42 protein-coding genes (1 of these 42 only partly in view) are annotated in these 47,084 nt (G+C 45.1%); 24 read left to right on the top strand and 18 right to left on the bottom strand.

The window, feature by feature from the left end:
* Nucleotides 1-73: 73 nt before the first annotated feature.
* The 5 genes from LAY57_RS09005 to LAY57_RS08985 all read right to left on the bottom strand — a co-directional run bounded on the left by LAY57_RS09005 (nt 74) and on the right by LAY57_RS08985 (nt 4,585).
* Nucleotides 74-346, bottom strand: a complete 273-nt coding sequence (locus LAY57_RS09005; RefSeq protein ID WP_249066068.1) for a hypothetical protein — start codon at nt 344-346, stop codon at nt 74-76.
* Nucleotides 336-536, bottom strand: a complete 201-nt coding sequence (locus LAY57_RS09000) for a hypothetical protein (RefSeq protein WP_249066067.1) — start codon at nt 534-536, stop codon at nt 336-338. The genes LAY57_RS09005 and LAY57_RS09000 overlap by 11 nt, the downstream gene beginning before the upstream one ends.
* Before the next feature lie 23 nt (nt 537-559).
* A complete protein-coding gene (gene ilvB, locus LAY57_RS08995; protein WP_249066076.1) occupies nt 560-2,380 on the bottom strand; it encodes a biosynthetic-type acetolactate synthase large subunit in 1,821 nt (606 codons plus the stop codon).
* A gap of 199 nt (nt 2,381-2,579) precedes the next feature.
* A complete protein-coding gene (locus LAY57_RS08990) occupies nt 2,580-3,875 on the bottom strand; it encodes an MFS transporter (protein WP_249066066.1) in 1,296 nt (431 codons plus the stop codon).
* A 107-nt stretch (nt 3,876-3,982) separates the two neighbouring features.
* A complete protein-coding gene (locus tag LAY57_RS08985; RefSeq protein WP_338022382.1) occupies nt 3,983-4,585 on the bottom strand; it encodes a hypothetical protein in 603 nt (200 codons plus the stop codon).
* A 188-nt stretch (nt 4,586-4,773) separates the two neighbouring features.
* Here LAY57_RS08985 and LAY57_RS08980 point away from each other — a divergent pair, with 188 nt between their 5' ends.
* Entirely contained in the window at nt 4,774-5,931 is a 1,158-nt protein-coding gene (locus LAY57_RS08980; RefSeq protein ID WP_249066074.1) for a ferrochelatase, read from the top strand.
* 164 nt (nt 5,932-6,095) lie between these two features.
* Here LAY57_RS08980 and LAY57_RS08975 read toward each other — a convergent pair whose 3' ends face one another.
* Both LAY57_RS08975 and LAY57_RS08970 read right to left on the bottom strand, forming a co-directional pair.
* Nucleotides 6,096-7,103, bottom strand: a complete 1,008-nt coding sequence (locus LAY57_RS08975) for a choice-of-anchor A family protein (RefSeq protein WP_249066065.1) — start codon at nt 7,101-7,103, stop codon at nt 6,096-6,098.
* 361 nt (nt 7,104-7,464) lie between these two features.
* Nucleotides 7,465-8,010, bottom strand: a complete 546-nt coding sequence (locus tag LAY57_RS08970; protein WP_249066064.1) for an NADPH-dependent FMN reductase — start codon at nt 8,008-8,010, stop codon at nt 7,465-7,467.
* Between the two features lie 328 nt (nt 8,011-8,338).
* On the opposite strand from LAY57_RS08970, the gene LAY57_RS08965 reads away from it, so the two are divergent.
* The 6 genes from LAY57_RS08965 (at nt 8,339) to LAY57_RS08940 (ending at nt 15,259) form a co-directional block, all read left to right on the top strand.
* Nucleotides 8,339-10,330: a DICT sensory domain-containing protein gene (locus LAY57_RS08965; protein ID WP_249066063.1), complete on the top strand. Its 1,992-nt coding sequence runs from the start codon at nt 8,339-8,341 to the stop codon at nt 10,328-10,330.
* 250 nt (nt 10,331-10,580) lie between these two features.
* A complete protein-coding gene (locus LAY57_RS08960) occupies nt 10,581-11,006 on the top strand; it encodes a photosystem I reaction center subunit II PsaD (RefSeq protein WP_249066062.1) in 426 nt (141 codons plus the stop codon).
* A gap of 280 nt (nt 11,007-11,286) precedes the next feature.
* Nucleotides 11,287-11,910, top strand: a complete 624-nt coding sequence (locus LAY57_RS08955; protein WP_249066061.1) for a hypothetical protein — start codon at nt 11,287-11,289, stop codon at nt 11,908-11,910.
* On the top strand, nt 11,846-12,403 hold the full coding sequence (locus LAY57_RS08950) for a hypothetical protein (RefSeq protein ID WP_249066060.1): 558 nt from the start codon (nt 11,846-11,848) through the stop codon (nt 12,401-12,403). Before LAY57_RS08955 ends, LAY57_RS08950 begins: the two co-directional genes overlap by 65 nt.
* 99 nt (nt 12,404-12,502) lie before the next feature.
* Complete coding sequence (locus tag LAY57_RS08945) at nt 12,503-14,059, top strand: anthranilate synthase component I family protein (protein ID WP_249066073.1); 1,557 nt, start codon at nt 12,503-12,505, stop codon at nt 14,057-14,059.
* Between the two features lie 315 nt (nt 14,060-14,374).
* Nucleotides 14,375-15,259, top strand: a complete 885-nt coding sequence (locus LAY57_RS08940) for a PhzF family protein (protein WP_249066072.1) — start codon at nt 14,375-14,377, stop codon at nt 15,257-15,259.
* A gap of 29 nt (nt 15,260-15,288) precedes the next feature.
* On the opposite strand, the gene LAY57_RS08935 is transcribed toward LAY57_RS08940, so the two are convergent.
* From LAY57_RS08935 to LAY57_RS08920, 4 genes are all read right to left on the bottom strand, one after another.
* On the bottom strand, nt 15,289-15,651 hold the full coding sequence (locus tag LAY57_RS08935; protein WP_249066059.1) for a tetratricopeptide repeat protein: 363 nt from the start codon (nt 15,649-15,651) through the stop codon (nt 15,289-15,291).
* A 262-nt stretch (nt 15,652-15,913) separates the two neighbouring features.
* Nucleotides 15,914-16,138 carry a hypothetical protein gene (locus tag LAY57_RS08930; protein ID WP_249066058.1) on the bottom strand — a complete coding sequence of 75 codons (225 nt, stop codon included), beginning with the start codon at nt 16,136-16,138 and terminating at the stop codon, nt 15,914-15,916.
* 225 nt (nt 16,139-16,363) lie between these two features.
* Nucleotides 16,364-16,501, bottom strand: a complete 138-nt coding sequence (locus LAY57_RS08925; protein ID WP_249066057.1) for a hypothetical protein — start codon at nt 16,499-16,501, stop codon at nt 16,364-16,366.
* Nucleotides 16,502-16,714 carry an HNH endonuclease gene (locus LAY57_RS08920; protein WP_249066056.1) on the bottom strand — a complete coding sequence of 71 codons (213 nt, stop codon included), beginning with the start codon at nt 16,712-16,714 and terminating at the stop codon, nt 16,502-16,504.
* Nucleotides 16,715-16,886: 172 nt separating this feature from the next.
* Here LAY57_RS08920 and LAY57_RS08915 point away from each other — a divergent pair, with 172 nt between their 5' ends.
* From LAY57_RS08915 to LAY57_RS08905, 3 genes are all read left to right on the top strand, one after another.
* Nucleotides 16,887-19,220 carry an NACHT domain-containing protein gene (locus LAY57_RS08915; protein WP_249066055.1) on the top strand — a complete coding sequence of 778 codons (2,334 nt, stop codon included), beginning with the start codon at nt 16,887-16,889 and terminating at the stop codon, nt 19,218-19,220.
* Between the two features lie 177 nt (nt 19,221-19,397).
* Nucleotides 19,398-20,255, top strand: coding sequence for a DUF4351 domain-containing protein (locus tag LAY57_RS08910; protein ID WP_249066054.1), 858 nt, complete (start codon nt 19,398-19,400; stop codon nt 20,253-20,255).
* A 62-nt stretch (nt 20,256-20,317) separates the two neighbouring features.
* Nucleotides 20,318-21,181, top strand: a complete 864-nt coding sequence (locus tag LAY57_RS08905) for a M20/M25/M40 family metallo-hydrolase (protein WP_249066053.1) — start codon at nt 20,318-20,320, stop codon at nt 21,179-21,181.
* 9 nt (nt 21,182-21,190) lie between these two features.
* Here LAY57_RS08905 and LAY57_RS08900 read toward each other — a convergent pair whose 3' ends face one another.
* Nucleotides 21,191-21,679, bottom strand: coding sequence for a DUF4214 domain-containing protein (locus LAY57_RS08900; protein WP_249066052.1), 489 nt, complete (start codon nt 21,677-21,679; stop codon nt 21,191-21,193).
* Between the two features lie 460 nt (nt 21,680-22,139).
* Here LAY57_RS08900 and LAY57_RS08895 point away from each other — a divergent pair, with 460 nt between their 5' ends.
* Together LAY57_RS08895 and LAY57_RS08890 are read left to right on the top strand one after the other, a co-directional pair.
* Nucleotides 22,140-22,445, top strand: a complete 306-nt coding sequence (locus tag LAY57_RS08895) for a hypothetical protein (protein ID WP_249066051.1) — start codon at nt 22,140-22,142, stop codon at nt 22,443-22,445.
* 307 nt (nt 22,446-22,752) lie between these two features.
* A complete protein-coding gene (locus tag LAY57_RS08890) occupies nt 22,753-26,481 on the top strand; it encodes a hydantoinase B/oxoprolinase family protein (protein ID WP_249066050.1) in 3,729 nt (1,242 codons plus the stop codon).
* Here LAY57_RS08890 and LAY57_RS08885 read toward each other — a convergent pair.
* Nucleotides 26,466-27,341, bottom strand: coding sequence for an SIMPL domain-containing protein (locus LAY57_RS08885; RefSeq protein ID WP_249066049.1), 876 nt, complete (start codon nt 27,339-27,341; stop codon nt 26,466-26,468). The two genes, LAY57_RS08890 and LAY57_RS08885, sit on opposite strands and share 16 nt — an antisense overlap.
* 232 nt (nt 27,342-27,573) lie before the next feature.
* Here LAY57_RS08885 and LAY57_RS08880 point away from each other — a divergent pair, with 232 nt between their 5' ends.
* From LAY57_RS08880 to LAY57_RS36175, 4 genes are all read left to right on the top strand, one after another.
* Nucleotides 27,574-27,891, top strand: coding sequence for a hypothetical protein (locus LAY57_RS08880; protein ID WP_249066048.1), 318 nt, complete (start codon nt 27,574-27,576; stop codon nt 27,889-27,891).
* Nucleotides 27,888-28,256: an aspartyl protease gene (locus LAY57_RS08875; RefSeq protein ID WP_249066047.1), complete on the top strand. Its 369-nt coding sequence runs from the start codon at nt 27,888-27,890 to the stop codon at nt 28,254-28,256. Before LAY57_RS08880 ends, LAY57_RS08875 begins: the two co-directional genes overlap by 4 nt.
* 101 nt (nt 28,257-28,357) lie before the next feature.
* Nucleotides 28,358-28,675: a hypothetical protein gene (locus tag LAY57_RS08870; protein ID WP_249066046.1), complete on the top strand. Its 318-nt coding sequence runs from the start codon at nt 28,358-28,360 to the stop codon at nt 28,673-28,675.
* A 154-nt stretch (nt 28,676-28,829) separates the two neighbouring features.
* Nucleotides 28,830-29,036 (top strand): hypothetical protein, encoded by a 207-nt coding sequence (locus tag LAY57_RS36175; protein WP_338022381.1) that lies wholly within the window; start codon nt 28,830-28,832, stop codon nt 29,034-29,036.
* A gap of 58 nt (nt 29,037-29,094) precedes the next feature.
* Here the strand turns inward: LAY57_RS36175 and LAY57_RS08860 are convergent, their stop codons facing one another.
* From LAY57_RS08860 to malQ, 3 genes are all read right to left on the bottom strand, one after another.
* Nucleotides 29,095-29,322 carry a hypothetical protein gene (locus tag LAY57_RS08860; protein WP_249066045.1) on the bottom strand — a complete coding sequence of 76 codons (228 nt, stop codon included), beginning with the start codon at nt 29,320-29,322 and terminating at the stop codon, nt 29,095-29,097.
* Nucleotides 29,312-29,587 (bottom strand): hypothetical protein, encoded by a 276-nt coding sequence (locus LAY57_RS08855; RefSeq protein ID WP_249066044.1) that lies wholly within the window; start codon nt 29,585-29,587, stop codon nt 29,312-29,314. Before LAY57_RS08855 ends, LAY57_RS08860 begins: the two co-directional genes overlap by 11 nt.
* Before the next feature lie 180 nt (nt 29,588-29,767).
* A complete protein-coding gene (gene malQ, locus LAY57_RS08850) occupies nt 29,768-31,285 on the bottom strand; it encodes a 4-alpha-glucanotransferase (protein WP_249066043.1) in 1,518 nt (505 codons plus the stop codon).
* Nucleotides 31,286-31,620: 335 nt separating this feature from the next.
* Here malQ and treS point away from each other — a divergent pair, with 335 nt between their 5' ends.
* The 7 genes from treS (at nt 31,621) to LAY57_RS08815 (ending at nt 41,649) form a co-directional block, all read left to right on the top strand.
* Nucleotides 31,621-34,941: a maltose alpha-D-glucosyltransferase gene (gene treS, locus LAY57_RS08845; protein WP_249066042.1), complete on the top strand. Its 3,321-nt coding sequence runs from the start codon at nt 31,621-31,623 to the stop codon at nt 34,939-34,941.
* A 78-nt stretch (nt 34,942-35,019) separates the two neighbouring features.
* Entirely contained in the window at nt 35,020-35,505 is a 486-nt protein-coding gene (locus LAY57_RS08840; protein ID WP_249066041.1) for a (2Fe-2S)-binding protein, read from the top strand.
* A 117-nt stretch (nt 35,506-35,622) separates the two neighbouring features.
* On the top strand, nt 35,623-36,606 hold the full coding sequence (locus LAY57_RS08835; protein ID WP_249066040.1) for an FAD binding domain-containing protein: 984 nt from the start codon (nt 35,623-35,625) through the stop codon (nt 36,604-36,606).
* Between the two features lie 182 nt (nt 36,607-36,788).
* Entirely contained in the window at nt 36,789-38,996 is a 2,208-nt protein-coding gene (locus LAY57_RS08830) for a xanthine dehydrogenase family protein molybdopterin-binding subunit (protein WP_249066039.1), read from the top strand.
* Between the two features lie 18 nt (nt 38,997-39,014).
* On the top strand, nt 39,015-39,824 hold the full coding sequence (locus LAY57_RS08825) for a GNAT family N-acetyltransferase (protein WP_249066038.1): 810 nt from the start codon (nt 39,015-39,017) through the stop codon (nt 39,822-39,824).
* 7 nt (nt 39,825-39,831) lie between these two features.
* The gene (locus tag LAY57_RS08820) at nt 39,832-41,013 is read left to right on the top strand and encodes an XdhC family protein (protein ID WP_249066037.1); all 1,182 of its coding nucleotides are present in this window, start codon (nt 39,832-39,834) and stop codon (nt 41,011-41,013) included.
* A gap of 6 nt (nt 41,014-41,019) precedes the next feature.
* Complete coding sequence (locus tag LAY57_RS08815; protein WP_249066036.1) at nt 41,020-41,649, top strand: nucleotidyltransferase family protein; 630 nt, start codon at nt 41,020-41,022, stop codon at nt 41,647-41,649.
* A gap of 166 nt (nt 41,650-41,815) precedes the next feature.
* On the opposite strand, the gene LAY57_RS08810 is transcribed toward LAY57_RS08815, so the two are convergent.
* Entirely contained in the window at nt 41,816-45,043 is a 3,228-nt protein-coding gene (locus LAY57_RS08810) for a plasmid replication protein, CyRepA1 family (RefSeq protein ID WP_249066035.1), read from the bottom strand.
* A 345-nt stretch (nt 45,044-45,388) separates the two neighbouring features.
* Here LAY57_RS08810 and LAY57_RS08805 point away from each other — a divergent pair, with 345 nt between their 5' ends.
* Complete coding sequence (locus tag LAY57_RS08805; RefSeq protein ID WP_249066034.1) at nt 45,389-46,183, top strand: DUF928 domain-containing protein; 795 nt, start codon at nt 45,389-45,391, stop codon at nt 46,181-46,183.
* A 215-nt stretch (nt 46,184-46,398) separates the two neighbouring features.
* Here the strand turns inward: LAY57_RS08805 and LAY57_RS08800 are convergent, their stop codons facing one another.
* Nucleotides 46,399-47,084: the end of an FkbM family methyltransferase gene (locus tag LAY57_RS08800; protein ID WP_249066033.1), read on the bottom strand. 2,011 nt of this gene lie beyond the right edge of the window; the window shows 686 of its 2,697 coding nt (coding positions 2,012-2,697); the start codon falls outside the window, past its right edge; the stop codon is at nt 46,399-46,401.

The raw sequence follows: 47,084 nt of genomic DNA, 5'->3' as shown, positions 1-47,084 counted from the left end.
GACCTTATTATCAGCGAGGTCGAAGAGCCGAAAAGCTTATTCAGTCTACTTTTGAGCTATAGTTGTCGCCCCTTCAGGAAGCGCTGACAAAGTTACCTAACCATTTTCCCTGATTATCTGGATTGAGTTGGTTAAGTGCATCTGCCAACAATTCTGGCCAAGTGGGTGCTGTTGCTAGTTTTTCAATATCAGCTTGACTAATATTATTAATACCTCGACTTTGCAACAGCATTTCACCACAGGCAGAACCGCAAGAGCGAATACTTTGCTGTTGTACAATGGCGGGGTCAGTAACTTCATCAATAACTCTCCAATTACCACCCGCACCAGAAAGTTTAGGGTGCATCTTGTTTAACTTCAGATTTCACTTCTTTTTTTTGCGAAGGCGAATCATCAGGTAATTTCCAACTTTCACCCAGATGGTAAGCATATCCATCCTTAACTTGAAATCCAGAAAGTTGTCTCCCCAAAGCAAAAAACTCTTGTCTTTCTTGCTCTGTCAAATAAAGAGACGCAAATATTTGCGTCTCTTCCACTCAATCAATTAACCGCGATCGATCTACAACTTCGTGCCGCATTCAGGACAGAAATTGTTGCTACCCACATTTTTAGCACCGCAATTGCTACAGTAAAGTAACTCTGTAGGTTCCAGTTTGCTACGTTGTGGCAACCCAATCATTTGTGCATTGCTCTTACCGGGTGCAACCATCGGGTAACAGTTTTCATCCCGTTTCACACGCACATCCATCAACACGGGGCCATTGTGCGCTAGCATTTCGGCAACGGCATTCTTCAACTCATCCCGACTGCTAACCACCATTCCCTTGATGCCATAAGCATCCGCTAGCTTCACAAAATCCGGCATCCCAACTTCCATATTGGATGAGGAGTAGCGATCCTGATAGAAAGCTTGCTGCCACTGGCGCACCATTCCCTGCCAACCATTATTCACAATCACGGTCTTGACATTTATGCCATACTGTGATAGTGTACCCAGTTCCTGAATATTCATTTGGATACTGGCATCACCAGCAACGCAAATCACCTCTTCATCTGGCAGCGCCATCTTGGCACCCATTGCTGCTGGCATCCCATAACCCATAGTGCCTAGCCCAGCACTGGAAATCCAGCGACGCGGCCCGGTTTTGAGGAATTGCGCTGACCACATTTGGTGCTGACCCACATCCGTGGTGTAATAAGCATTAGGCGCTTGTCGCCCTAACTCCACAATCACCTCTTGGGGTGATAGCACATCGGGATATTGAGGTGCGACTAAAGGATAATCTTCGCGCCAGCGATCGATCTTCTCCAACCACTCCTTCGTTTGATGTGGATTCCCACAAACTCCCGTTTCGTGACATCGACGCAGCATATCAATTAGCACCTGACGCACATCGCCCACAATCGGCACTTCCGGCGATCGGTTTTTGCCAACTTCAGCCGGGTCAATATCAATGTGGATCACCTTAGCGCGGGAAGCAAACTCATCCAACTTGCCAGTCACCCGGTCATCAAAACGGGCACCAACCGCAATCAGCAAATCGCACTCGCTCACGGCAAAGTTAGCATAAGCCGTGCCGTGCATCCCCAACATCCCCAAAGCTAGCGGGTGGTTTTCATCAAAAGTACCCTTACCCATTAGTGTTGTCGTCACCGGAATCTGGAAACGTTCTGCCAATTCCAGAATTTCCGTATGGGCCCCAGATGCGATCGCACCGCCTCCCACATATAGCAAAGGTCGCCGCGCTTCCCGAATCAAATGCACCGCTTGGCTAGTCTGACGAGGATTGCCCTTCACCGTCGGACGATATCCCGATATCTTTACCGAACCGGGATCTACCGGCAGATAATCAAATTCTTCTAAACCCACATCTTTGGGAACATCTATTAAAACAGGCCCCGGACGCCCCGTACTGGCAATGTGGAAAGCTTCCGCCACTATCCGCGCCATATCTCTGGGGTCGCGCACCACATAAGAGTGCTTAACGATCGGCAGCGTAATTCCATATATATCCGTTTCCTGAAAAGCATCAGTCCCAATAGCGGCACGACTCACTTGCCCGGTAACGATCACCATTGGAATCGAGTCCATGTGAGCCGTAGCAATGCCCGTTACCAGGTTAGTCGCTCCGGGGCCAGAAGTAGCAAAGCAAACCCCCACCTGACCAGTAGCGCGGGCATAGCCATCTGCTGCGTGGGCGGCTCCTTGCTCGTGTCTGACCAGGATATGCTTTATGCCACCAGCAGCTTCTGCTCGGTACAGCTCGTCATAGAGTGGCAGAATCGCACCGCCGGGATAGCCAAAAATATGCTTGACGCCGTGGCGTTTCAGACTGTCAATTAAGGCGAAACCACCAGTTGCACGCCTGACAGTTTGTATGGGTGAAGAAACTTCACCACTATTACTAGATTCTCTTGGAGACAGGGTTTGGGAAGACACGGAGAGGGCACCTCCAAATTGGGTAAGTCTAATGGATTTAGAAATTGTATTTAATACTACTTTAGTATTTCGTATCACAATTCAATTGTGATACGAATTCAGATAAAGAAAAATTGAGCTATGCGTGTTTGTAATATAGCTAAATCACATCTTGCAATACGTCGCGGGTATTGCGCCACGCCCAGACACCAGATGCGCTCACTACTATGCTCATACCCAAGAGGACAACCCGCAAACCGGCGTCATCCGAACCCAGGGCGTTGCCAACCGCATCGGTGAGCGGCCCTGCGATCGCTAGTGGTAGACTCAGGGCAATATTTACGGCATTATTCTCAAAACCAAACACCGTACCGCGCATATGTTCAGGTGTTTGTCTTTGAATAAGCGTTTGCATAGGTACACCGATAAAAGAAGCTCCCACACCCAAAAACACGCTAAGCCCCAACCCCAGCCATGTTTTGGTAGTAAAGGTAAACATAGCTAAAACAAAGCTCATCATTAAAAAGCCGATCAAAGGTAAAGGCTTATTGTGCAGGCGATCGCCCCAAGCTCCTAAAATACCAGCACCGAAAACCATCCCCACCCCAGCTGCACCCAACAGAAAGCTAAATTCACCAGGCTCCTTAAGACCGATTTCCTGTGCCAGTTGGATCGCCAACACCGTTAAAGCCGCAAACACTGAGTACAGAATCGTCAACTGTACCATCGCGTTACTCACCAAACGGTTTTGCTTCAGATAGCGCAAACCCGCCTTCAAGTCGCTCAAGGGATGGATAGCAATTTTTTTATCGATAATCCTCCTAGTTTCTTTGGTTCGCATGAAGCGAATGATCAATGCTGAGAGCAAGTATAACCCGCCCACCAAAATCTCTGGCCCATACCCTCCCCACCACCGACTGGCTAAGTTCAACAAGGGACTGCCAATAATCATGCCCACAATCAAAGCGCCCATCGTTGATGCTGCGAACATAGCATTAGCGGACATTAATTCCTCGTCCTTTACCACCAGCGGAATTGCTGCCTGCTCTGCTGGGGCAAAAAATTGCGTGACTGTTGAGATTAGAAACGTAATCGACAATAAGATAAAAAAGCGATCGTGTATCAACGCCAGCGCTATAATTAGTAGCTCTCGAATCACATTGCTAGCGATCATCGTTTGCTTTTTGGAGAAGCGGTCTACAAAAATCCCGGCAGCCGATCCAAACAGAATCGCTGGTAGGGTGAAGGCTACCATCGCAGCCGATCGCATCGAATTGGCGAAGCCTGATGTTGCTTCTGCTTGATATTCAGCTACCAGGGCAATCAGCAAAATAAAGAAAATTTTATCCGCTATTTGGGACACCACCTGCCCAATCCAAAGCGCCATAAATGGGCCATTTTTTAGTAGAGCCCGAAACCCGTTATTAGAAGCAATGGAAGGGTCAGTTGGAAACATAGGAAAAGTAATATAGCTAGGGACTAGGGGCTAGGGAAGAAGGGGAAGGGGGGAGAAGATTTTAGATTTCAGATAACAAAATTGAAATTAAATCTAAAATCTAAAATCTAAAATTCCCCTTCCGCTTCTTCCAGCTCTAACAGCATAGTCAAAAATTGGGCAGCAGTGAGGAGTCTTCGCTGTTCGGATTTCCCACATTTTGAGTTTACCCACCAGCCTTGAGTTGTTTGGGGCGATCGCCAAAGTTCCAAATGCGCCACTGGCGGCTCGGCATAGAAATTGTCCTCCCCACTTAAGGATAGAGCAGAACTCCAGTGGGTAAAGCGATCGTGACTCAGCCTATGGATGGGAAAGTTACCCCCCAAGGGTACACCCCAGCCATCTATAGCGATAAATGCTTTGACATTTCCTCTTAACGCTTGCCACGCCCAAGCCGCTCCAATGGCACCTACAACACCAGCACTAAAGCTAATAAACACCAACTGTGCGGGCGATTTGTCTCGATCGAGAGGATTTACACCGCAATCTGCCAAAAATTGCAATATGTGAAAGGCTGAGTATGCTGGATAGTCTTGGGCTGGGAAAATAAGTATATTTTCCGATTTACTACCATTTGTTAACTTATCCGACGCTGACCACCCCAATCCCTCCAGAAAGCTCTCCGTCAGTTCTGGCTCATGAATCCCAGGGCAAATAATCACGCTCATCATGCTCATCCAAAAATCAGCGGTTTAGAACGCCAATCTAAAATCTAAAAACTAAAATCCCATAATGCCCCCCCTGGGGATGTTAACCTATGAAAAAGGAGTGGCGCTTTGAGGGAATTTTAGCCTCAAGACAATGGGATGCCCCCGATCGCCACTCTGATGACGACATCACTCCCTTGGAGGAATGCAACGTGGTTGCCAGCCCTGAAAAAACCGAACAACAAGCTCCACCACAGTTCAGCCGCAAAGACCGAGTTGCCGTATTGCTGATGGGTTATGGCGAAGTGGAGAGTTACGAAGACTTCGCCAACTACAACGAACAAGCGCTGAATTTACTGACGGCGAAGTTTGCCCCTGTGCCAACCTGGATTTATCCGCCGCTAGCCAAAATTCTGGCGATGTTCGATCGCCACGAGTGGGGCCATCAGCACCACGACTTCATTTCACCCCACAATGCTATCTTTGAAAAGCAACGGGCTGGGATTGAAAAGTGTTTGGCAGAAAAATGGGGCTCTAGCATTCAAGTCTTCAAAGCCTTCAACTTCTGCGCTCCCTTCCTCCCCGAACAAGTCTTAACTGAAATCAAAGCCCAGGGATTTGACAAACTGCTAATTTATCCTCTGCTAGTTGTAGACTCTATCTTCACCAGTGGCATTGCCGTCGAGCAAGTAAACAAAGCCCTTACCAATTTAGTTGATGGCGATGAACATTGGGTAAAAGGTCAGCGCTACATCCCCTCTTTCTACAACGAACCTGCCTACATCGATTTAATGGCTCGTCTCGTAGAGGAAAAAATAGCCACAGAACTAGCCGAAGCTTACCTGCCATCTCAAATCGGCATCGTATTAATGAATCACGGTTGCCCGCACAAAGCCAAAGGATTTACCTCTGGCATTACCGAAAGTCAGGCACTTTACGACTTAGTACGCGACAAGCTCATTAACCGCTATCCACTCATTTCAGTAGGTTGGCTCAACCACGACACGCCGTTAATTGAATGGACGCAACCTGATGCCAAGCAAGCAGCTACCAACTTAATCGAACTGGGTGTTAAAGCTGTTGTGTTTATGCCCATCGGTTTTGCCACAGAAAATCACGAAACTCTGTTGGATGTAGACCACATCATTCATGCTTTAGAGAAGCAACATTCGGATGTGAACTACGTGCAAATGGCTTGCGTCAACGACCATGCCGATTTCTTAAAGATGGCAGCCGAGTGGGCGAATCCCCAAATTGAAGCTTTGTTATCAGAACAAGCATTAGCTGTTAATCTACATCTGGCGACGCATCATCACGGTCATCATCACCATGACGACCATCACCATGACGACCATCACCACCATCATTAAGGGATTTGATTAAATTCTGATATCCCAAAAATGTAAAAAATGGCCTGCTTAATTTCATCTGAATAAGCAGGTCATTTTGTGATTTTTTCATGCAGCGATGTAGGGTATGTTGCAACGCACGGTAGCGATAGAGCTGTTCCGTAAGTCCTCAAATCATCATAGACTTATGCTTTTATTTGCCTCCCTTTACGCCGAACCACACCTAATAATGAGCTAACTAAGCCTAAACCTAACAAAGTCGATGGTTCGGGAACTTTTGCAACTGTGCCTGACCCTGCGCCGCCACCTGTGTTACCGGCAGTAGTATCTCTGCTGGTGGAAGGCATATTAGGCAAAGCGCCATTAAATAGGTAGTTGTGAGACTCGCCGTTTCCTGTTACCGAACCTGCGATTACGTTACCGTTAATTTGACCGTTGTTAAAGTTAAGAGCAGCTAGAGGCGCGAGAATGCTACCTTCGATGCCGATACCGCTAACATCTAGGCTTGTAGCTTCATAGAAGTTGTAGAGAACGTTTTGTCTGCTGATGCCGCCGATATTGAAACCAAAGTTCTTCATCGACACATCTTTACCACTGACATTTACTACGACGGTCGAATCCTTGCCTGCATTGGCGATCTCGAAATAGTTTGTCTTTGATAAAGCTGCTCCTGAAAGATTAAATATATTTAGGGAGGAGCTGTTGCCTGAAAGGTTGATAGCGCCCCAAGCTTGAACTGTTGTGGTGGCTGTGGGAGTTAAACCTGCCAAATAGGAAGATAGCCCTTTGAGATAGTCTCCGGCAGCGTTGAAGTCAATCGGATTGCCCTTGCTTAGCGTACCGTTGGGAAAGCCTACTCCCGATACGTTAGCGGTGCCGCCATATACGACATTGCCGTGGTTAACTTGACCGTTATTCAGATTCAAGTTACCGCCAGTTACCAGTACGTTGCCGGTATTGGAACTGAGGTGAGATCCCACACCGAAGCCGCCTGTAAAAGTGGCATTACCGCCAACAGCCAGTTTACCCTCAACATCTGTACTCGTCTGGGTGAAATTTCCCAATGTGAAGACGTTGTAGTCAGAGGCTACTCCCAGACTGGCTGCATAAGCTTGTGTGGAAACTCCCAAGGCTAAGCTGGCTGCGATCGGAATTACTAGCTGCATTTGATAGAAAAATGTTTGGCGTTGCATAATATACCCATAAAATTTACCGACTAGATTTATTCTAGTTGGCCTACAAATATTTGAGAATAGCTAGCTGCTAAAGATCATCCAATCTTTATAAAACCGAACCGCTGGTAAATTTTATGCAAATTATTAGTCTTATTAGTGCGATTACAGCGCCTTTCAGATGAGTGAGGTACAGAGAAACCCGGTTTCTTGAAGAAACCGGGTTTCTCTTGTGTACTTCATAAGGACTGCAAGCCGCTGTAAGCTACTTTTTAATACGTAAATGTACGGTTTTACATAGTGCCGACTATCATTACTATCAGAATTATTACTGTTGAAAAATAGGTGGGCAGTGCCCACCTATTTTTCAATCACTCAAAACTTAAGCAGCGCTTCGGAGTTTGCGGGTATTTTCGACTAAACTTTGGGCAAATTGATCGAAACGCTCAGATACTTTTTCATCCAGCAGCTTGCCGTCTGGGCCAAAAGCTTTCCCAACTTGACCGATCGCAATTTGTTCTGGAATTACCCAACCATGCACCCAGCGCATAATAACCCGCAAATCGTTGAGCGCGTTGCTATTAGACTGACCTCCCAAAACACTTATTAAACCCGCAACTTTGTCGCTCAATTGCTCGAAACTCATCAAATCCAAAGCATTTTTCAACACGCCGCTGAGACTGCCGTGATACTCCGGCGTGGCCAAAATTAAGCCATCTGCTTGTTTAACAGCATTTCGCAATCGTTCCACATCTGGGTAGTCGGGGTATTCATCTTCCCCGTTGCAGAACGGCAAATTCATTTCCCGTAAATCAAGAACTTCCACTTGGACGCCAAGTGCTTCTACCCGTAAAGCAGCCAGATTCAAAGCCTGTTGGCTGTAAGATTCGGGTCTGAGACTACCGCCAATTCCAACTATTTTGACCATTTTGCTCTCTCTTCGATATAAGAACGATCTTCACTAAACGCAAAAATACTTAACTGAAGTTAATCAAGTATTTGTTTCTCCAGAGTCTACATATACGTTGATTTCACTATTTTAAAAAAAGTCGTACTCGTTATGACTACATTTAAGATAGCAAGTTTAATCTGATTTTGTCAACGACTTATTTCTTTACCCTTGAATAACAAGCATCTGCTCAACTCATGCCGATATACTGAGCTAAGCTCTAGCACAGAGTGGTTGAGTCAAGGTTGTAGCTGGCTTTATCGCTCTTTAAGTGGAGTTCGCCCAGACTGAACCGAAAAACACATCCATGAGCATCCAGACGTCTGTGCTGGCAGAGCTGCTGCAAGACCTGCCCCAACTGCGGCCACAAATGTACTTCAAGTCTTCCTTAACGGCGCTTTCTCATGCGATGGAAGACCAAGTTTTGGCGGGTTCCGATCGGCCCTTGGTGATTGCAAGCTTTCAAAGAGAGCGCTTTTATCGTCAGGAAGCTCACCGCTACCGACGGGTTGCACACAAGAGCAATCAGGTGTATGTGCTGGCGGCACCGGAAACTGATTTCGTCAGCCGATCGGACATCTACGAGACGATCGCATTTAACCCTGAAGATTCGTTAAGTCAGGAGTGGCATTTAGTGGTGATCGGGCAGCAATATGCCAGCTGCCTTGTTTGCCGCGAACGGCAAGCCCCAGCACTGCCCGCAGCGGAACAGCCGCACTTTGATATAGACCCATCTCGCCGATTTGAAGGCGTTTGGACTTTCGATCGGCAAGTGAGTTGCAAAGCGGCGGAATTATTACTTAAGAAAATTTTGGCTTATCGGCCTGAGTTAGAAGAGAAAATCGAGCAGGTACAGACACAGTTTCTCTTGGAAATTTCATCGGGTTTCCACGACATCGACCCAGACCCTTTTGCCCAACGTTTGGTGACGTACCTTCAGGCGGGTCAGTACAAGTTGCTAAAAGCCTATAGATCGATCGCAGATCAGGAACGGAAAGAGCGCTTGGTGAACTCAATTACCTCTGCCATTAGGCAATCGCTCAATTCCCACGAAATTCTCAAAGGAGCCGCGCAAGAATTGGGGCAGGCTCTACAAGTTTGTCGGTGTTTGATTTATCGTTGCAAAGAGACAGAGGTGGCAACGACAAATCTGCACGAGTTTTTAAGTCCTAGTGTTACCTCTCTGGCAGGACAAAGCTGGCCTTTGCAGGAGAATCCCCTCTTTCAAGAAGTAGTGCAAAGTGGGCAACCTATCTACGTGGCAGATACTCACAGAGACTCCCGGATTAGGAATACACCAGCGCTAAAGGCTCTAGTCGATCGCTTTGGAATTATCTCTTGGCTGCTAGTACCCGTACTGGATAAGGGGAGATTATTGGGAATGGTGGAATTGCACTACGGCGGTGCGTCGCATGAATGGGAAGAAGATGATTTGGAACTGGTGGAAGCGATCGCCACCCAAATCGGCGTTGCCCTCATTCAAGCAGAAGCCTACACCAACCTAGAACAGCTCAACGAGCAGCTAGAAGCCCTAGAACGCACCCGGAGCAACTTGATTGCCATCACAGGTCACGAACTGCGTACCCCCCTATCGACCATCCAAGTTTGTCTGGAAAGTCTCGCCAGCGAACCAGATATGTCCCTAGAACTGCGACAGGTAATGCTGAACTCGGCTTTAGAAGATGCCGAACGGATGCGTAAACTCGTGCAAGATTTCCTCACCCTCTCCCAGCTGGAAAGCGGTCGAGTGCAATGGCACCCGGAACCCCTAGAATTTCAAGAATGTGTCGATTTAGCTCTCAGCAGTATTCGCGCCCGTCTTTCCAAGGAGGAATTTCCCAAGATTACCACCCAGGTGCCAAGCAAACTGCCTCTGGTACGCGCTGATGGTGAATGGCTGGTGGAGGTACTGTCGAAGCTCTTAGACAACGCTTGCAAATTTACAGCACCGAATGGAGAGGTAATTATCCAGGCTCAACCTAGTAAGGGCGATCGAATGCTGGAAGTTACAGTAGCCGATACTGGTCGCGGCATCGAACCAAACCGTCTCGAAACCGTCTTTGACAGGTTCTATCAAGAAGAAGGAGCCTTGCGACGAACAACAGGCGGTACAGGACTGGGACTGGCGATTTGCCGCCAGATTGTCACCGGGTGGGGCGGTCAGATTTGGGCCTTGTCAGCGGGCAAAGATCGAGGCAGTCAGTTACATTTCACCATTCCCATTGTGGGAAGTAGCGGCGATCAAAAGCGATCGGCCAAAAGCAATCCGCGATCGGCCAAAACAGGAACTAGGGGCTAGGGGCTAGAAAAGTCAAAAGTCAAAAGTCAAAAGTCAAAAGTGAACAATTCTTTCTTTTCCCCTCTGCCCCTCTGCCCCTCTGCTCCTCTGCTCCTCTGCTCCTCTGCTCCTCCGCCCCTCTGCTCCTCTGCCCCTCTGCCCCTCTGCCCCTCTGCCCCCAAAGCTGAAGAGATGTTACAGTTCTTGACAGAATAGCAAGACTGGCACAGCCACGATGATAGGATTCCCTAAAAAGTTGAGAGAGGAACCTATGGCAGATACTCTGACTGGACAAGCACCTTTGTTCGGTGGCAGCACCGGAGGCTTACTGAGCAAAGCGCAAATAGAAGAAAAGTACGCAATCACCTGGACCAGCCCCAAGGAACAGGTGTTTGAAATGCCCACTGGCGGCGCTGCTGTCATGCGGCAAGGTGACAACCTGCTATACCTAGCCCGCAAGGAACAGTGTATTGCCTTGGGCGGTCAGCAACTGCGTGCCAAGTTCAAAATCAACAACTACAAGATTTACCGGGTTTTCCCCAACGGTGAAATCGAGTACCTGCACCCTGCTGATGGCGTATTCCCTGAAAAGGTGAACGCAGGTCGTCCTTACGTAGGTAAGAAAGACCGGAACATTGGCAGCAACCCAGAGCCTGCAAAGGTGAAGTTCAGCGGTCATAATACTTACGATACCTAAATTGGGTTCCTAAGTTAGCTTGAACGGTCAGAAGCCCCACGCCTTCCTATCGGGTAGGACGTGGGGCTTTTGATCTGGCTTTTGACGAATTGTTAAGGGTAAAAAAAAGGGCTAATGAAGTAGGATTTGGTATGAGGTACAAAGAAACCGGGTTTCTGGGTGTACTGGGGTGTACTTCATGCAACTGAAAATCGCTATAACGCATCCAAAACCGTCGGGCGATGGTGCGTTAGTAACGCACCCTACGTTACCATTAATCGAAGGGTTGTGGTCATAAGCAATGACAAAAGAATTAATCAATAGCAGAGTGCTAATTAGTTTTGGGTTGAGTTTGGTAATTTTAATTGCTAGCGCTTTTGAAATTTTTGCACAACAACAGTTAGAGCGATATCCAACGGCAGCAGAAGTAGAGAGATTGAGGGAAAAATTACGCCAGCAGATTCGTAGGAATAATGTTGGAGATATGCGTACTCAAACGGAGAAACAAAGGAGAGAATCTTTTGTGAGAGATTGGTCGAGGGTAGATCGAGCCGTTGCGCCTTTTTTGGGTAAATGGTCGGGATATGAAGAGGGTCTAAGTGTTTATCCTTCAAATAGAAGAGGTAGAGTTTGCCTTATTTACATTGGAATACAAGCAGCTGACTTTGGTTTGGGAACGGTATCTAATGGAGTAATACGAACTAATGACAAAGAAGTAATTTTAAAGGAAGGAGATTATCTGGGTGTAGTAACTGTAAGGAACAATCAGGCAGATATTCCCGTCGAAATTCCATATAACTCTCCCACAGTTACGCAAGCAGCAAGACAGTTCGCACAGTTATCTGCAAATGCACAAGAAGTTGATAAGGTGGTGGGGGAGTTTAACGCTGCTGGCTGTAAGGCTGGGTTGCCGTCTGGAAGGTAAACTTTACACTATTATCGAACTAATGATATTTATGAAAGGCAAATCGCTACTTAGTTTTGGGTTGAGCTTGGCAATTTTCGCTGGTGGCTGTTTACCAGTTTTGGCAGAGTCTCAGCAAGAAGCAACGAAGCAATCTAGACAGACAGTTCAACGCTTACCCAATGGAAACTACTTTTATGGCAAATCCCGGTTGCCAAATCAACAAGATGTTGATTATTTGGCTTTCCGCAAAACTGGTAACACAGTCATAGGATTTAAGTACAGATACAGGGAAGAAGGGTATTGCTTAAGAGGTACAGTCAACGGAAATACCGTTAATAATGTTACTAGGGAATATGTGGAACTCGGTCTGGGAAGTAGGCCAGAATTTAGACGCGGTAGCTCAATAAATTTAGCGACATTCAATAAATTGAATTATAACCAAATACCAGGGGATTCTAATGTAACGAGAAGGTTAGAAGAATGTGTCAGGTTATTTTCTAACAGAATGTAAACGAGAAGCTTGTGCTTAGGCTTGACTCGTTCGTACTTGGGGTGAAAGACTGTAGTGTTGTGGCTGTGGCGATCGCTACCATCCAAACCCAATAAAATTATGATATTCCCGGATTTCTCCCAATTTTGCGAACTAGCTAAGCAAGGCAATTTTGTCCCCGTCTACCAGGAATGGGTGGCAGATCTCGATACGCCTGTATCTGCCTGGTATCGAGTCTGTGCGGGACAGCCTTATAGTTTCCTGTTAGAATCGGTGGAGGGTGGGGAGAAAATCGGACGCTACAGTTTGCTAGGATGCGACCCGCTGTGGATTTTGGAGACAAGAGGCTCTAGCACGATCCAGCATCATCGGGATGGTTGGGTTGTAGAATTTGAAGGCGATCCTTTTAAAGCTTTGACTTATTGCCTCAAACCTTATCACCCGGTAAAGTTACCTCAGCTACCGCCGGGAATTGGCGGTTTGTTTGGGTTTTGGGGTTACGAATTGATTCGCTGGATTGAACCGCGAGTGCCGGTTTATGCTGGTGGGGGAGAGGATTTGCCTGATGGACTGTGGATGCAGGTGGATCACTTGCTGATTTTTGACCAGGTGAAGCGGAAGATTTGGGCGATCGCGTATGCGGATTTGCGAGATCCTGAAGTAGATTTGGAAACGGCATATCAGCAGGCGTGCGATCGCGTCACCCATCTCGTAAACAAGCTGCAATCCCCCCTATCCCAACAAAATACCCTTTTGGCATGGAAGCCGCCTGGAAGTGGTACAGGAGACGTTGAGTACGCCAGCAACATTTCCCGCGAACAGTTTTGCACCAACGTCCAAAAAGCGAAGGATTACATCAAAGCTGGGGATATTTTCCAAGTTGTACTTTCCCAGCGACTTTCAGCGGAATACACTGGCGACCCATTTGCACTTTATCGCTCTTTGCGATTGATTAACCCGTCGCCTTACATGGCTTATTTTAACTTCGGCGATTGGCAGATTATCGGTTCGAGTCCGGAAGTGATGGTGAAAGCTGAGAAAATACCCCACCCAACCCTCCCCGTCAACGGGGAGGGCAAAGGAGAGGTTATGATGGCAACTGTGCGACCGATCGCGGGTACTCGCCAACGCGGTAAGACTCCGCAAGAAGATGCAGGATTGGCAGAAGAGTTGTTGCAAGATCCGAAGGAAGTTGCGGAACACGTTATGCTGGTTGACTTGGGACGCAACGATCTAGGTCGCGTCTGCAAGAATGGTACGGTGAAAGTTGATGAAATAATGACGATCGAGCGTTACTCCCATGTTATGCACATTGTTAGCAACGTGCTGGGAGAATTGGCGGCTGACAAAACTGCTTGGGATTTGCTGAAAGCTTGTTTTCCGGCGGGTACTGTCAGCGGTGCGCCCAAAATTAGGGCGATGGAAATTATCCATGAGTTAGAGGGGTGTCGCCGTGGCCCTTATTCGGGTTCTTATGGATATTATGATTTTGAGGGACAGTTGAATAGTGCGATCGCAATTCGTACTATGGTTGTCCGCAGTCAAGGTAACAGCAAATATACTGTATCTGTACAAGCAGGTGCCGGTTTGGTCGCTGATTCTGTGCCGGAAAAAGAGTATGAAGAAACTCTCAATAAGGCAAGAGGTTTGTTAGAAGCAATTCGCTGTTTACGCTAACCTCGATCCTCTCGTGACCAGGCTGAGCCTGGTCACAAAGCTTGGGAGGCAAAGCCTCCTTATTAGACCTCTCCAAAAAACATTGTAGAGACGTTTCATGAAACGTCTCTACAAGGGTTCTAGGGAACGCACCTTTAATTTCTGGAGAGGTCTATTGTATAACTTTTGATATCAAGTCCATTCTTATCTGCGTTAATCTGCGTGTATCTGTTTTCATCTGCGGTAAAATTTAACCAAAGATGAAAACAGACAACTTAACGATATCAGATCGGATTAATTTTTTAAACCACGAAAACAGGAAGAAAAGAGAATATGCTGAATTTTTATATTGTCGATGTGTTTGCTGTTGGAAAATACACCGGCAATCAGTTGGCTGTGTTTACTGGTGATGAACTTGCTGGATTATCGGATACCGATATGCAGCGCATTGCCAAAGAAATAAATTATTCTGAAACCACCTTTATTACATCCACAGAGATGAGAGACGGTGGTTATGATGTGCGGATATTTACGCCTGAACAGGAATTACCTTTCGCCGGACATCCGACTTTAGGAACTGCGTATGTTCTGCAACAAGAAATTATCCAAAAATCAGTTGATACGATTATCTTAAATTTGAAGATTGGGCAAATTCCGGTTACCCTGGATTATTCAGGTGAATCTGTTGAATGGTTGTGGATGCGGCAAAAAACGCCTACTTTTGGTCAGGGTTTCTCGGTAAATAAGATTGCGCCTGTACTGAATTTAGATGTTGAGGAGATTGATTCACGCTTTCCCATAGAAGAAGTTTCAACAGGAGTGCCGTTTATTATTGTTCCGTTGAATAATCTCGCATCAGTGAAGAAAATTAAGGTAAATAAAGATAAATATTTCGAGTTGGTTAGCAATACCCAAGCAAAAGCTATTTTGGTATTTTGTCCAGAAACATATTATCCCGAAAATAACTTAAACGTGCGAATGTTTGCCGATGTTATGGGAGTTCCAGAAGATCCGGCGACGGGAAGTGCTAATGGTTGTTTGGCTGGGTATTTAGTAGAGTATGCTTATTTTGGATCGGGCCCGATCGATCTGCGAGTTGAGCAAGGATATGAAATAGGCAGACCTTCTTTGCTGTTACTGAAAGCGCAAAAAGGTCAGGGTGGAATTGAAGTAAATGTGGGTGGAAAGTCGATTATAATAGCTAAAGGGGAGTTTGTTTAGCGCGAGGGAAGAAATGAGTGCGATCGCACTTATGCAACGCCAGTAAGCTTTAAATAGTCACTTGTGAGAGGAGTATGTAAAAATCCTTGATCTCTAGCTTTTTGGAACCATTTATCTGCTTCTGTTCGATCGGCCCTTACACCTTCATCACCCGTAAGATAAATTCCACCTAAGTTGTTGGAAGCGACACCATAACCTCGCTCGGACGATTTCACGTACCATTCGATCGCTTCTAAGATATTTCTTTCTACACCCAGTCCTAAATGGTACATATTTGCGATCGTACATTGCGCTTCCGCATTTCCTTCATCTGCCAAGGGTTTTAATAAGCTAAGTGCTGTGGTGTAATCGTCGTCGTAAAAAGCAGCTAGACCTTTTTCTAAATCAGACATTTTATTTCAACCTTCTTAGTGTATAAATTTATGGCCCTGGAAAGTTTCCATCGAAAGAGGGAGGACAAGGCTTATCTTTTGGCCAAGAAAAAGTTGCTAGAGCGCCGTATCCTTTACATCTATAGGCGCAAGTCTTAAATGGGTTTTTAGGGTCTGGAGAAATGAACTCTCCAAAATACTCGCATCTTTTTTGGGAAGACTCACTGCCATCACAGTTATTAAGAGGTTTTTCATCCACTCTTGCACACCCTGAACGCTAATTTCAATTTTGATAAGCTGCCAAACCTTTAATAATCGCTTCTCGATCTTCTACGGAAAGTTCCTCAAACTTGATCTGTTGTTCGCAACTTTCCGAAGCATCTGGATCGTACCAGCAGATTGTGGCATCAGGTGCATTAAGTTTTTCAAGCTCTGTTTTGGCGATTTCTGCTACAATTTCGCTTAATGGACGAACTTGATTAGAGTTGTTTGGCGTTGTTAATTCCATTGATTTGGCCTTGAAATTATTTGGTAATTTTTGGCTATGATAGCACAAACTCTTGCTCTCAGCCTAGCGCTCGTCAAACAATTTTCTCATTTATTACAGTATTTACGCAAGTGTCACACTTAAATCAACTTGTAGGGTGCGTCAGACGAAGTTATAGAGCGATTATTGAGGGTTTGAACCTATGACGCACCCTACTATAATGTGCTATGGGGTAGACAAGTTTAATTAGGTTGTTGCGGGAGTGGGTGAGGAGTCAGTTGAAGGAAGAAAAGTGAGGAGGGTGAGGAGTGCGATCGCGCTTTTGAGTAAAAGCACAAAAGCTATTCCCCACTCTTCGATTAATTTCGCAGCAGCAGCGAACAACTAAATATTGTTATGACGGGAATGGTTGCAATAGAAGCAAGCAAGTCGTAGATTTTCAATGGCATTGGAACCGCCATCGCGTTTAGCCATTAGATGCTCGATCGTCATTTGTTCTCTTGGGAGATACTTGCGACAATAACAACAGTAGGGGCCATACTGTTGAATCAGTCTTTCTCTTTTGTTGCGCTTTGCTTTGGGACTCATGTTAGCCATATTTAAAGGCTCCGATAGGTTGAATACTTACATTTCCAGCTTCGCCTCCTAGTGTCTGAAAATAAGGCTGAGTAAAGGTTTCAGGGTGTATAACTTCGTGAGTGAGTGTATGATTTCGTGTATGACTTTTGACAAAGCCAGTTAAGATAGTCATAAAATTCACGATCGGCGTATGACAAACCGAGGGATTAAAGCATCTCAAGAGGGCATCAAAAAAGCAGCAACAGCTTTGAGTCGCAACAACTTGAATAAGAAAGTTCTAGCAGAAGAGTTGGGACTTGCCAGGTCAACAGTCAGCAATTTTTTTAGAGGTATAGCAATTGACCGTATAAATTTTGAAGAGATTTGCCAAAAACTAGGTCTAGACTGGCGAGAGATAGTCGCTAAACCACCCAAGGAACCCGATCCACAAGTCGTACAGGAGGCAAACTCTAGTCTTGCTTCAGAAGATGTGGACGCCTTGGTGCAAGAACTACGGCAGCGTTGCCGCAACAAAATCCAATCCCAGTGCGGCACTCTGCGGATGTTGAATGTTCCCCAACCAATTGAAGTAGATCACCTTTATGTCGAAGTGAACATTCTGGAAAAGCCTACTAGCTGCATACCGTTAGAAATTTCTCAATTACCGTCAGTCTTCAATGCAGATACCGGAGAATTTGACCGTTTTGGGTTGGGCGAAGTGCGTCAGAAACGAGTAGCGGCACTGGAAGCCGTGAAAAAATTTCCCAAGCTGATGATGCTGGGCAAGCCTGGATCTGGGAAAACCACCTTTTTGAAACATCTTGCTATTAAGTGCAATAAAGGTGAGTTTTTCAAGGATAAGTTGCCAATTTTTGTTGGGCTGAAAAACTTTGCTGAAGATGCCAGTGACTCTGGTGATTTCAGTTTAGTCAACTACATTAGCCAATGCCTATCTAACTGTAACGTAAACGTATCAACTGAGCAAGTCGAAACTTTGCTTGAAAAAGGCAAAGCATTGATATTGCTGGATGGTTTGGATGAAGTGCCATCGCCTCTCCTTAAGAAAGTACTTAAATCAATTCGTCGTATTGCTGAAAAATATTACAATAATAATCTTGTTATCACTTGCCGCATCGCCGCCGATAATTTGGGGTTTGATGGATTTACCGATGTTCAAGTTGCAGATTTTAACTCCGAGCAAATAGCAGATTTCGCCAAAAAGTGGTTTGTGGCATTGGCAAAGGATTTTCAGCAAGAAGGGCAAGAAAAGGCATCTCAGTTTATCCAAAAGCTTCAGTCGCCAGAAAACAAGCAAGTCCGAGAACTCGCAGTTACACCAATCTTACTAAATTTAGCCTGTTTAGTATTCCAAGCGAATACAGATTTTCCCTCGAAACGCTCCAAACTGTATGAGCAAGGACTGGAAATTCTACTCAGGAAATGGGATGAAACAAGAGGTATTGAAAGAAATGAAGTTTATCGCAATTTGAATTTACCACGCAAGATTAATCTGCTTTCTCATGTGGCATATATCACATTTGAGCGAAGCAATTACTTTTTTGAACAAGATAAAATCCAGCAATTAATCACTGACTATTTGAAAAAATTACCAGATTGTCAAACTGATTTCGATGAATTACAACAGGATGGCTCAGATGTTTTGAAATCCATTGAGGCGCAACATGGGTTATTGGTGGAACGAGCGCAAGGTATTTATTCTTTCTCTCACCTAACATTTCAAGAGTATTTTACTGCCAAACAAATTGTTTCTAGTTCTAATCCAAATACTTTAAAAAGCCTGATTAACGAGAAGCGTTGGCGCGAAGTCTTTTTGCTAGCAGGTGAGATGTCGTGGCAGCCTAATACCTTGCTGTTGTTAAAGGAACAAATTGATGCGCTCGCTGCAAAAGACGAAAAATTACAAGAGATTCTGTTATGGATAAGTCAGAAATCAAGTTTAGTTGAAAAGCCGCATAAACCTGTAGCGGTTCGTGCTTTTTACCTTACTCTTATCCGCGTCGTTGGTCTTCTGATTGCCCGTGTCCATACTTATGATAATGATAATGATAATAATAAAGCCCGTAAGCGTAACCATGCCTATTCTTTTGCCCGTGCGCGTACCCTTGCCCTTGAGGAATCATCCAGCCACCTTGAGGTTTTCTTTGAAGTTAACCTTGACCGTGTACTTGCCCGTCTAATTGCGGTTAACCTTGAGCCTGAAATCAGTAAAATAATTCAACAGCTTCAGGCTGAAATGCCCGCTCCAGATGGAAACAAACAAATATTTGATTACTGGTGGAATTCTAACGATAAAGTATGGATTGAGCAATTAAAAACTTTAAACATTCCAGATTTCAATGTCAGTCGATATGACCTCTTCAACAAAACGCTCAAGGATTCACTTAAGACATACTACGATCTCAATCAATACTTATTCAATTGCTTGAAAAACGATGTCAATATCTCTCCAGAATTCCGGCATGAAATCGAGGATACATTATTATTACCCATTGCCGAAATTGAAAGGCGAAAAAGTGAGGTATGAACAAAGAGAGATTCCTTCGGATAGTTTCGCGCTTCGCATTCCTCCAACAAAGCGGGTCGCGAAGCGTGCTGAAGGCTTTCGCATTTTTTATATAAAAAGCAATCATTATTTGACAATAATCACTATCGAGAGATGTTAAAATAAATTTGTGAAAAGTACATCAACCCAAACAATAAATTGAGTTTCGATAACGTTTGCAAATTTCTCGCCGAAAGTTATCCCGAACAATTCGCCAGATGGTTGCTCTCTGGTAACATTTCCAATATCCAGGTACTTAAAACCGAACTGAGCATCGAACCCATACGCGCTGATTCTATCACTCTGCTGCGAACCATCAACGAAATTCTGCAACTGGAATTTCAAACTCTGCCGCAATCCAATCCACCACTCCCATTCCGGATGCTCAAATATTGGACGAGATTGTATGATGAATACAACTCCGAAATCGAACAAGTTGTCTTGTTTTTAAAGCGAACCAACTCACCCGATGTCTTTATCGACTCTTTTCAAAGTCGAAATACCATACACCGCTATCGAGTTATTCGGATGTGGGAACAAGATCCAGCGCCACTTTTGGCAAATCCCGCTCTGTTGCCTTTAGCTACTCTAGCTCAAAGTGATTCCCCCAACATTTTATTAGAGCAAGTCGCTCAAGAAGTCGCTAGAATCGAGTCAACCCAAGAGCGAGCGAATGTGGCAGCTTGTGTAAGCGTTCTTGCTGGTTTGCGCTTTGACAACAATGTGATTACCCAACTATTCAAAGAGGAAATTATGCAGGAATCTGTGTTCTATCAAAGTATCATCGAAAAGGGAGAGCAACGAGGACGCCTAGAAGGACGCCTAGAAGGACGGAAACAAGGAGAGGAGGCGTTGCTGCTGCGGCTGCTTACCCGTCGAATTGGCCGTATTACTCCTGAAATTCAAGTTCAAATTCAGCAGTTATCGATCGCACAATTAGAAGATTTGGGAGAAGCACTATTAGATTTCTCTCAACCAACTGATTTAACCGCTTGGTTAGAATCTCATCAGTCATAAATAAAACGATAAGTCCGCGCAGGCGGACTTGATTTTTTTAGGGTGAAAAGGAGAAACTAAACTTGGATCTAAAACAACGATTACAAAACCATCTCACGGAAATTGTACGCGATCGCGATCCGTACCTCTCATCGGCGGGCCATTTCTACGTGCAGCAGTACATCCGCGCACAGCTGCAACAGTGGGGAACCGTAGAAACCCACGAATTCACAGTCCGAGGTAAAACCCATCAAAATCTCATCCTCAATCTACCTTCTATTGCTCCCTCCCCGTCCACGGGAAGGGCTGGGGTGGGGTTACCACCGATTTTGATCGGCGCACATTATGATGGCGTACCGGGAACGCCAGGTGCAGATGACAACGCCACTGGTGTCGCCGTCTTACTAGAATTGGCGAGATCGATCGCAGCCAAACCGCCCAAATATCCAGTCCGATTTGTTGCCTTTGATATGGAAGAATACGGGATGTTGGGTAGTGCCGAATATGCAGATGAATTGAGACGACAAAAACAACCATTACGCTTAATGATATCATTAGAAATGTTGGGTTATTGCGATGAGACTCCTAATTCACAACGTTACCCAAAAGGGTTAGAACGCTTCTATCCAAATCGCGGTAATTTTATTGCTTTAATTGGTAATTTGTCAACAATTCCCGACCTAATTAACCTCAGCAGAAATATTCGCAAAAGTGGTACGCCGTCTGAATGGTTACCCGCACCAAATAGAGGTTTAATGGTTCCGCAGACGCGATTGAGCGATCATTCTCCTTTTTGGGATAATGGTTATCGAGCTATGATGATCACTGATACGGCTTTTATGCGAAATCCCCATTATCATAAAGCGAGCGATCGCATCGAAACCCTCAACCTAGACTTTCTCACCGGCGTCTATCGCGGTTTAGACATCGGCATCAGGCGACTGTAAATAATCTCATCAGTATCTCCTGTCTCTGGCTTCAGAACTGCGTTCGATCGATCGCCGCACTTCCCTTAAGGAACGCCCATTGGCTAACTGTCTTTTCCAAGTCCTGAGACCTTCTCTATCGACATTGCGACCTAACACTTCCCGATAAATTTGGTTAATCGCATTATCCGCTTCGTTACTGTTAGCCAGTTCCCGCCGAATATCCCGTAGCGATCGACCTCTTTCTAATTCTCTAGACCAAGTTCTCAATCCCCGGTAATCGGCCTCTCGCCCCAAGACTTGACGATAAATTTTGTTAATATCATCGTAGTAACGGGAATCACGCTCGTCTCGCTGTTTGTAACCTTCCCAGCTGTCGCCGTCCCGTTTCTGACTTAGGCAGGTGGAAAACCCGGCCTCCCTCATACAATCCTGTCCTTTAGCCGAGTCTGCTAAACTGTAAGGAATTAGTAGCGCGGCGATCGCTATTGTTGTGGTTGCGAACAAAGCTAGTTTCATTTTTGCTACCAGTTGCGAGTTGTCTATAATCGAATGGCACTAAGTTAAGCTGGGACACAAAAGGTAGAGCCTCATTTTCTTGCGACCAGGTTCAACCTGGTCGCAGGCTCAAGTTTTAGGATAAAGAATTTGAGATTGCAAATTAATTTTTTTTAATTTGCAATCTGTAACTTGCTTCCGCAAAGCGGTCATCTCAAATTTGAAATTATCTTGACAAATCACCCCTTATGTTGATCGGAGAAAGAATTGTCCTACTTTGCTTCTCTGACTCACTTACCTCCTGGGCCATCATGCCTGTTCGGGTCTTTCTTCTGCTTCTTAGTACCATCAGATTCTTTTTTAGCCTTCTTAGTTTCTTTATTGCCCTTGTCCTTTGACATAACTGTTCTCCACTAGAAGTTACCTTAATTGTATGTTAAAAATAACGATTTGGGATAGGCAGGAGCTTTTTTAGGATGTGGTGTACGATTCTCTCGCTGGAAGGGATAGCATAGTTCAGGAATATTTTTGGTGTAGCCTCTTTGCGGATGTAAAGTCGGCGCTGACAGAGGCGGAAGACTTAAAAATCTCCCATCAGTATGATGACGATAAACGAGGCAGAGTGATGAGTCTCTACATAATGGCATTTTCGACAATCCCGTTTGGCAATCTATTCGCAGGTGCATTAGCTGAAAAGATTGGTGCTAGCTATACATTAACGATCGCCGGAATATTTTGTATTTTGGGTTCGGTTTTTTTTGCCAAACAGCTTCCCACTTTAAAGTAATTACTTCGCCCAATACTATGCTAAACTCGGCATAATCGGTTAGGTATATTGTTAGAAAAAAAGCTAGTTGAGATCGCCAAACATGAGTAAAGACATTTTTGAATTACTTAGTCCGAAGGAAATTCTATCCTGGGCAACCTTGCCGATCTCGGTCAAAATCCGCTGGGCTTTTTGACCAAGTGTGGGGGTGAATACGGTGATAAGAGGTATTCCAAGTTTAGGGGCTAATAAACTATTTTTACCAAGAGCTACAGTAAAAAGCACTATAATAATTTTTATCAGTAAATTTGGTTGATTATTCCTAGTCATGTATTCAAAAAATAGTGGTTGGCAATTCTGGATCGATCGCGGTGGTACTTTTACTGATATCGTGGCGCGGCGTCCCGATGGACAGCTGGTTATTCATAAGCTGCTGTCGGAGAATCCAGAACGCTATACAGACGCACCCGTACAGGGGATTCGGGATATCTTGGGAATCCCTGGTGATGCACCCATTCCAGCTGATGAGATTGCAGTTGTCAAAATGGGAACAACGGTGGCGACGAATGCGCTGCTGGAACGAAAAGGCGATCGCACAGTTTTACTCATCACCAAAGGTTTCCGAGACGCCCTCCGCATCGGCTATCAGAATCGCCCCGATATCTTCGCTCATCATATTATACTGCCAGAAATGCTCTACGATCGAGTCATCGAAGTAGAAGAACGCTACCTAGCACATGGTCATGAATTAATCCCGGTACAAACAGGATATATCCGGTTTTTACAACAAGCTTATTATGAAGGAATTCGCAGCTGTGCAATTGTGTTTCTGCACGGTTATCGCTATCCCGAACACGAGAAAAAAGTCGCAAATATTGCACGCAGAATTGGTTTTACTCAAGTATCCGTATCCCACGAAGTCAGCCCTTTGATGAAGCTTGTCAGTCGCGGCGATACCACTGTTGTCGATGCCTATCTTTCCCCCATTTTGCGGCGATATGTAAATCGGGTTAGCAGTCAGTTGGGTAATACTAAATTAATGTTTATGCAGTCCAATGGTGGACTTGCCGATGCACAACTATTTCAAGGCAAAGATAGTATTTTATCTGGCCCTGCGGGGGGAATTGTCGGTGCTGTGCAAACAAGTTTGATGGCAGGTTTCAATAACATTATCAGTTTCGATATGGGTGGCACTTCCACCGACGTTGCACATTATGCTTCGCAGGCGCAGGCGGGGACGCCTGCGCCACAATACGAACGCACATTTGAGACGGAAGTTGCGGGGGTGCGACTGCGGACACCGATGATGGCAATTCATACGGTGGCTGCGGGCGGTGGTTCGATTCTATACTTTGATGGTTCGCGTTATCGCGTAGGGCCTGAGTCGGCTGGCGCAAATCCCGGCCCCGCTTGTTATCGTAAGGGTGGGCCGCTGACGGTGACGGATTGCAACGTGATGGTGGGCAAGTTGCAGCCTGAATTTTTCCCGAAGGTGTTTGGCCAAAATGGGTATTTGCCGCTGGATGTAGAGGTTGTGCAGCAGAAGTTCGCTTCGTTGGCGGCAGAAATTGGCGATCGCACACCCGAACAGGTGGCCGCTGGATTTTTGGCGATCGCAGTCGATAAAATGGCTAACGCGATTAAAAAAATCTCCCTCCAGCGCGGTTATGATGTGTCGGAATATACGTTGTGTTGTTTTGGCGGTGCGGGGGGACAACACGCTTGTTTAATTGCCGATGCTTTGGGGATGAAGCAGGTGTTTCTCCATCCTTACGCGGGTGTGTTATCCGCTTATGGTATGGGTTTGGCGGATGTGCGTGCGCTCCGGGAAAAGGCAATTGAGGCTCCTTTGAGTGAGGATTTGTTGCGATCGTTGAAACCGATTTTGGCTGAGTTAACGGCGGAGGGGAAAAAGGAATTGAACCGCACAACAAAATCCGTGCATCCGTCTTCCGAATCCGTGTTGTGCAAGGTTTATTTGCGATATGAGGGCACGGATTCGTCGCTAATTGTTGATTTTGGCGATATTGCAGCGATGAGGCAGGAGTTTGAGGAGGCACATCGGCAGCGTTACGGTTTCATTGTGTCAGAAAAGGCATTGATTGTTGAGGCGGTTTCGGTTGAGGTGATTGGAAAAACTGATGTGCCGGAAGAACCGCTGATTGTGGCACAGGCGTCCTCGCCCGTGTCGTCGGATGCACCTGTGTCGGTAGCTACTGTGCAGATGTGGACGGCAGATGCTTGGCACGAAACGCCTGTCTATAAACGGGAGGATTTGCAACCGGAAGACTACATTTCTGGCCCTGCAATAATCGTAGAAGCAATAGGCACAAATGTCATAGAACCGGGTTGGCAAGCTGAATTAACCCAGCGCAATCATTTGATTTTGAAGCGTTCAGCGGATTTGCAATCCAAAATCCAAAATCCAAAATCCTCTGGTGCTTCGGTGGGCATCGTGACGGGAACCGCCAAGACGCCCACTTCGCGCCAAATCCAAAATCGCCCCGATCCAGTTATGCTGGAAATTTTCAATAATTTGTTTCGTGCGATCGCAGAACAAATGGGCATCACTTTGCAAAATACTGCCTCCTCAGTCAACATCAAAGAACGCCTAGATTTTTCCTGTGCAATTTTTGATAGAAATGGGCAATTAGTCGCCAACGCACCACACATTCCAGTGCATCTCGGTTCCATGAGTGAAAGCGTTAAAAGTATTATTGATGCTCATAGCAATAATATCAAACCTGGCGATGTTTATGTTTTGAACAATCCCTACAACGGCGGCACTCACTTACCCGATATCACCGTTATTACTCCTGTTTTTGGGATCTCTTCCACTCCCCCACTCTCCCCCTCTCCCACTCCCCCCCTTTTCTACGTCGCCTCGCGAGGACATCACGCAGACATCGGCGGCATTACCCCAGGTTCGATGCCACCCAACAGCACAACCGTAGAAGAAGAAGGCGTATTGATTGATAATTTCCAATTAGTAGAACAAGGACATTTCCGCGAAAAAGAACTACTGGAACTCCTCACATCTGGCACATATCCAGCGCGTAACACAGCCCAAAATATAGCAGATTTACAAGCGCAAATTGCTGCCAACGAACGCGGCGTGCAAGAACTCCTCAAGATGGTGGAACATTACGGTTTAGAAACAGTACAAGCTTACATGGGATTTGTGCAAGATCATGCTGAAGAGTCAGTCCGTCGCGTTATCGATGTGCTGAAAGATGGCAGTTTCACCTGTCCTTTGGATAATGGCAGTAAAATTCAAGTTGCAATTGCGATCGATAAATCCACCCGTAGCGCCAAGATTGATTTTACCGGAACTTCACCACAACTAAATAGCAACTTCAACGCACCAGCAGCAGTGTGCAAAGCAGCAGTTTTATACGTTTTTCGCACATTGGTAAATGACGATATTCCCCTCAATGCCGGTTGTCTCAAACCTTTAGACATTATCATTCCCGAAGGTTGTATGTTAAATCCGCGTTATCCTGCTGCCGTAGTTGCCGGAAATGTGGAAACTTCCCAGGCAATTACCGATGCTTTGTACGGTGCTTTGGGAGTAATGGCAGCTTCTCAGGGAACGATGAATAATTTCACGTTTGGAAATGAAACATATCAATATTATGAAACGATTTGCGGCGGTTCTGGTGCTGGTGCTGATTTCGATGGCACCGATGCAGTTCACACTCACATGACGAATTCGCGCCTCACCGATCCAGAAGTTTTAGAATGGCGGTTTCCTGTGGTTTTGGAAAGTTTTTCTATTCGTCCCAATAGTGGTGGAAATGGGCGTCATCGTGGCGGAAATGGGGTAATTCGCCGCCTTCATTTCCGCGAAAAAATGACGGCGGGAATATTATCGGGGCGTCGGGTTGTTGCGCCTTTTGGGTTGCTGGGTGGTGAAGCTGGTGCTGTGGGGAGAAATTATGTGCTGCGTTGGGATGGAAGTGTGGAAAAATTGGGAAGTACTGCTGTTGTGGAAATGAATTTTGGTGATGTGTTTGTAATAGAAACTCCTGGGGGTGGGGGTTATTTGATCGGATAGGTAACAAAAATGTCTCTTCTCAGGCGTACTTCTGTAGAAGCATTTGGATCGTATGGTGTTGTATTATTACCAAATGGTAAAAAAGAAGGAAGTTCTGATGTTTCGCTGCACAAGGGAACGAAAAGATCGTAAATAAATGACTCGGATACAGACGGGATGCCAAGTCGAACTCCTATTGCTTGGGCGATCGCCTCAGCTCGGTTGCGAGCGTCTTTCACGGCTGCTTGGTAAGCCGCTCTCACTAAAGTCTGACAGTCTTTCATCGCATATCGCACACTTACGCTCCCGACAACAAGCTTGCCGTTTTTGCTAGCCGCTTCGTTAACTGTATTTACGATTTGTTGTATGCGATCGCGAGTTGGGTTGTCCGCTTTCACCAGCACCTTGACACCGCCCTTAGTCGCTGGAAAGGGGAACGGAAATGAACTCGCGCTGCTGCTACTGCTGCTGCTCACCTCGATCGCATTAGCTGGTACACCGATCGCAATTAGGGCATCGACTATAGGTTTTAGTCTTTCTTTTGTTAGCATCTCTACCGTTGGTTGAACCTCGGACGGTGTATTTTCTTCTGATTGTTGCGTTAGTGATGGTAGCGATGGAAGGGATGGAGGCTCAAAAGGATTGTTGCTGTTAAATGTGAATTGAACACTCGCCGTTTCTGCTGGGATACTCACTTGTCCTTGGCCTAAAACCATTATAGCGCGACGGTTATTTACAGAGGGAAAAAACATCTGGGCGACGCGACGATCGCTGTTTGCAGTGTTAGCCAAGCTTTCAGCCAAAGCTATTTTAGGTGTTGTTACCTCAAGCCCCATAGTGAGCGTAGCCAACATCAGCGTCGGGATAACCATTCTTTTCATTGCGAGGGAATCTCCTTTTGTGTCATCAAAATTAATAGATATTTCTGATATAGAACCAGATTTTGACACAATAAGCAAGGTTAAGTTACGAACATTCGCGTGCGATCGCCAATAATTCCGCCACTGCGATCGCACCTCCTACTATTTCAGTGCGGACGCTATCGCTTAGAAATAAACCCTAAACCTTGATACAATAAAAACTAAACGCAAAGTTAAATAAGCAACGCAAGCCATGACTCAAACAACACCAAAACGCCCTCGTCGTCGAGGTAGGCTATTTCCAGAATACACGATACCGCCAGAAGAACTAGCCAGACGCCAAGCTGAAAAAGATGCCCGTTCTCAGCGTTATTACGAGATTTTTGCACAAGTCAGCCCTCAACTGATAGAAAATCATTACAATTGGTTTATTGTTATTGAGCCAAACAGTGGTGATTATTTTATCGATACTGATGAAGAAGTAGCTGTTCAAAAAGCTCGTCAAAAGTACCCTAGTGGTATGGTTGGTATCATGCGTCTTAATGAAACAGGAACTTGTGGGATGATATGATTTCAGGCAAGTTCGGTGATATCGGCGAGCTAATTTTTGAACTTGATTTAATTGCTGTTGACGGAGAAAGGTTCACTATCGATGTGCTACTGGATACAGGTTTTACAACAGGCTGGCTAGCACTTGACACCCAAGATGTTGTCAGTCTGGGATGGTCTATGATTGAAAGTGAACGAGCGATGCAAACGGCACGGGGCGAGGAATTTTTTGACATATATGAGGGAAGAGTTGTACTCGATGGACAAGAGTACATTATTCCCGTTTTGGCGGGAGGAGATATTCCCGAATCTCTACTGGGTTTGCAATGGTTGAAAATGCTGCCACTGACGGTGAATTTTGCCGCAGGTGTGCTGACGCTGGGGTAAATAGGAAAAAGCGATCGCACAGCCGTAAAAGGAAGAGCGATCGCTCTTATATATCCATAGCTAGTATATAATTACTAATACTTGAATAAGCAACGCAAGTCATGACTCAAACAACACCAAAACGCCCTCGTCGTCGAGGCAGACTATTCCCAGAATACACGATACCGCCAGAAGAACTAGCCAGACGCGAAGCTGAAAAACAAGCACGCTGTCAGCGGAGTAGGCTGGTTTTTGAACAAGTTTGCCCTCAATTGATAAATGATCATTACAACTGGTTCATTATTATTGAGCCAACCAGCGGTGATTATTTTATCGATCCCGATGAAGAAGTAGCGAATCAAAAAGCGCGTCAAAAGTATTCTAGTGGCTGGCTCGTTACTTTCCGAATCAATGAGACAGGAGCCTGTGGGATGATATGATTTCAGGTAGGTTCGGCGAGATTGGAGAGCTAACTTTTGAAATTGATTTAATTGCATCTGATGGAGAGAGATTCCCTGTAGAAGTGTTACTAGATACGGGGTTTACGACAGGCTGGCACTTGATACCCAAGATGCTGAAAGTTTAGGATGGTCTGTGATTGAACGTAATCGGACAATGCAGACGGCACGGGGATGGGAGTATTTTGACATATATGAGGGAAGAGTTGTACTGGATGGACAAGAGTACATTATTCCCGTTTTGGCGGGAGGAGGAATTCCCGAATCTCTACTGGGTTTGCAATGGTTGAAAATGCTGCCACTGACGGTGAATTTTGCCGCAGGTGTGCTGACGCTGGGGTAAATAGGAAAAAGCGATCGCACTTCCCCAACCCCCACCAGATAAAAAGTGCGATCGCTTCCTAAACATGGTAAGCCGTTATCGTTACTTGCATATCAGAACTGTAGATAGATTCAACTCTAGGGAAAGTCGGATGGCTCCACCAAACCTTAACTCGATTTCCTTTTGCTGGCGCAGATCCAATTCTGATATAGCCAGCATTTACCATCAATTGTTCAAAATCAGCTACTGGTAAAGTTTTAGCTGAAATTGGGGGAATGCCTTGGATGGTGTGTTTATCAAGGGTCATAGCTCCCTTGATAGGTACTATATATCCGATAACCGGGTAATACTAACGCCATCCCAGCAAAACTATGAATTGTACCCGGATAAGTTTCTTCAGCTTCACTACCACCGATGCGTATTTTGAGGGAGCCAAACCAAAGATAAAAGCCTGGAATTAGAGCGTCCATGCTGTAGGCGATCGCGCTCAACCGATCACAAATTCGAGTAGATGTAGAGCCTTTCCATGAACTTTTTCTATTGTTGCTATATGGATCGTGAGAGGTCTGCATAACATCCTTCTTTAGCAAGCAGTGTACAAATTACTGTCAATCAAAAAATACCAATTATACCTAATTATTTAGAATAGCAAATTATAGATTTAATGTCAAATTGGTACGTTGTTGCGCGTCATCGCTCTTTAAGATAGCGCTGAAGCGCAACAACATATCTGACAAGGCTAGGGCGAAGAATTATCGGCTGTAAAGTTGGGTAAGCTCTAAAAGACGATCGCACAATTCTTTGGTAATAACTTCTGATGTTTCGTAGCGCCAGCGCCAGTTACCGGGAATTTTACTGGGGTCGTTCATTCTCCCGCTATTATCCAAACTTAAAATATCTTGGAGTGGGACGATCGCTAAGTCGGCTACTGAAGCTAAAGCTACACGAATCATCACCCAATTAATTTCCTTAATTTCTTCAGGATCTGAATAACCAAGGTATTTAGCGACTAATTCCTTCTCTGCTGAACTGGCTTGTTTCCACCAACCCAAGGTTGTATCGTTGTCGTGGGTGCCGGTGTAAACTACGCAGTTTTTTACATAATTGTGCGGTAAATAAGCGTTGTCAGAACCTTCGCTGAAGGCAAACATCAAGATACGCATACCGGGAAAGTCGAAACTATCGCGCAATTCTTCAACTTCCGGTGTGATAATACCTAAGTCCTCTGCCAATACTGGAATATTTCCTAAAGTAGTGCCGAGAGTTTCAAAGAATTCTACTCCCGGCGCTTTTACCCACTCACCATTAATAGCATTTTCTTCCCCAGCCGGAACTTGCCAGTAAGCTTCAAATCCTCGGAAGTGGTCAATACGAACTATGTCTACATATTGCAAGGTTGCCTTAAATCGCTTTATCCACCAAGCATAGTTAGTTTTTTGCAATTCATCCCAGTTATAGACTGGATTTCCCCACAACTGTCCGGTGGCGCTGAAATAATCTGGGGGAACACCCGCTATAAATGCCGGTTCTAACGTTTCCGGGTCTAGTTTAAAAATCTCTGGATTTCCCCAAACCTCGGCACTATTATGACAAACATAAATAGAAACATCACCAACAATTTTAATATTTTTATTATTGGTATATTTCCGCAGTTTTCTCCATTGTTCAAAGAATTTAAACTGCAAAAATTTCTGGAACGTGATGCTGTCTTGCAAAACCTCTGCTTGGGCTTTCAAGGCATCTGGTTCCCGTCTGGCGATCGCTCTTTCCCAATAATTCCAACTCTTGCCCAAGTTCGCTTCCGATAACGCCATAAACAGAACGTAGTCATCCAGCCAATCAGACTGCTCTTGACAAAACTGTTCAAATTCTGTGTGGCGTTTGTTGCTTAAAGATTGCTTGAAGCGATCGTAAGCAAGTCTGAGAAATTTAGATTTGTGGGATATGACTTTATCGAAATCAACCTTATGAGGATTTTGGTCTGGACTTGACGGTAGCGGTGTCAGATCGTCGGCGCTTAATAAGCCTTCTTCTGCTAATATGTCAAGACTAATAAGTAAAGGATTTCCTGCAAAGGCGCTAAAGTTCATCGTATAGGGAGAATGTTCGTACCCGGTTGGCCCCAAAGGCAGAACTTGCCACAACTTTTGACCGCTTCTCTCTAAGAAATCAACGAATTCGTAAGCCGATTTTCCCAGATCGCCAATCCCAAATCGGCTTGGCAGACTGGTCGGGTGTAACAAAATTCCACTGGAGCGTTGAAAAGTCATGGCAATTTTTTATATTGTCCAAAAGTTAAGAATAGCGCTTGAATCAAAGGATTTCAATAATACTTTAGATAGATGTGTGTTGAATCGAAGAAGTTTTTAACCACAGATGATAAGTGTTGACTTGGCGTGGGGTATGATTTTGGTTCTACTACGGGACTTGGAAAGACAATTTCCACCGTTGGTGAGATGTGCCCGATGCGATCGCAGCTTATCATAAGTCAAAAGGTCAGGATAATGGTAAACTATGGCTATAAAAGTTAAGCCAGCGTGCGTGACAGACTCAAATCTAAAATCCAAAATCTAAAATCTAAAATCCAAAATTGACTGTGGAGAAAATGCAGAACTTAACATTAAATGACGACCCCCTGTGGTTTAAGAACGCCATCATTTATGAAGTGCCTGTTCGCGCCTTTGCCGATAGTAACGGTGATGGCATTGGCGACTTTCGGGGGCTGACAGAAAAACTGGATTATCTCCAAGATTTAGGAATCACCGCAGTCTGGTTGCTGCCTTTCTTTCCTTCGCCGTTACGGGATGATGGCTACGATATTGCAGACTACACCAATGTCAACCCGATTTATGGCACATTGTCAGATTTTCAAGAGTTTTTGTCAGCAGCTCATCAACGAGATATTCGCGTAATTATTGAGTTAATTATTAACCATACTTCTGACCGGCATCCGTGGTTTCAGCGGGCGCGTAGGGCACCCAAGGGCAGTAAGGAACGAGATTTTTACGTTTGGAATGATCGCCCAGAAAAATATGAGGAAGCGAGGATAATTTTCAAAGATTTTGAAACATCTAATTGGGCTTGGGATTCTGTTGCAAAAGCTTATTACTGGCATCGCTTCTACTCCCATCAACCAGACCTAAATTATGACAATCCATCTGTACGCGAGGCGGTGTTTGAAGTTCTCGATTTCTGGTTGGATATGGGGGTAGATGGGTTACGTATGGATGCGGTTCCTTATCTGTACGAACGGGAGGGAACTAACTGCGAAAATCTGGCAGAAACTCATCATTTTCTGAAGCAACTGCGATCGCGCACAGACGCCAAATACCCTCACCGGATGTTGCTAGCTGAGGCGAATCAATGGCCTGAAGATGCGGCACAATATTACGGGGATGGTGATGAGTGTCACATGAACTTCCATTTTCCCCTCATGCCGCGCTTGTTCATGTCACTGCGGATGGAAGATAGCTTTCCGATTATCGACATTCTCAAACAAACTCCTACCATTCCCGATAATTGTCAGTGGGCATTATTTCTTCGCAATCACGACGAACTCACCCTGGAAATGGTGACAGACGAAGATCGGGACTATATGTATCGCGTTTATGCCCAAGATACCGAAATGAGAATAAATTTGGGCATTCGCCGCCGATTGGCACCTCTGTTGAGTAACGATCGCCGTCAGATCGAATTACTCAATAGCTTGCTGCTGTCACTCCCTGGAACTCCCGTCCTCTACTACGGGGATGAAATTGGCATGGGAGATAACGTTTATGTAGGCGATCGCAACGGCGTTCGCACCCCCATGCAGTGGACTGGCGATCGCAACGCCGGTTTCAGTCGCGCCAATCCCCAGAAATTGTATTTACCCATCATCGTTGAGTCAGAATATCACTACGAAGCAATCAACGTAGAGGCACAACGGAGTAACCCCAATTCTCTCTGGCATTTCATGAGACGCCTGATGGCAACCCGCAAGCGTTTCCAAGCATTCGGTAAAGGAACTTTTGAATTCCTGCATCCAGAAAACCGCAAAGTGCTTGCCTTCATCCGCACTTACGGTGACGAACGCATCTTAGTGGTGGCGAATTTATCGCGCTTTGTGCAAACAGTGGAACTTGATTTATCACCCTTCAAAGGCGTAATGCCAGTAGAAATTTTTGGTCGCACTCAGTTCCCAACCATCGGCGATTCGCCCTACTTCATCAGCATTAGTCCCTACGCATTTTATTGGTTTACTCTCAAACCTCAACCCAGCTTAAACCAGATGCCGAAACCGCAAACACAGTTACCGACTTTAGCTGTCAGCGGCAAGTGGCAAAATGTTTTTTCCCAACCAGAATTGAAAGCGACTCTGGAGTCTATTCTGTCGGATTATCTGTATACCTGTTCCTGGTTCGCCCACAAAGACAGAACTATTTCTAATGCAAATATCGTGGAAGCGATCCCGATATCCTATAAAGATAAAGAAGCTAGGATAATTCTGTTGCGGGTCGAGTATATCCAAGGAGAACCCCAAACTTATCAACTCTTCCTATCTTACGCAGAGGGCGAGTCAGCAATACATTTTTTGGCGGACAGCAGCGCCTGTGCGATCGCACGTCTTCAGGTGCAAGGAAAAGATGAAATTGGGGTATTATTCGATGCTATAGCGGACAAGAATTTTCTTACCTCCCTGCTGACTGGAATTGTCCACAATAGTTCCTACCGGGGAATGGTAGGAGAACTGGTTGCGACTACAACCGATCTATTTCCTCCAGAAGCTTTAAATATTCACCTCGAAACAAATCTTATGCGAGGAGAACATAGGAATACTTCTGTAGTTTATGGCGATCGCTTTATCCTCAAACTCTTCCGCAAAGTTGAGGAAGGCGTTAACCCAGATCTGGAGATCCGGCGCTTCCTGGGTGACAAAAAACTTTTGAAACACTTTACCCCTATCACCGGATATCTGGAGTATCGTCGCTCAAAAACCGAAGCAATTACAGTGGCGATATTGCAAGAATATGTCCAAGATGCCCGGAATAGCTGGGACTATACCCTCGATAGTCTGCGCGACTACTTCGATCGCATTACTACCCAGCAAACAGAAATTACCGAAGTACCCATTCCCGCAGTTTCCCTGTTAGATTTACAGGGAACGGATATTCCCCCATTAGCAAACCAAACGATCGGTTCCTACTTAGCTTTAGCGCAACTTTTGGGTCAGTCTACCGCCGAACTTCATGTTGCTTTAGCTTCCGATCGAGAAAATCCCAACTTTGCCCCAGAACCCTTCTCAACATTTTACCAGCGTTCTATCTACCAGTATGCACGCAACCTGACTGGACAAGTATTTTTGTTGTTGAAAAAACAATTGAAATCTTTACCACCCGACACCCAAAAATTGGGGCATCTTGTCCTCAATCGCCAAGAAGAATTTCTGGGACGATTCCAGTTAATCCTGAATGAAAAGATTACGGCGATGCGTACCCGCTATCATGAAGATTATCATTTAGGACAAGTGCTTTACACGGGTAATGACTTCATTATCATTGATTTTGAAGGCGATCCGACTCGCACTTTAAGCGAACGACGCATGAAGCGATCGGCCCTACGAGATGTAGCTGGAATGCTGCAATCTTTCTATCATGCTGCTAACATTGCACTCCGCAGCGAAATAGAAAGCGGTACGATTCGCCTTGACAATCTTCCCGTCATGACAGCTTGGAGTACATTTTGGTACAAATGGGTGAGTGCTGCTTTTCTTAATTCCTATCTAGAAGTTGCAGGGAAAGATAGCTTCTTACCAAAGAATAAGCAAGAACTGCAAGTTTTGCTGGATGGGTATTTGTTGGAGAAAACGATCTACGATTTGGGCTACGAACTTAACAATCGCCCAGATAGGGTGGAGATTCAACTACAGCGGTTACTTGAGTTTTAACTAATAGATGTAGGGTGTCTTGCCGACACCCTAAGTTTTATTTTTCTTTTGTTACTATGGAGGTCGATCGCATTTATTATGGTCAATTCCGACAACTTGAATTTGCTTTTGAAGGTCAACGGCACTCAACATACCCTGCAAATTGACCCGCGTGTCACATTACTGGATGCGCTACGAGAGAAAATTGGATTGACTGGCACTAAAAAAGGTTGCGATCGCGGTCAGTGTGGCGCTTGTACAGTGTTAGTTGATGGACGGCGCATCAACTCTTGCCTAACACTTGCCGTCATGTATCAAGAAACTGAAATTACCACAATTGAAGAACTGGCAAAAGGTGACGAACTGCATCCAATGCAAGCTGCCTTCATTAAACACGATGGATTTCAGTGTGGATATTGTACCCCCGGTCAAATTATGTCCGCCGTTGGTCTTTTAGCTGAAGGATGCCCCAGTGACGATGCCGAAATCAAAGAGTGTATGAGTGGGAATATCTGTCGTTGCAGCGCTTATCCCGGTATTGTTGCCGCTATTCAAGAGGTTCGCCAAATGCAACCAAATTTGTAACCAAATCTGTATTTTCCTGCCCATCCCACAAGAAGTTCAGAAAAACTGACTATCAAATTAGATGCGTAGCAGCTTATCATTCATGTACTAACGATGCAACCAAACACGATCTAAACCATGAAACCATTCAGTTACGTGCGTGCAACCAATCAAAACACAGCTATTCAGGGAGTTGCCGATCGTCAAAGCGCAAAATTTATTGCGGGTGGCACGAACTTAATCGATTTGATGAAAGTAGAAGTAGCGCAACCCGATCGACTTGTTGATATTACCCAATTACCGTTATCCGAAATTGAAATAAATTCCGATGGTTTGCGAATAGGGGCGTTAGCAAGGAATAGCGATTTAGCATATAATCCAGAAGTGCGATCGCATTACCCCCTCCTTTCCCAAGCTATCCTGGCAGGCGCATCGCCGCAACTCCGCAATATGGCAACAGTCGGCGGCAATTTGATGCAGAGAACGCGCTGCTACTATTTTATGGATATTGCAGCACCTTGCAACAAAAGAGATCCCGGTGCCGGTTGTGCCGCAATTGAGGGATATAACCGCATTCACGCTATCTTTGGGGCAAGCGACAAGTGCATCGCCACCCATCCTTCGGATATGTGCGTGGGACTGGCGGCGCTAGATGCTAAAGTGCGCGTTGCGGGTTCAAATGGCGATCGCATTATTCCTATCGCAGACTTTCACCGTTTACCTGGAGACATACCAGAAAGAGATACCGTACTAGAACAAGATGAACTAATCGTAGCTATCGATTTACCAAACTCACCCTTTGCCAAAAACTATCACTATCTCAAAGTTAGAGATCGCGCTTCCTATGCTTTTGCCCTAGTTTCCGTTGCTGCTGCCCTTGAGATTGAGAATGGCACAATTAAAGCAGCAAGAATAGCATTAGGTGGAGTTGCCCATAAACCTTGGCGGGCATTCGTCGCAGAAGATATTTTAGTCGGTGCCAAACCCACCGAAGAAACCTTCGCAGCTGCTGCTACAGCAACCATCAGGGAGGCCAAACCATACCGACACAATCAATTTAAAGTCGAAATGGCAAAACGTGCGATCGTTCGGGCATTGATAAATGCAACAGAGAAATCTTAAAACATCGATCGAATCTTTTCTCTTTTCTTAGTGGTTCGTAAAAAAAAACATCTGATATCGTCAAATTGTCTGTTATTATCGTTGGTTAAATTTTTACCACAGATGAAGAGAGATGAACACAGATGAACACAGATAAGAATAAGAACAGGAATTTTTTAGTAACCGATGCGTAAGGACATGATATGAATAAAACAATTGGCAAACCCATAAATCGAGTTGACGGTCGCCTAAAAGTAACTGGTGAGGCCAAATACTCTGGCGAAATTCCTCTCGAAAATATCGCTTATGGTGTCATAATTACCAGCACGATCGCACGCGGTCGCATCAAACACATCAACACCAGCGTTGCCGAAAAATCCCCCGGCGTAATTGGCATCATCACCCACCTGGATGCGCCCAAACTCTACGCCCGTCCCAACTTCGGTCACGAAGGTGCGGCGGGAGAAAAACTTGCACCTTTGCAAAATTCCACAATTTACTACAGCGGTCAAGCAATTGGCGTTGCGATCGCCGATACTCTAGAACGCGCTACCTACGCTGCTTCTCTCGTCAAAGTTGATTATGTAGTGGAAACACCTCTAACCGAGATGGGAAAAGAAAGAGATCGGGCATATCCGATCGAAAAATTCGTTGAATTCACCGTAGAATTCGCGCTAGGCGATGCGGATGCCGAATTTGCCAAAGCAGAGGTAAAAATAGAAGCGACCTACACCACCCCCACCGAACATCACAATCCGATGGAACCCCACGCCACAGCAGCGGTTTGGGAGGGAGAAAACCTCACCGTTTACGATTCCACCCAGTATATCTTCGGTATGCGTGAGGGATTGGCAAAGATGTTGGGCATCCCGCACGCAAACGTGCGCGTGCTATGCAAGTTTATCGGTGGTTCGTTTGGTTGTAAATACGGACTGTGGGCCCATACTCCCTTAGCTGCGATCGCAGCACGCCAGTTTCGCCGTCCGGTAAAAATTGTCCTCACTCGCGAACAAATGTTCGGACTTGTCGGACATCGTAGCGAAACCGAACAGCAGATCAAATTAGGCGCAACGCCAGAGGGTCGCCTCACAGCACTGATTCATCAAGGCATCTCCCAAACTTCCATATTTGACGAATTTGTGGAAACCTTTACCACAACCTCTCGCACGATGTACGCCGTTCCCAATCTGCGAACAGCGCAAAGCGTAGTGCCACTAAATAAGGGAACGCCAACCATTATGCGGGCACCGGGAGAAAGTGTGGGGACATTTGCCCTAGAATCGGCAATGGATGAACTTGCCTGGGCCCTCAAGCTCGATCCGATCGAGTTGCGACTTCGCAATTACGCTGAAGTGCATCCCGCACGGCAAGTTCCCTGGTCGAGTAAATCGCTTAAAGAGTGTTACGCATTGGCGGCAGAAAAATTTGGTTGGTCGCGCCGTACCCCAGAACCGGGTTCTATGCGAGACGATCGTTATCTGATTGGTATGGGTATGGCAAGTGCTTGTTTCCCGATGGAACATTTTCCCGCTTCTGCTATTGCACGTATCTTTGCAGATGGCAGCGTTGTGGTGCAAAGTGGTTCCCAGGAAATTGGCACGGGAACGGCAACGGTAATGGCGCAACTGACGGCAGATATGTTGGGTGTGCCGGTGGAGAAGGTGCGGTTTGAGTTTGGGGATACGGAATTAGCGCGATCGCCCGGTACTGTCGGTTCGGGTACTGCTGCTAGTGTCGGGACTGCGGTACATGGCGCGGCAAAGGCAGTCCGGGCTAAGGTGGTGGCGTTGGCGCAAAAAGACCCGAATTCCCCCCTTTACGGAGTTCCCGAACCGGATATCGAAACATCACAAGAACGCATTTTTGTTAAGAACAATTCAGCTAAAGGGGAAACTTATCAGGCAGTTTTGGCACGCCACAATCTCGAATATATTGATGCCAACTTTGATGCCAAACCAGAAGAAGAAGAGGAATTTGCCAAGTGTTCTTTCGGGGCGCATTTTGTCGAGGTGCGGGTCGATCCTGAGTTGGGTGAGGTGCGTCTTACCCGCGTGGTGGGGGCGTTTGCTGCTGGACGGATTTTAAACGAAAAGACGGCCCGATCGCAAATAAGTGGTGCCACAATTATGGGCATCGGTATGGCATTGCATGAAGAAACCATCACCGATCCGCACACGGGACGAATTGTGAATGACAATTTAGCCGAGTATCACCTTCCCGTCAACGCCGATATTCCCCCAATTGATATCTATTTTATAGATGAAGTAGATACCCACGTAAATCCTATTGGCGTAAAAGGTGCTGGTGAAGTTGGCATAACCGGCATTATCGCCGCAATAGCAAATGCTATTTATCACGCCACTGGCAAACGCATTCGCGATCTGCCAATTACACCCGACAAATTACTGTAAGGTAGGAAGGACAATATTTTGACAAAAATTCAACTTGGACAAAATACCGAAGCGGAAGTAATTAGAGCGATCGAATTCAATATGTTTGGACATAAGTCCTACTTTGCCCGCCATCTATCCACGATGGAAGTTATCGATAAACCGGATATGTTACTGATCGATTCAAGACTACCATCGGATACTTTCAACTATGTGTGTCGGGCAAATTTCCCTGAATCAGAAGTAGATTCTCGCATCGATTTTGCTCTCAATTATTTCCAGCAACGACAATTGCCGATCGCCTGGTGGATTGGGCCTAATTCTCAACCTGCTAACCTAGCCGAACATTTAGAAAAACATGGATTAAAACGAGTTGAACAAGCAGCAGGTATGGCACTGGATTTAAACCTACTTTCTGAAAATGATTTGTTGTTCAAAGATTTAAATATCCGAAAAGCCACTAAACTTGAACATCTTGAACATTATGCTCATATAATCGCTGCTTGTTGGAATCCCCCAGATCCTTCTGTTATCAAATTCTATCAACAAGCAGCAGCAATAGCATTCGATTCAGAAAGTCCGGTTCTCTTCTATATCGGTTACTTAGACAACGAACCGATCGCCACTAGCGAATTATTTTTGGACGCGGGAGTGGCGGGTATTTATGGTGTGGTTACTCTGGAAAAATATAGAAAACGCGGACTTGGCACGGCGATGACTTTAACTGCACTTTGTGATGCCAAAAAACAAGGTTATCAGACTGCGACTTTACAAGCATCAGAAGACGGTAAGAATCTCTACTCACGGCTAGGTTTTAAGGAATACGGTCATTTTTACATTTATCAATGAGAAAATTATGAATGAATTACAGGCAATTATCGACGCATTTGCAGACGTACAGCGGAATCATAAAAATGCCGTACTTGCAACCGTTGTTAAAGTCAAAGGTTCAGCTTATCGCCGTCCCGGTGCAAGAATGCTGATTACCGAAGATGGTTATAGAGTAGGTGCAATTAGCGGCGGATGTCTGGAAGATGATGTTTGCGATCGGGCCAAGAAAATCCTCGCTACTGGTATACCCACAGTCGTTACCTACGACACTACCTCAGATGAGGATATTTTCTGGGGTTTGGGAATGGGTTGCAATGGCATCATCCAGGTATTAATTGAACCGCTTCAATCCCAGTTCAACATAGAACAATTAGCATTTTTATCTTGTTGTCTCCGCTTGCGACAACGGGGAGTTATGGCAACTGTATTTCAGAGTTCTGGCGATACTCTTGCCAGCATTACCTCTCGTATCTTCTTAACTGAAAGCGATACGCCGATCGATCGAGTTGCAGATGCAGAACTAGCTAAAAAGATAATTGAAAATGCCAGACAAGTACTTAAGCATGGGAGAACATCGCAAATCAAATCCTACCAATGGAGTAACAGCGAAGCGGAAGTGTTGATTGAAGTAATTCAACCCCCTGTATCCCTGGTGGTTTTTGGTGCAGGTGACGATGCTATCCCCGTTGTGCGTTTGGCAAAAGAGTTAGGTTGGTATGTAACGGTAATCGATCGTCGAGCTGCTTATGCTACATCCACTCGCTTTCAGGAAGCAGATGCGATCGCGATCTCTCATCCAGAAGAGATGCGATCGCACCTTACTCTAGACTGCCACACTGCTGCTGTGGTGATGACCCATAATTATTTATGCGATCGCGACATCTTACAAACCCTAATTCCCTCTCCCTTACCTTACATCGGCATTCTCGGTGCGAGAAACAGAACCGAAAAATTACTTCAAGACTTACAGCAAATAGGATTTGTGCTAGATTCCGAACAACTTAACCGTCTGTATGCTCCAGTGGGACTCGATATTGGTGCTGAAACGCCACCAGAAATTGCCTTATCAATTATAGCAGAAATTAAAGCCGTTATGGCAGATCGTTCTGGTGGCTTTTTACGCAACCGCAAAGCACCTATTCACTTGCAAAAACAGTACGATCGAACAAGCAAAATGTTAGCGATTTCCTTTAAATATAAAATCTAAAATCGAATGACTGTTGCTATTCTAATTCTCGCTGCTGGATCGTCTACTCGCATGGGGACACCGAAACAACTATTACCCTATCGGGAACATACCTTGTTATCTCATACAGTAGAAGTTGCTATTACTTCCGTCTGTCATCCCATTATCGTTGTTTTAGGAGCTTACGCCGAACAAATTCGACCGGAAATTAGCCAATATCCAATTCAAATAATAGAAAATACAAGATGGAATCAGGGAATGAGTTCCTCAATTCAGGTTGGCATTCAAGCGCTAGATACTGTTTCTGAAAAACCCGAAGCGGTAGTCATAACTTTGTGCGATCAACCTTTTATATCAACTCAACTCGTAAATCAATTGGTTGAAACTTATTTTAGCACAGAAAAACCAATTATTGCATCAGAATATGCGGGGACTTTGGGTGTACCCGCTTTATTTAGCAGCAGCTTTTTCCCTGATTTAATGAACTTAAAAGGTGCAGAAGGTGCCAAAAAAGTCATTAAAAACTATAGAAATAAAGTATTTTCAATTCCTTTTGTAGAAGGTAGAGTTGATATTGATACTCCAGAAGAATACAAGCATCTGCAAAACTTAATTGAACCTAACTATCACTGCCCGCAAGGTCGCTTTGTAGATTAATATCGATCGCACCATCTCCCCTATTTTACCGACTGATATAGCCCCACTTGCCACTCATATTGACTGCTGCTAGCCCTTCGGAAAAAGACTGTTTATTACCTCCCTTTTTATTTTGGGCTTAAACATTGTAGAAACGTTTAATCAAACATTTCTACAGCAGAGCGAGTTAAGAAAAAACCAATTCCGCCAGTTGAGGAGAGGGAATGTGAGCTAGTAAATTAAAGCGTTTATTGCTAGCAGTTTCTAAAATTAATGTATCTCGTTCGTGCCAAAGTTCAAAAATTTCTTGTCGTCCATCATGAAAAGTTTCCGAAGCAATTTTATAAACGATATCTGAATTTGAATTGGGATTGTCTGTAAGCTTAAAGCGCTTCAGCTTTAATCCCAGCAAACTGAGAAATTGGCTGAGTATTTTTATAGAAGTAAGGCGAGCGCGTTCTGTTTCTATAGGAATAGTTAAACCAGTAGATCTTTTGATTTGCTTGCTGCATCGGAGCGTTGTTTCTCTGAGTCGAATCAAATCAATGTCTGTTTCCCTAAATTCTCTATCTAGTTCTATAAAGTGCGGTATTTCCAACTCTAATAGCGCCTCAACTTTTAAAGTATAAAGTTTGATGTCTGGTAAGAAAACTTTACCATCTCCTCTATAAAGTTGTTGGTTCCACTCTTGAAAATCTCGCAATCGGAAATATTCGCTCTCATCAGTTAAATAGTAGTGCAACAACAACTGTGAATAATATTTGCGATTGTCGCGCAGTTTCAATTGAGGAGTAACTTCTACCCCATAACGCTTTTGTAAGATATATTTATCGATTTGATTTCGATCGGATTCGGTAAGCGATCGCTTTCCTGACAGCCGCTCATATTCTTTGGGACTGATATCTGGCGAATAGGCAACTGCTGAGGCAGATTGTAACTCGGATTGAATGCGAATCTTTTTAATTTGATTTTTAATTGATTTAGCTTTTTGACTGCGTTCTGAAAATTCTTTTTGGACTTTGACTATTTGTTGTACCAGATTATTTCGGATTTCGCGATCGGCAGCAGTTGTTCCTATCAATGTCATTCGCATATCTCTAATCGTATCCCTCGGCAGAACATCGCTAATTACATTTACCTGATGCTTTTCATCCATCAAACCTTCTAACATTGATTGACGATACAGCACGATTGAGGCATTTACCCTAGCTGCAAATTTAGCCCAAATTCTGAGATGAATCAGATCGTAAACTAAAGGTAAATCCACATCTACTTTATGCAGCGGACTCATCAAAGCTAGATTTTCGGTGTGATTCTCCTGATACCATTCCGACAAAACTCGATAATTTTTACTGCCACAAGCGATCGAACCTATCCCCCGTTTGGCACACCAGACAATCCGGGGAACGCTGGGACGTACTCTGGCTAAGGCTTGTCGTGCTTCCCAGTCTGGAATTACGCCAATAAAGATGCCATAAACGCGATCGAAATATTCCACGTCAATGCTGATTCCAGTACCCAAACTGGGAGTGACAAAAACCGCGTCATAATCTAAAACTTTTTGGTTAATATTTTCTACAAAATTAACTGCTTTATGACCGAGTGTGCTAGTTGTTTGACTGCTGACTACTAGCGTCTTGGGATACTGACGCAGCAATTGCTCTAAGCGCTGTTTGATATAGCTGTCTATGGTTTGGCAACTGTAACGTCCGCAGCGGCTATCGGTAGTAACATAGCACTTTTTCCCGGCTATTAGGTCAACTTCCAACTGCTGAATTAGCAGGGTTGGATTTGGGGTATCGTAAAAAGTAATATCCCAACCGCGATCGCATTTCCACTCATTCACCACTACCCACGGCGAAATCTGAATTCCAGAGAGTCCTTTGAGGTAGTCTAAGGAAAGGTCTGATAAGTCAGCATCTTGGGCAATTACTAAACCGCCAGTTTGCAATACTGTGGAAATTAGTTGCTGAAAAACTCTTAAAATTAAGACTCGTTTTTCTTTGCAAGTAGTGCTGTTGAGGAGATGCCACAAACATTGCTCAACTTCATCTAAAATGACGATCGCACCTTGCCATTCCGACGGCTTCAGCTTCCAAATCGAATCAATACAAAGTCCCAACGATCGGGAGGGGGAGAGTGGGAGAGTGGGGGAGTGGGGGGAATTATTATGTACATTTTCTCCCGCTCCTCTTCTCCCGCTCTCCCGCTCCTCTTCCCCCGCTCTCCCGCTCTCCCGCTCTCCCTCTCTCCCTCTCTCCCTCTGCCCCCCCGCTCCTCTGCTCCCCAGTCCCCACTTCACCCCGGTCTTGTCACACAAGAATTGCCCCAGCTGTATTCTGTGGGTAAGCAATAAGATGGGCTGACCTCTTTTTTTCGCTTCTTCTACTAATGGTAAGAGTGCGGTAGTTTTTCCTGTGCCTTTGGCAGACTTGACTCCAATCAATCCAGATGTGGGAAAAGGCAGTTTTTCTAGGTAGGGACAGTTGAGCAATAATGCTTGAGGATATGTTAGCTCTGTGTGGGGTTTTGTTTTGGCAATATCGGTTTCTAAGTCGGCGCTAGCTTGATAAACCAACTCGAATGCGGCAGCGCCTTGAGCAACGATAAATTCATCAACGCCTTTTTCTAATCCAGGCAACCGGATTACTTTGACGGCGCAACTTTTTTCTTCTAAGAGTTTACCTAATTGAGCGATCGCATTATTGACCGCTTGGATCGTTTTGGGCTTAGTTTCATAGTCAAAACAAATATAAAATGTACTTGGGCTTTCAGTAAATGGGAGAAGATCTGGGATTAACTGTCGGCAAATAACTTTGCCTGGAAAGTTCTTCATCACCCGGTAACCGCTGGTAATTCCGGGTAATGCGAAAGCAGCATATCCTTCACTCAACAAAGCTGCTGCTTTCTTCGCTCCCTCGCAGATAATCAAAGGGATTTTCGCTTCCACTACCCACTGCCAAAACCCAAGCGCTTCTCCAGTTTGGATAATAACTATGTTCTCTGGCATAGCAACACCGTAGCGCCGGGAAACCTGCTGCCATATATGTAGCGGCACCCTGAGACAAAAAATCCGCGTGGGTGTTTTGGGTGGATGCTCGTACTTAACCGGCTTGCCCTTTTTGTTTAGCCTGGGACGGTTTGGCTTATAACACCCCCACTTCATCTCGCGCCAATGGTTGAGAGGGTCTAGTCCCGAACAGCACCAACCTCCCGAAGCGACAAAGGTCTGGCTACGCAGCCACCTTCTGTGTTGTCGCTCAGCATTATTGCTGGGTATGGCAGAGGCGATTAACAGATACTCTAGGGCAGCATCAGCTTCCAGGGAAATGAAATTCAGCGCCGCCAGCTTACAGTCAATGCCGCTGCACGCTAATTCTTGGAAGTGTTTGGGGTCTAAACTGGGTGGACGCATTTGTAGGATTGTACTTCCCTGTAATAACTTGAGCGACAGGGATCTCAAACCTTACACTACCTGTAGGGTTCTTGGCAACGCGCTCTACGCTACTATTAGCGTTGGGTTAGCTCTAGCAGGATTTGAGGACTGTCCCTGCGGCGATCGCAACTGGGCTTGAGTAGAGTTATACTTTAAGTTCAAAAAGCAAATGTCGATGCCATAGGGCCAATCGAAAGCTTATCCTCTGCCAACCATCAAAACAGATAAGCGATCGCAATAGGTACGGCAAAGTCAACGCCTCAACCGGAAACGATATTACAAGTATGAAAGTCAAATTGTATAGGTTGAATTAGGTTAAATATTATGGTTTGGCAGCAGTCTTCCTTGCATTTTGCGACTTTAACACTCACCCTAACTCTGGAGTTACTTAGTTTTACTCCCCCGCCAACGCAGGCGCAGTCTCAAGTTACTCCATCAACCCAAAATAGTTGGGACGTAGGCGAGACATCCGTATATGAACCTCCAACGGATATCGGTGCCCCAACTAGAACGGAATCTGGCTCAACCCGTCCCCCAGAAAAATGTCCCAAGGATAAAGAGTTTCCTAACCAGGCTTTAACCGCTTTGCTCCCAAAAGATCCAAAAGATCCTAAATACATTTACTTGACATTAACAGTGGAAGAACGCCCGACTTTCTTTGTGTATGTTCCTCAAACTTCTGCACGAATGGGGGAATTTATTTTAAAGGATGACAGTGATAAAGATGTTTATAGGACAAATTTGACACTACCGATCGGGCCTGGTATTGTCAGCTTTAAACTTCCTGCTAATGCACCAGAGCTAGAGGATAAAAAAAGCTACCATTGGTTTTTTGTAATTCGTTGCAATCCTGAAGAGCGAAATCGGGATCTTGATGTAGATGGGTGGATTTGGCGAACAAAATTGCGATCGTCTATCCAAAACGAACTACAAAACACAACACCGCGCGATCGCGTCAAGCTGTATCGCCAGTATAAAATGTGGCACGAAGCTCTCGCAACTCTAGCCGATCTGCGTCTTTCTAATCCTAACGATTCGCAACTGGCTGCTGAGTGGAAAGAATTATTGGAGTCCGCTGGACAAGGTGAATTTGCTCAAGCGCCTCTGCTTAACCCGTGAGACAAGCGACGCTGAGCATGGGGAATTTTAGATTCAAGAATTAGACTTCTTGCAAAAGTCCAAAATCTTGGATTTTTTTTTACCACTAATAAAATCATGGCTGATTTCGACGAGATGATTCTCAATAGTATCAACAGCTTTTTCCAAAATAATTCGTACTTCATGCAACTGAAAACATCTGTATTGCTTCCGATCGTAGATTTATTGCAATTCTCCTAGCTGATAACTTCGATTAGTTCAACTCCGCTAACAGTCAAACCAAGGCTGGTGTGCAAACACAACATATTCATGGAAACAATATTTCCGAAAAGGTTTTCTGGATTCTGCAAATAGTTGTTTGCGTTATAAAAAGGAGTGATATGCCAATACATTTTGTATTCCAAAGAGTCAAGATAGGAAATTGTAGAAGTTAAATTTCCTTGGGTTTCATTCTTAATATATAAAATCGGCTTCAATCTAATAATAGTGTTAGCTCCTCCTTGCAAAACCTTCAATTCCATTCCTCCTACATCCAGGTTAATCAGGCGACAGTAGGGCAAATTTAGGCTGTCGATCGTTATTACTTGGACTAGCTCACCTTCAATGCGATCGCCAAAATTATTCGCTCTGTCATAGTCGATGACAGGCACTTTTATTGAGCCAATTACATCGCCAACAGCTACATTGTAAGAATAGGTATTGATTACACTGTTAAGTGCTAAATTAGCACAGAGGTTTTGAAAGATAATGCGTTGCGGTTCAAACGCCATAACTGTTCCCGCAGATCCAACTGCACTAGCAAAAAACAGAGTACGAATACCAATATTTGCCCCGACATCTACTACCAAATCATTGTTTTTAACAATTTGCTGAAATAACTCGATTTCAGCTTCGCCGTACTCGCCATAAATGTCGAGGTGTC

This window comes from Argonema antarcticum A004/B2 (assembly GCF_023333585.1).
GTDB lineage: Bacteria > Cyanobacteriota > Cyanobacteriia > Cyanobacteriales > Aerosakkonemataceae > Argonema > Argonema antarcticum.
This window is presented reverse-complemented; position numbering and strand designations above follow the sequence as displayed.

Excerpts from the sequence above, each read along its gene's own strand:
- LAY57_RS09005 (WP_249066068.1), bottom strand. The coding sequence starts at position 346 with ATGCACCCTAAACTTTCTGGTGCGGGTGGTAATTGGAGAGTTATTGAT.
- LAY57_RS08990 (WP_249066066.1), bottom strand. The coding sequence starts at position 3,875 with ATGTTTCCAACTGACCCTTCCATTGCTTCTAATAACGGGTTTCGGGCT.
- LAY57_RS08985 (WP_338022382.1), bottom strand. The coding sequence starts at position 4,585 with ATGATGAGCGTGATTATTTGCCCTGGGATTCATGAGCCAGAACTGACG.
- LAY57_RS08975 (WP_249066065.1), bottom strand. The coding sequence starts at position 7,103 with ATGCAACGCCAAACATTTTTCTATCAAATGCAGCTAGTAATTCCGATC.
- LAY57_RS08970 (WP_249066064.1), bottom strand. The coding sequence starts at position 8,010 with ATGGTCAAAATAGTTGGAATTGGCGGTAGTCTCAGACCCGAATCTTAC.
- LAY57_RS08965 (WP_249066063.1), top strand. The coding sequence starts at position 8,339 with ATGAGCATCCAGACGTCTGTGCTGGCAGAGCTGCTGCAAGACCTGCCC.
- LAY57_RS08960 (WP_249066062.1), top strand. The coding sequence starts at position 10,581 with ATGGCAGATACTCTGACTGGACAAGCACCTTTGTTCGGTGGCAGCACC.
- LAY57_RS08955 (WP_249066061.1), top strand. The coding sequence starts at position 11,287 with ATGACAAAAGAATTAATCAATAGCAGAGTGCTAATTAGTTTTGGGTTG.
- LAY57_RS08945 (WP_249066073.1), top strand. The coding sequence starts at position 12,503 with ATGATATTCCCGGATTTCTCCCAATTTTGCGAACTAGCTAAGCAAGGC.
- LAY57_RS08935 (WP_249066059.1), bottom strand. The coding sequence starts at position 15,651 with ATGTCTGATTTAGAAAAAGGTCTAGCTGCTTTTTACGACGACGATTAC.
- LAY57_RS08930 (WP_249066058.1), bottom strand. The coding sequence starts at position 16,138 with ATGGAATTAACAACGCCAAACAACTCTAATCAAGTTCGTCCATTAAGC.
- LAY57_RS08920 (WP_249066056.1), bottom strand. The coding sequence starts at position 16,714 with ATGGCTAACATGAGTCCCAAAGCAAAGCGCAACAAAAGAGAAAGACTG.
- LAY57_RS08915 (WP_249066055.1), top strand. The coding sequence starts at position 16,887 with ATGACAAACCGAGGGATTAAAGCATCTCAAGAGGGCATCAAAAAAGCA.
- LAY57_RS08900 (WP_249066052.1), bottom strand. The coding sequence starts at position 21,679 with ATGAAACTAGCTTTGTTCGCAACCACAACAATAGCGATCGCCGCGCTA.
- LAY57_RS08890 (WP_249066050.1), top strand. The coding sequence starts at position 22,753 with ATGTATTCAAAAAATAGTGGTTGGCAATTCTGGATCGATCGCGGTGGT.
- LAY57_RS08885 (WP_249066049.1), bottom strand. The coding sequence starts at position 27,341 with ATGAAAAGAATGGTTATCCCGACGCTGATGTTGGCTACGCTCACTATG.
- LAY57_RS08880 (WP_249066048.1), top strand. The coding sequence starts at position 27,574 with ATGACTCAAACAACACCAAAACGCCCTCGTCGTCGAGGTAGGCTATTT.
- LAY57_RS08875 (WP_249066047.1), top strand. The coding sequence starts at position 27,888 with ATGATTTCAGGCAAGTTCGGTGATATCGGCGAGCTAATTTTTGAACTT.
- LAY57_RS08870 (WP_249066046.1), top strand. The coding sequence starts at position 28,358 with ATGACTCAAACAACACCAAAACGCCCTCGTCGTCGAGGCAGACTATTC.
- LAY57_RS08860 (WP_249066045.1), bottom strand. The coding sequence starts at position 29,322 with ATGACCCTTGATAAACACACCATCCAAGGCATTCCCCCAATTTCAGCT.
- LAY57_RS08855 (WP_249066044.1), bottom strand. The coding sequence starts at position 29,587 with ATGCAGACCTCTCACGATCCATATAGCAACAATAGAAAAAGTTCATGG.
- malQ (WP_249066043.1), bottom strand. The coding sequence starts at position 31,285 with ATGACTTTTCAACGCTCCAGTGGAATTTTGTTACACCCGACCAGTCTG.
- treS (WP_249066042.1), top strand. The coding sequence starts at position 31,621 with ATGCAGAACTTAACATTAAATGACGACCCCCTGTGGTTTAAGAACGCC.
- LAY57_RS08840 (WP_249066041.1), top strand. The coding sequence starts at position 35,020 with ATGGTCAATTCCGACAACTTGAATTTGCTTTTGAAGGTCAACGGCACT.
- LAY57_RS08835 (WP_249066040.1), top strand. The coding sequence starts at position 35,623 with ATGAAACCATTCAGTTACGTGCGTGCAACCAATCAAAACACAGCTATT.
- LAY57_RS08830 (WP_249066039.1), top strand. The coding sequence starts at position 36,789 with ATGAATAAAACAATTGGCAAACCCATAAATCGAGTTGACGGTCGCCTA.
- LAY57_RS08820 (WP_249066037.1), top strand. The coding sequence starts at position 39,832 with ATGAATGAATTACAGGCAATTATCGACGCATTTGCAGACGTACAGCGG.
- LAY57_RS08815 (WP_249066036.1), top strand. The coding sequence starts at position 41,020 with ATGACTGTTGCTATTCTAATTCTCGCTGCTGGATCGTCTACTCGCATG.
- LAY57_RS08810 (WP_249066035.1), bottom strand. The coding sequence starts at position 45,043 with ATGCGTCCACCCAGTTTAGACCCCAAACACTTCCAAGAATTAGCGTGC.
- LAY57_RS08805 (WP_249066034.1), top strand. The coding sequence starts at position 45,389 with ATGGTTTGGCAGCAGTCTTCCTTGCATTTTGCGACTTTAACACTCACC.